This is a genomic window from Microbacterium sp. LMI12-1-1.1 (genome assembly GCF_040676455.1).
Lineage (GTDB): Bacteria > Actinomycetota > Actinomycetes > Actinomycetales > Microbacteriaceae > Microbacterium.
Genome location: NZ_JBEGIA010000015.1, coordinates 451,188 through 507,818, shown reverse-complemented (window position 1 = coordinate 507,818; position 56,631 = coordinate 451,188). Strand labels below are relative to the sequence as shown.

Below are 56,631 nucleotides of genomic sequence, written 5' to 3'. Positions count from 1 at the left end.
CAACGGCAAGCTGCAGGATGCCGCGGCCGTCGGCGATCTCGCGAGCCTGGTCGCCCGCGTCGCCGCACTCACGAAGACCCTCGCCGCCGAGTCCGAGACCGAGGCCGTCGCCGCCCGCGAGGCCGTCGACGACGCGGTGAAGGCGCGCACCGAACTCGTCGAGAAGGCCGAGGCCCTGGCCGCCCGCGACCCGCGCACCGTGCAGTGGAAGCAGGCGACCACCGACCTCAACGCGCTCTTCGACCAGTGGCAGGCGCAGCAGCAGAACGGTCCCCGACTGCCCAAGTCGACCGCCCAGCAGCTGTGGAAGCGATTCCGCGACGCCCGGGCCACGGTGGACAAGCACCGCCGCGCGTTCTACGCCGAGCTGGACGAGGCGCACAAGGGCGTTCGCGACCGCAAGACCCGCCTGGTCGAGAGGGCCGAGGCCCTCGCCCCGAAGGGCGAGGACGGCATCCCCGCCTACCGTGAGCTGCTCGACGAGTGGAAGACGGCCGGTCGTGCCGGCAAGAAGGTGGACGACGCCCTGTGGGCGCGGTTCAAGGCTGCCGGCGATGCGCTGTACGGCGCACGGATCGAGCGGGAGACCGCTGATCTCGAGGCCTCCCGCGAGAAGATCGAGCAGAAGCGGGCGCTTCTCGAGGAGGCGAAGCCCGTCGCCGACGAACGCGACATCGCGAAGGCGCGTGCGACCCTGACGGCCGTGCAGCGCCGCTGGGACGAGGTCGGCCGGATCTTCCCGCGCGACACCGAGCGCTCGCTCGACGACGAGCTGCGTCGCATCGAGAACGCCCTGCGCTCGCGCGAGGAGGCCGACTGGAAGCGCAACGACCCGGAGCAGAAGGCCCGCGCGAACGACATGACCCGCCAGCTGACGGATGCGATCCGCAAGCTGGAGGACGAGCTCGAGGCGGCCAAGAAGTCGGGCGACAAGCGGGCGATCGCGAACGCGTCCGACGCGCTGGAGGCGCGGCGTACGTGGCTCAAGGCGCTCGGCGGCTGAGCCGTCGTTCGAGGCGTGACGTCCTCGGCGTCCGGGTTGTCCACAGGCGGCCAGCGGCGGCATCCGTCGTCCTGCGACGGTGCGGCAGACTTCGGACGTGGGATCGCCCTTCCTGTACTTCGCGGATGACCGGCTCTCGAACGCCGAGCTGACCGCCGCCTGTCTCGACGGGCACCTGGTGTCGCTGGGCGACGCCTACATGCCCGCCGATGCGGTCGAGACGCCGGCGCTGCGCGCCGGCTCGCTGGTGCGCACACTCGGTGACACCCTTGCGGCCACGCATCTGACCGCGGCATGGATCCACGGCGGACTGCCCGCGCCGCCTGCGCGTCATACCGTGCAGCGTGCCGTGTCGCGCCGCCTCCACGTCGTGCCCGATCGGCAGCTCGTCTACCGCGACCTCGCCGTCACCGCGGAGGACCTGCACCTGATCGGGGGCGTGCACGTGACCACCCCCGAACGCACGCTCGCGGACCTCGCCCGCGTGGGCGACGCCGAGCACACGCGAGCGGCGCGCCTGCTGGCGGGCTCGGATCCGGATGCCTCGACCCGCGCGATCGCGCGGCTCGAGGAGGGCACGCTCCCCCACAAGCACGCGGCCCTCGCCTGCCTGCGGGAGATGTTGACCGCCGCGCTTCAAGAGGACGTGACGCGGTACACGTCGTAGACGGCGTCGATGCGCCGCACGGCGTTGAGCACCCGGTCGAGGTGGACGATGTCGCCCATCTCGAACACGAAGCGGCTGAGAGCCAGGCGGTCGTTCGACGTCGAGACCGTCGCCGAGAGGATGTTCACGTGGTGCTCGCTGAGCACGCGGGTGACGTCGCTCAACAGGCCCGAGCGGTCGAGCGCCTCGACCTGGATCTGCACGAGGAACACGCTCTTCGTCGTGGGAGCCCACTCGACGTCGATCATGCGCTCCGGGTCGTCCATCAGGGACTTGACGTTGGTGCAGTCCGTCCGGTGCACCGAGACGCCGCTGCCGCGGGTCACGAAGCCGACGACCTCATCGCCCGGCACCGGGGTGCAGCACTTCGCGAGCTTGACCAGGATGTCGGGGGCGCCGCGGACGAGGACTCCCGAGTCGCCGCCGCGCGGTGCGCGGGTCCGTCCGACGACCGGCAGGTCGATCGGACCGGTCGTCGTGTCGTTGGCGGCGACCAGCGCGGTGACCTTCTCGATCACCGACTGGGTCGAGACGTGACCTTCGCCGACGGCGGCGTACAGCGCCGAGACGTCCTCATAGCGCAGCAGGTGGGCGACCTCGGTGAACGAGTCCTGGCTCATGAGCCGCTGCAAGGGGAGGTTCTGCCGGCGCATCGCGCGTGCGATCGACTCCTTGCCCTGCTCGATCGCCTCCTCGCGGCGCTCCTTCGTGAACCAGCCGCGGATCTTGTTGCGCGCGCGGGTGCTCCGGACGAACCCGAGCCAGTCCTGACTCGGTCCGGCATCGGGGTTCTTCGAGGTGAACACCTCGACGACGTCGCCGCTCTTCAGCTCGGATTCCAGCGGCACCAGGCGGCCGTTCACCTTCGCGCCCATCGTGCGGTGACCCACCTCGGTGTGCACCGCGTAGGCGAAGTCCACGGGGGTCGCACCCGCAGGAAGCCCGATCACGCGGCCCTTGGGCGTGAAGACGTAGACCTCCTTGGCGCCGATCTCGAAGCGCAGCGAGTCGAGGAACTCCCCCGGGTCGGCCGTCTCGGCCTGCCAGTCGGAGATGTGGGCGAGCCAGGCCATGTCGGTGTCGAGGGACTTGGAGTCCGGCTTGGCGCCGTTCATCTGCTCTTTGTACTTCCAGTGGGCGGCGACGCCGTACTCCGCCTGCTGGTGCATCTCGTGCGTGCGGATCTGGATCTCGACGGTGCGGCCGCCGGGGCCGATGACCGTGGTGTGCAGCGACTGGTAGAGGTTGAACTTCGGTGTCGCGATGTAGTCCTTGAAGCGCCCTGGAAGCGGCGTCCAGCGTGCGTGGATCGCGCCAAGCACGGCGTAGCAGTCGCGAACGCTGCCGACGAGCACGCGGATGCCGATGAGGTCGTAGATGTCGTCGAACTCGCGGCCGCGCACCACCATCTTCTGATACACGGAGTACAGCTGCTTCGGCCGGCCCATCACTCGACCGCGGATCCGCAGTTCCCGAAGGTCGCTGTCGACGGAGGCGATGACGTTCTGCACGTACTGCTCGCGCTGCGGGGTGCGCTGCTTGACCAGGCTCTCGATCTCGGCGTAGAGCTTCGGGTGCAGCACCGCGAACGAGAGATCCTCGAGCTCGGACTTGATCGCCTGGATGCCGAGCCGGTGCGCGAGGGGCGCGTAGATCTCGAGGGTCTCGGTGGCCTTCTTGCGCGCCTTCTCGGGCGGGACGAATCCCCATGTGCGCGCGTTGTGCAGGCGGTCGGCCAGTTTGATGAGGAGCACGCGGATGTCGCGCGACATCGCGACGATCATCTTGCGGACCGTCTCGGCCTGCGCGCTCTCGCCGTACTTGACCTTGTCGAGCTTGGTCACGCCGTCGACGAGCATGGCGACCTCGTCGCCGAACTCGCTCGTGAGCGTCTCGAGCGAGTAGTCGGTGTCTTCGACGGTGTCGTGGAGGAGCGCGGCGGCGATGGCCCGGGGGCCGAGCCCGAGATCCGCGAGGATCTGCGCCACGGCGAGAGGGTGGGTGATGTACGGCTCGCCGCTCTGGCGAGCCTGCCCGGAGTGCGCCTTCTCGGCGACAGAGTAGGCGCGCTCGACGATCGACAGATCGCCCTTCGGGTGGTGCGTGCGCACCGTTCGCAGGAGCTGCTCGACGTCATCCCGGCGCGCGGAGCGCGAGAAGATCCGCGGCACCAGGCGCCGCAGCGACGAGGACTGGGCGGGGGGAACGGTCTCGGTCATGCGATTCCCTCCCCTCCGCCGGACCTCCCAATCCTACGCCCGAGCGGCGAGGCCTCAGGCCGGGGTGCCCGCCAGCTCGCGCGCCGCCACGACGCGCGTGTCGCGCGTCCTGATCGGCTGCTCGTTCTCGCGCAGCAGCGAGTACAGCGGCGCCGCGACGAAGATCGTCGAGTACGCGGCCACGATCGTTCCCACGAAGATCGAGAGCGACAGGTCGGTGAGCGTCTGCGCGCCGGCCCAGATGAGACCGATGAACAGGATCGCGCCGGTCGGCAGGATCGCGACGATGGTCGTGTTGATCGAGCGCACGAGGGTCTGGTTCACCGCGAGGTTGACGGACTCGCCGAACGTGCGCCCGGAGACCTCGCCGTCTTCGTCGGTGTTCTCCCTGATCTTGTCGAACACGACGGTCGTGTCGTACAGGGCGTACGACAGGATCGTCAGGAAGCCGATGACGGCCGCCGGCGAGATCTCGAAGCCGAACAGGGCGTAGACGCCGATGGTGATGACGAGCACGTCCACCAGGCCGATGATGGCCGAGACCGACATCTTCCAGGTGCGGAAGTACAGCGCCAGGATGATGAACGTCAGGGCGAGGAAGATCGCGAGACCCCAGAGCGACGTTCGCGTCACATCGGCGCCCCAGCTGGGACCGATGAACGCGTAGCTGACTTCGGCCTCGGGCACGTCGTACGCCTCGGCGAGGGCCGTCGAGATCTCGCGGCTCTCGGCATCCGTCACCTGGTCGGTCTGGACGCGCACGGCGTCCTCGCCGATCGTGACGACCTTCGTCGTCGCTTCGGGCACGACCGACAGGACGGCGTCGGTGGCGAGCGACTGATCGACCGGCGATGCCACGCCGCTGACGGTGAACTGGGATCCGCCGGTGAACTCGATCGAGAACTGGATGGGACGGAACAGCGGCACCAGGGCCGAGCCGATCACGAGGATCGCGGCGATGAGGAACCACAGGCGTCGCCGGCCGACGAAGGGGAACGACGTCTTGCCCGTGTAGAGGTCGTTGCCGAGCTGGCTCATGGAGCGCATCAGTCGTCTCCCTCCTTGACGGTCTTGCCGGGTTTCGCGCTGTCGGCGGCGGCCAGTTCCGCCTGCTTCCGCTCGGCGATGGTCTGACGGCGGGCGGCTTCGCCACGGGCCTTGACGTTTCGACGCCCTGCCGCTCCGGTGGCGACCACCGGCTCGCGGAATTGCGCGCGGCCGCGGTAGACCGCGCCCAGAGCCGTCGGATCGAGCCCGGACAGCGGATGCCCCGACCCGAAGAACCGTGTGCGTGCCAGCAGCTGCAGCACCGGGTGGGTGAACAGGATGAAGATGAGGACGTCGATCGCGGTGGTGAGGCCGAGGGTGAAGGCGAAGCCCTTGACCGTCGAATCCGCGAGGATGTACAGCACGACGGCGGCGAGGATGTTGATCGACTTCGAGATGTAGATCGTCCGCTTCGCGCGGCCCCAGCCGTCCTCCACCGCTGCGGTGATGGACTTGCCGTCGCGCAGCTCGTCGCGGATGCGTTCGAAGTACACGATGAACGAGTCCGCCGTGAACCCGATCGTCACGATCAGGCCCGCGACGCCGGCGAGCGACAGGCGGAAGCCCATGCGCCAGGCGAGGATGCACAGCGTGACGTAGGTCAGCACCGCCATCACCGCCAGTGACGCGATGATGATGAAGCCGAGAGCGCGGTACACGATGAGCGAGTAGATCGCGACGAGCACGAGGCCGATCAGACCCGCGATGAGACCGATCTGCAGCTGCTGGGATCCGAGCGTCGCCGAGATCGAGTTCGAGCTCTCGACGGTGAAGCTCAGCGGCAGTGCGCCGTACTTCAGCTGGTCGGCGAGCACCTTCGCCGACTCCTGGGTGAAGCTGCCCGTGATGCTCGGTTTGCCGTCGAGGATCACGCCGTTCATCGACGGCGCCGAGAGGACGTAGCCGTCGAGCACGAACGCGAACTGGTTGAGCGGCGCCTGCGCGCCGTACAGCCGCTGGCTGATCTCGCCGAACGTCGTCGTGCCCTCACCGTCGAACGAGAGGTTGACGGCCCACTGGTTGTTGGTCTGCTGCAGGCCGAACGTCGCATCGTCGATCGACGAGCCGTCGAGCTCGACCGGGCCGAGGATGTACTTCACCGAGCCGTCGGCGTCGCAGGTGATGAGCGGCTCGTCGGCGGGCGCGTTCGCAGGATCGTTGTCCGGGTCCGCGCAGTCGTACGCGAGGAACTCGGCCTGCAGTGCGGGGGTGATCCACGCCGTGTCGCTGCCGTCGGTGGGCGCTGTCGTCGGCGTCGCCTGCAGCGTCGGGTCGGGGGTCGGGTACGGCGTGGCGTTGCCGTCTTCGCCCACGAACTCCGTCGCCGGGTCGCCGGCATACAGCACCGCGCGCAGCTGAAGCTGCGCGGAGGCCTCGATGCGGTTACGGGTCTCCTCATCGGCCTGACCCGGGATCTGCACGACGATCTGGTTTCCGGCCTGGGTGGTCACCTCGGCCTCGCCGACGCCGGACGCGTCGACGCGCTGGCGGATGATCGTGACCGCCTGCTCCATCTGCTCAGCGGAGGGGTCGGCGCCGTCCTCGGTCTGCGCTTCGAGGACGATCTGGGTGCCGCCCTGCAGGTCGAGGGCGAGGGCCGGCGTCCAGGAGCTCTGACCGAACACGTACACGCCGAGCGCGTTGATGCCGAACAGGATCGCGGTGATCGCGAGGAGTCCGGTCAGCGCGCGCCATGCATGCCGGACGGGGGTGGATGTCGCCACGTCTTTGCTTTCTTGAGAGCCCGAACGGGCGAACGGACGTGCTTCAGCCCTGCGGCTTGGTGCCGGGCTCGGCGTCGGGATCGATCTTGTCCTTGCCGCCGGCGGCGCTCTGGTCGTCGCTGATCGAGGTGATGTCGCCGTTCGCGACGCCCTCGGCGTACTCAGCGTGGCTCTCTTCGGCGGCGAGGTACTCATCCTCGGTCACGACGCCGACCTCGGGGGTCACGACGCGCAGGATGGCCTGGCTGTGGACCTTGATCTGCACGCCGGGCGCGAGCTCGACGATCGCGGGCTGGTCGAGGTTGTCGGCGTCGTACGAGACGATCGTGCCGTAGAGGCCGCCCTGCAGCAGCACCTCGGAGCCGGGCACCGTCTGGCGGGCCTTCTCCTCCTGCTCCGCCTTCTGCTTCTGCATGCGGCGGCGTGAGCTCCAGAACATGAAGACGAGGAGCACGACCAGCAGGATGATGAGGCCGTAATTGCTCAGGAACGTAGCGAAGTCCATGGGAGCTGGAAGCACCTTTCGGATGAGGCAGTCGCCGCGGGCGGCGTTGCCTTGCAGGCGGGGGTGGGCGGAAGCCTCCAGCGATTATAGGTCATCGAGTCCCAGCACCGAGTCGGCCGCCGGCACCCCCATGTGGGCGTAGGCCTCGGGCATGGCGATGCGTCCGCGCGGCGTGCGGCCCATGAAGCCGATGCGCACGAGGTACGGCTCGACGACGGACTCGATCGTGTCTGGTTCCTCCCCCACCGCGACGGACAGCGTGCCGAGACCCACCGGGCCGCCGCGGAAGCGGCGCACGAGAGCGTCGAGCACGGCGCGGTCCAGCCGGTCGAGGCCGATCCTGTCGACGTCGTAGAGGTCGAGTGCGGCGTCGACGGCGGCGATGTCGGCACCGGTCCGGCCGTGGACGACCAGGTAGTCGCGGACACGACGCAGCAGGCGGTTCGCGATGCGGGGCGTGCCGCGCGAGCGTCGTGCGATCTCGGCGCGAGCAGCCGGCGGCAGCGTGACGCCGAGCATCGCCGCCGAGCGCTCGATGACCCGCTCGAGCTCTTCGGGTTCGTAGTACTCGAGATGGGCGGTGAAGCCGAAGCGGTCGCGCAGCGGGTTCGGCAGCAGTCCCGACCTCGTCGTCGCGCCGACGAGGGTGAACGGCGCGAGGTCGAGCGGGATGCTCGTCGCCCCGGCCCCCTTGCCGACCATGATGTCGATGCGGAAGTCCTCCATCGCGAGGTACAGCATCTCCTCGGCCGCGCGCGCCATGCGGTGCACCTCGTCGATGAACAGCACTTCGCCCGGTGTGAGGCTCGACAGCAGCGCCGCGAGGTCGCCCGCGTGCTGGATCGCGGGCCCGCTCGAGAGGCGCAGCGGGCGCCCGCTCTCGTAGGCGACGATCATCGCGAGGGTCGTCTTGCCGAGTCCGGGGGGGCCCGACAGGAGGATGTGGTCGGCTGGCCGCTGCTGGATGCGCGCCGCATCGAGCAGCAGCTGCATCTGGCCGCGGACCTTCTGCTGTCCGACGAACTCTGCGAGCGACGAGGGGCGCAGCGCGCCCTCGATGGCGAGCTCCGTCTCGTCGACCGGCTCGTCGGCTTCGCGCACGTCAACCACTCACGGGCTCCTTCCGCGCAGGCCCGAGCGTCGCGAGGGTCCGCCGCAGCAGGGTGGGAACCGATGACCGATCGGCGTCGGATGCCTCGGCGGCGACCGTGTCGACGGCCTCGATCGCGACACGCTCCGACCAGCCGAGCCCGATCAGCGCCTCCACGACTTGTGACGGGATCGCGGCGGAGGGGGCGGCATCTGTGCCGCCCGGGGCGGCGGGCCGCGTCACGGCGATCTTGCCGGCCAGCTGCACCACGATGAGCTTGGCGGTCTTCGGGCCGATCCCCGAGACGCGGCGGAACGGTGCGTCGTCGTCGGCCGAGACGGCGTCGGCGATCTGCGGCACCGTCAGGGTCGCGAGCACACCGAGCGCGGACTTCGGGCCGACGCCGGTGACGCCCAGGAGCAGACCGAACACGGTCAGCTCTTCGCGAGACTCGAAGCCGAACAGCGACAGGGCGTCCTCGCGGACGATGAGCGAGGTATGGAGGGTGATGTCATCGCCGAGGTGGGTGCCGCGCGCGACCTGCGGCGTCACTGCGACGTGGAGGCCGACTCCCCCGACTTCGACGACGACCGCATCCGCATCGACGTGCACTGCGGTGCCGCGGACTGAGGAGATCATGGATCGAGCCTACGGTGCGGTTCGGACGTTTGTTCGAGCGACACGCAGCCGTCGTTCCCGATCGGCGCTCGAGCCAGGTCAGCGGCGGGCGACGCGTTCCGCGTCGGCCCAGGCGCGCTGCGCCGGCGTCAGGGGTCCGGACGCCGCCGTCGTGCTGGGTGCCCCGCGCCACGCGTGGCAGAGCGCGAGAGCGAGAGCGTCCGCGGCATCGGCGGGCTTGGGAAGCTCGTCCAGCCGCAGCACACGGGCGACCATGGTCTGCACCTGCCGCTTGTCGGCGTTGCCGTAGCCGGTGATGGCGGCCTTCACCTCCGACGGCGTGTGCGTCGCGGCGGCGATGCCGCGCTCCCCCGCGACGAGGAGGGCGATGCCGCTCGCCTGCGCGGTGCCCATCACCGTGGCGCGGTTGTGCTGCGCGAACACGCGCTCCACCGCGACCACGTCGGGCGCGTGCGCGTCGAGCACGGCACGCAGCCCGGCGGCGATCAGCGCCAGACGCTCCTCGATCGGGGCGCCCGGATCGGACCGGACGACCCCTACGTGCACGAGGGTCGCGGAGCGATCGGGTGCGACATCCACGACGCCCACACCGCAGCGCGTCAGGCCCGGGTCGATCCCGAGCACGCGCAGACGACCGCGAGAGGTTCCGGATGCCACTCCCCCACGCTAGGCGAGGATGCCGGATGCCGCGGCCAGGCGCGCCTGGCCGCGACCGGTCCGGGCGCCCTCAGGCTCCGGTCCGGTCGCGGCGGCGGCGCCGGGGCAGGCGTGCGGACCGTCGTGCTCAGTCCTCGTCGTTCTCGAGCTCGGCCTGCACCTCTGCGGTGAGGTCGAAGTTGCTGTAGACGTTCTGCACGTCGTCGCTGTCTTCGAGGGCGTCGATGAGGCGGAAGACCTTGCGCGCGGTGTCGGCGTCGACCTCGACCTTGAGATTCGGGACGAACTCGACGTCCGCCGACTCGTAGTCGATCCCGGCGTCCTGCAGCGCCGAGCGGACGGTCACGAGGTCGGACGCCTCGGTGATGACCTCGTAGCCCTGCGCGTGCGGCTCGACCTCTTCGGCGCCGGCCTCGAGGACGGCCAGCATGACGTCGTCCTCGGTGGTCGTCTCACCGCCGACGACGATGACGCCCTTGCGGGTGAAGTTGTACGCCACGCTGCCGGGATCGGCCAGTGTGCCGCCGTTGCGGGTGAGTGCGGTGCGCACCTCCGCCGCGGCGCGGTTCTTGTTGTCGGTCAGACACTCGATCATCAGGGCGACGCCGTTGGGGCCGTACCCCTCGTACATGATCGACGAGTACTCGACCGACTCGCCGCCGATGCCCGCGCCGCGCTTGATCGCGCGGTCGATGTTGTCCTTCGGGACCGAGGTCTTCTTGGCCTTGAGCACCGCGTCGAACAGTGTCGGATTGCCCTGAAGGTCGGGGCCGCCGAGCTTGGCCGCCACCTCGATGTTCTTGATGAGCTTGGCCCACGACTTCGCACGGCGAGAGTCGATGACCGCCTTCTTGTGCTTGGTCGTTGCCCACTTGGAATGCCCGGACATGGTCCTCCTGAATTCACGCTCGTCGGCGGGTCGCGTCGGCCGGCGCCATCCGGCGCGGCCACCGCCGACGGACAATTCTATTCCCCGCGGCGCAGCGGGTTCGCGATCAATGCTGCGCGGCACCTGCTCGTCGCGGCGTTCGCCTCCCGCCGGCAGCGCTACAGTGCGAACTCGAAGCCGAATCGCGACGAGAGCAGCGCGACGAGGTCGCGCGGCACCTTGGTGAGGTACGCCGGTGCGGGCGCCAGCGTCTCGGCCGAGCCGATGAACGGGAAGTAGACCGGTCCCTCCGTGAGCTGCTCCACCCGATCGCGCACGGCGACGATCTCACCGCCGACGCGTCGGAGGCTCGGGAGGGTGATCGGAGCGGCAAGCCGCAGGGTGTCGCTGATCGGCATCCGCCAATGAGGCAGGTCGTCGCCGCGACGCGCTCGCGTCTCCTCGCCGAGAGGACCGAGCACTCTCCCCCACGCGGCGATCCCGGGCACCGGAAGGGTCCGGTCCCAGACGAACAGCGTGTCGCCCGGCTCGGTGTACCCGACGAGCTCGTGCGACCACTCGAATCGCCGTTCGTCCGCCGCCTTCGGTGCGGACAGCGCATCGCCGACGACGCCGCGCGACGGGGCGATCATCCAGTAGCGCTCCTCGGGATGCTCGCGCCACCAGTCGTTGATCGTCATGAGTCAGAATCTACCCCGACGTGTCGTCCGCACGTCGTCAGCGCTGCCGCTCGCGCACCATGTCGAGGAAGAGCGCGTGGAAGCGGTGCTCGCCCGTCACCTCGGGATGGAAAGCGGTCCCGAGCAGCGAGCCCTGGCGCACCGCGACGACCCGCCCGTCGTCCAGCGCCGCGAGCCGCTCGACGCCGTCGCCGGCTTCCTCGACCAGCGGCGCTCGGATGAACACCGCATGGACCGGTGGCTCGCCGAGGGCCGGCACGTCGAGGTCGACCTCGAACGAGTCGACCTGGCTGCCGAAGGCGTTCCGGCGCACCGTGACGTCGAGCCCGCCGAAGGTCTGCTGGCCAACGATGCCGTCGGTGATCCGGTCGGCGAGCAGGATGAGGCCGGCGCAGGTCCCGTAGACCGGCATGCCGGCCGCGATCGCCGCGCGCACGGGCTCGCGCATGCCGAACGCGCGGGAGAGCTTGTCGATGACGCTCGATTCGCCGCCGGGGAGCACGAGCCCGTCGATGGCGGCGAGCTCCGCCGGGCGGCGCACCGTCGTCACCTCGGCGCCGAGTTCCGTGAGCACGCGCACGTGCTCACGGACATCCCCCTGCAGTGCGAGGACGCCGACCCGCGGAGCCGGCGTCGTCACCAGCCGCGCTCGGCGAGCCGGTGCGGGGCGGGGAGGTCGGAGACGTTGATGCCCACCATCGCCTCGCCGAGGCCGCGCGACACGTCGGCGATGACCTTCGGGTCGTCGTAGAAGGTGGTGGCCTTCACGATGGCGGCCGCGCGCTGGGCGGGGTTGCCCGACTTGAAGATGCCCGAGCCGACGAACACGCCGTCCGCACCCATCTGCATCATCATCGCGGCGTCGGCGGGCGTGGCGACACCGCCGGCGACGAACAGCACGACCGGCAGCTTGCCGGTCTCGGCGATCTCCGCCACCAGGTCGTAGGGCGCCTGCAGCTCCTTGGCGGCGACGTACAGCTCGTCCTTCGACATCGACGTGAGTCGGTTGATCTCGCTGGAGATGGTGCGGATGTGCTTGGTGGCCTCCGACACGTCGCCGGTGCCCGCCTCGCCCTTCGAGCGGATCATCGCGGCGCCCTCGTTGATGCGCCGCAGCGCCTCGCCCAGGTTGGTGGCACCGCACACGAAGGGGACCGTGAAGCTCCACTTGTCGATGTGGTTCACGTAGTCGGCCGGCGAGAGCACCTCGGACTCGTCGATGTAGTCGACGCCGAGCTCCTGCAGCACCTGCGCCTCGACGAAGTGGCCGATGCGCGCCTTCGCCATGACCGGGATCGAGACGGCGTCGATGATGCCGTCGATCATGTCGGGGTCGCTCATGCGCGAGACGCCGCCCTGGGCGCGGATGTCGGCCGGCACGCGCTCGAGCGCCATGACGGCGACGGCACCGGCGTCCTCGGCGATCTTCGCCTGGTCGACGGTGACGACGTCCATGATGACGCCGCCCTTGAGCATCTCGGCGAGGCCGCGCTTGACGCGGTCGGTTCCCGTGTCGGTGGTCACGAGCTTTCCCTTCGAGTGGAGCGCTGGAGCGCAACGAGTGAGGACAATGCGGGTATTGGCCTAGGCCAAAAGATAGCATGAGGATCACCCGCCGATCGGTGGGCTGACGGCGCGACCAGCAGGGGCGGCACATGACCCTCGACATCAGCGGGCGATCCGCCTCGGAGATCGCCGAGAGCGTGCGCGCCCGCATCGAACGGGGCGACGTGCTCCCCGGCGACCCGCTGCCCCCGGTGCGGTCCCTCGCCGACGAGCTGGGCGTGAACCGCAACACCGTGGTGGCCGCGTACCGGCAGCTCACGCAGGCCGGCGTGATCGTCACGCGCGGCCGCAGCGGCACACGCGTCGCCGACCTGTCCCCCGTGGCGCAGGAGGGCTTCGCGGCCGGCAGCGTGCTCCGCGACGTGGGCACGGGCAACCCGGATCCCGAGCTGATCCCCGACCTCTCCCGTGCCCTCGCGGGGATGGTGGGCCGGCCCGTCCTGTACGGCGAACCCGTCATCGACCCCGAACTCGAGGACTGGGCCCAGGAGTGGATGCGCGACGGCCTTCCGCCGGCGGCCGAGCTGCGACTGACCATCACCAGCGGCGCGGCCGATGCGGTCGAGCGGCTGCTGGCCCAGGCGCTCACCCGCGACGACGCGGTCGCCCTCGAGGACCCGTGCTTCCTCACCAGCATCCACACCGTGCGCATCGGAGGCTATCGAGCGGTCCCCGTGCCCGTCGACGACGAAGGAATGACGCCCGACGGGCTGCGCGCGGCGCTCGAACAGGGGGTGCGCGCGGTCGTCCTCACCCCGCGCGCCCAGAACCCCACCGGTGCGAGCCTCTCGGCGCGGCGCGCTGAAGAGCTGCGCGGCGTGCTCGAGGACCACCCCTACGTCCTCGTGATCGAGGACGACCACTTCTCGCTGCTGTCGCAGCAGCAGTTCCACTCCGTCATCGCGCCGGGCCACCGGCGCTGGGCACTCGTGCGATCGGTGTCGAAGTTCCTCGGGCCCGACATGTGCCTGGCGGTGACGGCATCCGATCCCGAGACCGCGGAGCGGCTCGCGATGCGCCTCACCCCCGGCACGACGTGGGTGAGCCATCTGCTGCAGCGCCTCGCTCACGCACTGCTGACGGATGCCGGCACCATGGCCGCGATCGAGCGTGCGGGTGCGCACTACGCGGCGCGCAACGCGGCGTTCGTCGAGCGGCTCACCGCACGGGGCGTGCCCGCGGATGCCGGTGATGGGCTGAACCTCTGGATCCCGCTTCCGGTGCCCGCGCGTGCCGTCGCGGAGCAGCTGATGCGGCGGGGGTGGCTGGCCCGGCCCGGCGACGAGTTCGTCCTCGGCGGAGACGCGCCGTCGCACCGGCTGCGTCTCACGGTGCACGACCTCGACGTCGCCGACGCCGAGCGCCTGGCCGCCGACGTGGCGGCTGCCGTGCGGGCCGCCGGTGGGCGGCTGGTCACACGAGAAGTGGCATGATCGAGCGGTGAAGATCCTCTCGATCCAGTCCGCGGTCGCCTACGGTCACGTGGGCAACTCCGCTGCCGTCTTCCCGCTGCAGCGCATCGGCGTCGAGGTCATGCCGGTGTACACGGTGAACTTCTCGAATCACACCGGCTACGGCGCATGGCGCGGCCCGATGATCAGTCCCGACGATGTGCGCGACGTCGTCCTCGGCATCGAGGAGCGCGGCGTCTTCCCGCAGATCGACGTCGTGCTCTCCGGCTATCAGGGCGGGGAGGGCATCGCCGACGTCATCCTCGACACCGTCGCGCGCGTCCGGGAGGCCAACCCCGCCGCCGTGTACGCGTGCGACCCGGTGATGGGCAACGCGAAGTCGGGGTGCTTCGTCGCCCCGGCGATCCCCGTGCTGCTGCGGGAACGCGTCGTGCCCGCAGCCGACATCATCACGCCGAATCAGTTCGAGCTGGGATTCCTGACCGGAACCGAGCCCGCCGACCTCGAGTCCACTCTGGCGTCGGCCGACCTCGCCCGCGCGATGGGGCCGAGCACCGTCCTCGTCACGAGCGTCGAGCGCCCCGATCGTCCAGAAGGGACGATCGAGATGCTCGCCGTCACCGACGACGGCGCGTGGATCGTGCGGACCCCGCACATCCCGATGAAGGCCAACGGCTCGGGTGACGTCACGGCGGCGCTCTTCACCGCGCACCTGCGTCGCAGCGGCGACGCGGCCGACGCCCTCGCCCGCACGACCTCGAGCGTCTACGACCTCCTCGAGCGCACGCACGCGTCGGGCGAGCGCGAGCTGCAGCTCGTCGAGTCGCAGGAGGCCTACGCCCACCCGCGCCTGCAGTTCGAGGTCACGAAGGTCCGCTGACGAGCAGCGGAGCGGATGCCGCGCCTGCGGCATCCGCTCCTGCGGTCAGCCGTGCCAGGCGTCGGCCACCGCGCGGCGTACGTCGCCGAGAAGCTGCGGCAGCGCCTTCGTCTTGGCGATGATCGGGAAGAAGTTGGCGTCGGCCGCCCATCGCGGCACGATGTGCTGGTGCAGGTGCTCGTCGACGCCGGCGCCGGCGACATGGCCCTGGTTCATGCCGATGTTGAAGCCGTCGCACCGCGAGACCTGACGCAGCACGCGCATCCCCTGCTGGGTGAGCGCGCCGATCTCGGCGACCTCTTCGTCGGTCGCCTGGTCGTACGTCGCGATGTGGCGGTACGGGCACACCAGCAGATGCCCCGAGTTGTACGGGAACAGGTTGAGCAGCGCGTACGCCGTGCGCCCGCGGAAGACGATGAGCCCGTCCTCGTCGGACTTGCGCGGCGCCTCGCAGAACGGGCACTCCTTGCGCAGCACCTCGGGTCCCGCCTGGATGTAGGCCATCCGGTGAGGAGTCCAGAGACGCTGGAACTCGTCCGGCACCCCAGGAAGCGTCGCGGCGTCGACGAGCGCCGCGTCGGCGGCGTCCGTCTGCCGGACGCCTTCCGACCCGGCCTCGTCGCTCACGCGCCCTTCGACAGGCTCAGGAACCGAGACTTCGCGATCGCGACTCCCCGCAAGCGGGTCGTCGCTCACGCGAAGTCCTCCGCGGTGTTCACCAGGGCGTGGGAGTCGATGGCCTCGCGCACGCGACGCACGGCGTCGGCGATCGGGACGCCGTTCTCCTGCGTCCCGTCGCGGAAGCGGAACGACACGGTGCCTGCAGACTGGTCCTGTGCACCGGCGATCAGCTGCAGCGGCACCTTCTGCGTGGTGTGGGTGCGGATCTTCTTCTGCATCCGGTCGTCGCTGTGGTCCAGATCGGCGCGGACCCCCTCGGCCCTGAGCTGGTCGATCACGTCGCCCAGGTAGTCCGCGAAGTCCTCCGCAACCGGGATGCCGACCACCTGCACCGGCGAGAGCCACACCGGGAACGCACCGGCGTAATGCTCGAGCAGGATCGCGAAGAACCGCTCGATCGAGCCGAACAGCGCGCGGTGGATCATGATCGGCCGCTTCTTCTGGCCGTCGCGATCGGTGTACTCGAGCTCGAAGCGCTCGGGCAGGTTGGGGTCCACCTGCACCGTGGAGAGCTGCCACACGCGGCCGATCGCGTCGCGGGTCTTGAGGTCGATCTTCGGACCGTAGAACGCCGCCTCACCCGGCACCTCGGTGAGCTTCAGGCCGCTCGCGACCGCGACGTTGCGCAGCGCGTTGGTCGAGTAGTCCCAGAACTCGTCGGAGCCGATCCACTTCTCCTTCTCGTCGTCGCGCATCGACAGCTCGAGCTCGAAGTCGTCCAGGCCGAAGTCGCGCAGCATCGAGATGACGAACTCCAGGACTTTGGTGGCCTCCTCCTCGAGCTGCTCGGGGGTGACGAACAGGTGGGAGTCGTCCTGTGTGAAGCCGCGGACGCGGGTGAGCCCGTGCAGCGCGCCCGACAGCTCGTTGCGGTAGACGGTGCCGTTCTCCGCGAGTCTCATCGGCAGGTCGCGGTAGCTGCGCGCACGCTCCTTGTAGATGAGGATGTGCATCGGGCAGTTCATCGGCTTCAGGTAGTAGTCCTGGCCGTGCTTGGTGATCTCGCCGTTCTCGTCGCGCTCCTCGTCCATCACGATGGGCGGGAACATGCCCTCCTTGTAGGTGACGAGGTGGTTCGAGGTGAGGAACAGGTCCTCCTTCGAGATGTGCGGCGTGTACACGTAGGTGTAGCCGCCGGCGATGTGGCGACGGCGCGCGTGCTGCTCCATCTCGCCGCGGACGACACCGCCGCGCGGGTGCCAGACGGACAGGCCCGAGCCGATCTCGTCGGGGAACGAGAAGAGGTCGAGGTCCTTGCCGAGCTTGCGGTGGTCGCGCTTGGCGGCCTCCTCCAGACGCGTCTGGTACGCGCGCAGCTCATCCTTCGACGGCCAGGCGGTGCCGTAGATGCGCTGCAGCTGCGGGTTCTTCTCGCTGCCGCGCCAGTACGCACCGGCGATGCGCTGCAGTGCCCAGCCGTTGCCGATCATCCGCGTGTTGGGCAGGTGCGGACCCCGGCAGAGGTCCTTCCACACGGTCTGGCCGTCGCGGTCGACGTTGTCGTAGATGGTCAGCTCGCCGGCGCCGACCTCGACCGAGGCGCCCTCGGTCTTCTCTGCCCCGCCGCCCTTGAGGCCGATGAGCTCGAGCTTGAACGGCTCGTCGACGAGCTCCGCCCGCGCCTCGTCGTCACTGACGACGCGGCGCACGAAGCGCTGGCCCTCGCGGACGATGCGCTGCATCTCCTTGTCGATCGCCTTGAGGTCCTCCGGCGTGAAGGGATGCTCGACGCCGAAGTCGTAATAGAACCCGTCCGTGATCGGCGGACCGATGCCGAGGTTGGCCTGCGGGTTGATGCGCTGCACGGCCTGGGCGAGCACGTGCGCGGTCGAGTGGCGCAGGATGGCGAGACCGTCGGGGTTGTCGATGGTGACCGGCTCGACGGCATCCGTGTCGCTCACCACCGTCGCGAGGTCTTTCAGTTCGCCGTTCACCCGCAATGCGACCACGGAGCGGTCGGGGAACAGGGCGAAGCCGTCGATGGGCAGGGACACAGCGTCAGTCACGGAAACTCTCCTGGGAATGGCTCGGATCAAGGCTACTCAGCTTCAGGCGCACGACACGCCCCGCCCGCTCAGGCGCCGAGCGTTCGCGTGTCGGTCTTGAGTGCCGCGGCAGCGGTCGACCAGACGAGTTCCACCCCTCGAGTGTAACCAGTGCCCGCGCGGGCACGGGTGCCGGCACACAGGGCGCGTGGGCACGTCGCGCCGGATCGTCGGCAGCGTCGCGGCGTAGCCTGAGCGGATGCGCCGACACTCCCTCGACTCCGCGGCGATCGCTTCTGCCGGCTACGACGCCGACACTGCCGTGCTCGAGCTCGAGTTCACCTCGGGCGAGCTCTACCGCTACTTCGCGGTGCCGCCGTCGGTGTATCGCGGACTGCGCGCCGCCGAGAGCGCCGGTCGCTTCTTCCGCGAGAGGATCAGGGAGGTCTATCCGTCCGAGCACGTCCGCTGACGCAGGAGGGAAGCGAAACCCCCGCCGGGGCGGGGGTTTCAGGTGGTGGGCGATACTGGGATCGAACCAGTGACCTCTTCCGTGTCAGGGAAGCGCGCTACCGCTGCGCCAATCGCCCGAGTCGAACTCCGGTCGGGACCGGGAGTGGAGGTGGCGACGGGATTCGAACCCGTGTAAACGGCTTTGCAGGCCGGTGCCTAGCCGCTCGGCCACGCCACCGCGTGTGGTTTGACCCCACGTGCCGTGATCTCTGGAGGAGATCCCTGCACTCGAGCGGATGACGAGACTCGAACTCGCGACCCCAACCTTGGCAAGGTTGTGCGCTACCAACTGCGCTACATCCGCATTTCGCCCCCGGGTTGTTCACCCGGGCACTTGAAAGACTCTAACCGATCCTCGCCCTCCTGCAAAACCGGACGCACCCCGCGCGTGTCATGCAGAACTGGTCCGAGGCATGCTCCGGCATCCGGTAGGATCGGTAGTCGTCCCCCTCGGGGAACGGGCGATTGGCGCAGTTGGTAGCGCGCTTCCTTCACACGGAAGAGGTCATCAGTTCGAGTCTGGTATCGCCCACCGCGAAGCCCCCGCTGAACCCGGGGGCTTCTGTCTTTCCCGCCGGTCCCGACGGCGGCTCCGCGCCCTCAGGCGAGCTCGTCCTCGGGTGAGCGCGAGGGGATGTGCGTCGGCTTGGCCGATCGCACCCGGTCGCCGTCGACGATGCGAGCGCGGGTGCCCGCTGCAGCGTGTTGCGGCAGCTCTTCGTTCCCGTCGAGCGGCTGCGGCACGGGTGCGGTCTGCTCCCGCTGCGGGCTCGGATCGAACGGGGACGGCCGTTGTCTGTGCATTCCCAGACCGTACGCGCCGCACATGTGTGCTCTCTCAGGTGGCCGCGTCGACCCGCCTGACTCCTCAGTCGCCGGAGTCCCATCCGTAGCGGCGGTGGAGTGCTTCGGCGACGCGTCCGAATCGCTCCGGATCGAGAGCGGATGCCTCGCGCCGCATGCCGTCGCGATGCACACTGTAGAGCTGATCGATGTCGACCCAGGACGGGCGGCCCTGCGCGTCCCACTCCCCCGTGCCGATCGCGAGGAAGTCCCGGTCTCCGTCGTGGGCCTTGCTCGTCAGGCGGACGGCGTAGACGCGATCGCCGCTCTGCCGTGCGATGACCAGCACCGGACGATCCTTGCCGCGGCCGTCGTTCTCGGCGTACGGCACCCACGTCCAGACGATCTCACCCGCATCGGGGTCGCCGTCGTGGTCGGGGGCATACGTGATCCGCAGCGCGTCCGCGCGGGGTGGGGGCATCTCCACGGTCGCGGCGGCGCCGCTGCGGCTCTGGGACGGCGCCCGAGGGGCGGGCGGATGCGTCGGAGCCGCCCCCCTGCGGGGCCGGAGGATGCTGCTCAGGATGCCGAGCAGCCCGTTTCGCTGTGTCACAGTCGCCATCCTAGGAGTGCGAGGCATCCTCCCCCGAGCACGGCGAAGGGGCGCCGCGGTGGGGGGAACCGCGACGCCCCTTCGGGCAGTGCCGTACGTGTCAGGCGCGCGCGCCCTCGAGCACGTAGCCCTCCTCGCCGTGGACGACGGTGTCGATGCCGGCGACCTCGTCCTCGTTCTTGACGCGGAAGCCGATCGTCTTCTCGATCGCGAAGCCGATGACGTAGGCGAGCACGAACGAGTACACGAGCACCGACACGGCGGCGATCGCCTGGACCATCAGCTGCGTGCCGTCGCCGCCGGTGAACAGGCCGGTGCCGGTGGCGAAGAAGCCGAGGTAGAGCGTTCCGATGAGGCCGCCCACGAGGTGGATGCCCACCACGTCGAGCGAGTCGTCGAAGCCCCACTTGAACTTGAGCTCGATCGCGAGGGCGCAGACCGCACCCGCGATGAAGCCGAGGAGGATTGCCCAGCCCGGGGTCAGCGACGCGCAGGCCGGAGTGATCGCGACGAGACCGGCCACGGCGCCCGAGGCGGCACCCACCGAGGTGGGCTTGCCGTCCTTGAACTTCTCGACGATCAGCCAGGCCAGCAGAGCCGCTGCGGGGGCGGCGATCGTGTTGACGAACGCGAGCGCGGCGGTGCCGTCGGCGGCGAGCTCGGAGCCCGCGTTGAAGCCGAACCAGCCGAACCACAGCAGGCCGGCGCCGAGGAGCACGAACGGCGGGTTGTGCGGGACGTGGACGCCCTTCTGGAAGCCGACGCGCTTGCCCAGGACGAGCGCCAGCGCGAGGGCTGCCGCACCCGCGTTGATGTGGACAGCGGTTCCGCCGGCGAAGTCGATCGCACCGACGCCGAACCACTCCTGCATGCCGTACGTGATCCAGCCGCCGTAGGCGAAGCTGCCGTCCTCGGCGAGTCCGAAGTTGAAGACCCAGCTCGCGACAGGGAAGTAGACGATCGTCGCCCAGATCGCGGCGAAGATCATCCACGAGCCGAACTTGGCGCGGTCGGCGATGGCGCCGGAGACGAGCGCGACCGTGAGGATCGCGAAAGTCGCCTGGAACGCCACGAACGCGAGCGGCGGGTAGGCGGCGCCCTCGGGCACCTCGAGCAGGCTGGTGAGCCCGATCGCCGACCAGTCGATCGCCCACGGCGCGACGAGGCCGTCAGCGGAAGGGAACGCGATGGCGTAGCCGTAGACGACCCACAGGACGCCGATGAGGCCGAGTGCGCCGAAGCTGAGCATCATCATGCTGATGACGCTCTTCGCCTTCACGAGACCGCCGTAGAAGAATGCGAGTCCTGGCGTCATCAACAGGACGAGCGCCGCGCATATCAGGATGAATGCGGTGTTGCCTTGATCCATCTCGAAGAGAACCTCTCTGCAGGGACGCAGGTATAGCGTCGGGTCCCCCCAGTGTGACCACGGTCCGTTTCAGCCTCGGACCGACCCGTGTTTCCCCCTCGTTACACGAGGGCGGCGCACGTAAACATCGTGTTTCGGCGGACCGAACGCGGGCCGCGAATCCGACCGGAGTCGGCCGGTCCCGCGAGTGTCGTGTCGCTCTCAGTCCAGTGTCGATGCGACGAGCCGGGAGATCGCGCGCAGGTACTTCTTGCGGTACCCGCCGGCCAGCATCTCCTCGGGGAAGACGAGGTCGAGCGACGTGCCGGTGGCGCGGATCGGCAGTTGTGCGTCATACACGCGATCGATGAATGCGACGAACCGAAGGGCCGCGGACTGGTCGGTGAACGGAGCGACGTCGCGCAAGCCCACGAGCGACAGCCCGTCGATGAGCCGGATGTACCGCGACGGGTGCACGCGCGCCAAGTGGGCGACGAGAGCGTCGAACGTGTCGTCCGACGCGAGGCCCGCCGCTGCGGCGTCCGCGATGGCCGCCTCGTACTGGGGCGGATCGAGCACGGCGGCGTGGCCGTCGAGCGCGCGGTGGCGGAAGTCGGTGCCGTCGATGCGGATCGTCTGGAAGCTCGCGGACATCGCGTGGATCTCGCGGAGGAAGTCCTGCGCGGCGAAGCGCCCTTCGCCGAGCGCGTTGGGCGGCGTGTTCGATGTCGCCGCAAGTCGTGTGCCCGACCCGACGAGCTCGCCGAGCAGGCGGGTCATGACCATCGTGTCGCCGGGGTCGTCCAGCTCGAACTCGTCGATGCACAGCAGGTCTGCGCCGCGGAACAGCTCGACGGTCTTCTGGTAGCCGAGCGCGCCCACGAGCGCCGTGTACTCGATGAACGAGCCGAAGTACTTCCGGCGTGCGGGCATCGCGTGATAGACGGAGGCGAGCAGGTGCGTCTTGCCGACGCCGAAGCCGCCGTCGAGGTAGACGCCCGGCTTGAGCTCGGGGCGCTTGGCGCGCCGGAAGAGTCCCCCCTTCGCGGGGGCCGACGCACCGGAGAAGGCCTGGAGCAGGTCCTTCGCCTCCTGCTGCGACGGGTAGGCCGGGTCGGTGCGATACGTGTCGAACGTCGCATCGGCGAACTGCGGGGGCGGGACCAGCGCGGCGACCATCTCGGCGCCGGCGAGCTGCGGGGCGCGCTCCACGAGGTGGACGACGCCGGTGCGTGTGGCGGAGACGGTCATGCGGATCCTGTGTCGGAGTCTTACAGAGGGGCTGTGCACGCCGGTCCGGGAATCTATGGTCGGAGGCGACGGTTCAACCCTAACCGTCGCCCGCGTGCGCCCGCCTCGCCTGACGCCGGATGGCGGACGCGCGATCGCATCACCCGACTCCAGGAGATCCCATGCCCGTCGAGACCGATACCTCGTCCGAGAAGTTCGCCGCCTACGCCCAGCCGGGGCGCCTCGTCACGGGCGCGTGGCTGCAGACCCACCTGGGTGAGCCGGGCCTGGTCGTCGTGGAGTCCGACGAGGACGTCCTGCTGTACGAGACGGGCCACATCCCCGGCGCGGTCAAGGTCGACTGGCACACCGAGCTCAACGACCCCGTGGTCCGCGACTACGTGGACGGCGAGGGCTTCGCCGCGCTTCTCAGCCGCAAGGGCATCTCGCGCGACGACACCGTCGTGATCTACGGCGACAAGAACAACTGGTGGGCCGCGTACGCGCTGTGGGTGTTCTCCCTGTTCGGGCATGAGGACGTCCGCCTGCTCGACGGCGGGCGCGACAAGTGGATCGCCGAAGGGCGGCCGATCACCACCGCGCCGTCGGAGCCGGCCCCCACCCGCTACCCGGTCGTCGAGCGCGACGACGCGGCCCTGCGCGCCTACAAGGAGGATGTGCTCGCACACCTGGGCAACGGGCCGCTCATCGACGTCCGCTCCCCCGAGGAGTACGACGGCTCCCGCACCACCGCCCCGGCCTACCCCGAGGAGAGCGCACTGCGCGGTGGCCACATCCCGTCGGCGCAGAGCGTTCCGTGGGCACGCGCGGTCGCCGCGGACGGCGGCTTCAAGACGCGCGCCGAGCTCGAGGCGATCTACCGCGACGAAGTCGGCCTCCAAGACGGCGATGCGATCGTCGCGTACTGCCGCATCGGCGAGCGGTCGAGTCACACGTGGTTCGTCCTCCGGCACCTGCTCGGCTTCGACGACGTCCGCAACTACGACGGATCGTGGACCGAGTGGGGCAGCGCGGTGCGCGTGCCGATCGTGACGGGCGCGGAGCCGGGAGCGGCCCCCGCCCGCTGAGCCGCGGCATCCTCCCCCGCCGTCTGCACCTGGGGCGCCGCCTCGCATCCGCGCAGCTCAGGGGCGCACGGCCCCACCGCATGGGAAGATGGCAGAGATGACCGAAGCCGTCCTGCCCGACCGTCTCGCCGAGATCCGCGACGAGTTCCTGGAGCTGCCCGAACCCGACCGGCTGCAGCTGCTGCTGGAGTACTCGTACGAGCTGCCGGCGGTGCCGGCGCAGTACGAGGATCATCCAGAGCGGTACGAGCGTGTGGTCGAGTGCCAGTCGCCGGTCTTCATCATCGTCGACGTGGATGCCGACGGCGTCGTCGCGATGCACGCCACCGCGCCGCCCGAGGCGCCGACGACCCGCGGCTTCGCGAGCATCCTGGCACAGGGACTCACCGGGCTCACGGCCGCAGAGGTGCTGGCTGTGCCCGGCGACTACCCGCAGACGCTGGGGCTCACCCGCGTCGTGTCGCCCCTGCGCATCTCCGGGATGACGGGCATGCTGCTGCGGGCGCAGCGACAGGTCCGCGCCGCCTCGGCCGCCTGAGCTGCCGCGGTCCGCTCAGTCCGCGATGATCCCCTGCGCGGTCAGCCACGTGCCGATGCTGCTGCTCCACCGCTCCTGGTCGTAGTTCCAGAGCTTGGTGTGCCGCGCCACCTCGAAGATCTGCATCTCGACCAGGTCGGGTCGGGCCGCGACGAGAGCGTGGGACGCGTCCGACGGCACGAAGCCGTCGTCGTCGCTGTGCAGGATAAGGATCGGATGCCGCAGCTCGCCTGCCCGGGCGACGACGTCGAGCTGGTCGAGGCGGATCGCCGCACCTGCCCGAGTCAGCGGGGACGCCCACTCGGTCTGCAGAGCCTCCATCGCGAGCCGGCTGACGGCCCCGGGCACGCGCTCCGCGCGCGCCTGGTAGTTCAGCACCGTGCGCCAGTCGACGACCGGCGACTCGAGGATCAGGCCCGCGATCGCGTCGCCGTGCGGGGAGTTGAGCGCGAGCTGCAGTGCGATGGCTCCGCCCATCGACCAGCCCATGACGATGATGCGGCGTGCGCCACGACGGCGGGCGAAGCCGATCGCCGCGTCGACGTCGCGCCATTCGGTCGCACCGAGCGTGTAGGTGCCGTTGCGGCTGCGAGGCGCCTCGCCGTCGTTGCGGTAGGAGACGACGAGAGAGGTGATGCCGAGAGCGTGGAACACCGGCACCGCGCGCAGGCACTCCGCGCGGGTCGTGCCCCGGCCATGCACCTGGATCACCCAGGTGTCGCCGTCCCCCGCGGGGAACAGCCACGCCGGGCACGGCCCCACCGTGGAGCCGATCAGCTCGGTGGTGAAGGGCAGCTGCAGCTGCTCGGGACGGTCGTAGTACCACCCGCTGAAAGCAGCTTCGGGCTCGAGACGCGCGTCCGCAGGGATGTGCGTCAGGAGCTTGCGCTTGACGCTCGTGCCATCCTCCGAGAGCACCGAGCCGAGCTTGATGTAGTCGGACGACCCCGTCGTGAACAGGCCGTAGCGTCCCGGCAGCTCGGTGTCGGCCGTCCGAGACAGCGTGATGGTCTGCGCGGCCGTGTCGAGCGCGAGGATGCGCGTGTCGGCCAGCCGCCGTGCAGGGGTCACCACCTTGCGTGCCATCAGCACCGAGCCGGCAGCAAGGGCGCCGAGCGCACCGGCCAGTGCCACGCTCAGCACGGTGAGCGCGGCTTTCACGCCGGCGACGAGGGCAGGAGATGCGGCGCGCACTGCGGCGCGCCTGGAGGCGACCATCGAGGAACGATTCTAGTCTGTCCGCGTGGCTGAGCAGCGTCCCCCCGCGGCATCGAGCGCCTTCGAGCAGGCCGCGCAGGCGGTGCGTGACATCCGTTTCCGCGACGACCTCACGGTGCGGGAGATCGCTGCGCCGCAGGGACTCGCGCCTGACGCGATCGCTATCGCCGGCGACGTGCGCTCTTCACCCGATGACACGGACTCCCCGTACGGCACCGGTCGTCTGGTGCTGCTGCACGATCCCGAAGAACCCGCACCCTGGAATGGTCCGTGGCGGATCGTCTGCTTCGCGCAGGCACCGCTGGAGCCCGAGATCGGCATCGATCCGCTCCTCGCCGATGTCGCGTGGACCTGGCTCACCGACGCGCTTCGGTCGCGTGGCGCGGGCTTCCACTCGGCATCCGGCACCGCCACCAAGACTCTCTCGAAGGGCTTCGGCGCCCTTGCGGCGGAAGGCGACGGGGCGCAGATCGAATTGCGTGCGTCGTGGTCGCCGGAAGGCGCGATCGCCGCGCACGTGGAAGCATGGGCGGAGTTGGTTTGCATGCTGGCCGGTCTTCCCCCCGGCTCGGAAGGGATCGCGATGCTCGGTTCGCACAGGTCGCCGCGTGGCTGAATACGACGTGATCGACGAGCTCGCGCGCGTCGAGGAGGCGGTGCGGCGTCTCGCCGCAGGCGAAGGGCCGGTCGCCGTCGACGTCGAGCGCGCATCGGGCTTCCGCTACTCGCAGCGGGCGTACCTGGTGCAGGTGTTCCGCCGAGGCGCGGGCGTCTTCCTCTTCGACCCGCCGCCGATCGGCGACTTCCGGGCGCTGCAGGCCGCGATCGGCGACCTGGAATGGGTGCTGCACGCCGCGAGCCAGGACCTGCCGTCGCTGCGCGAGATCGGTCTGGAACCGGCGAGCATCTTCGACACCGAGCTGGCCGCACGCCTGCTCGGCCATGAGCGCGTGGGCCTCGGCGCCGTCGTCGAGGACACGCTCGGCATCTCCCTCGCGAAGGCGCACTCGGCCTCAGACTGGTCGACGCGGCCACTGCCGCAGTCCTGGCTGGAGTACGCGGCATTGGACGTCGAGCACCTCGTCGACGTGCGCGACAAGCTCGCCGACGAGCTCGTGGAGCAGGGCAAGACGGAGTTCGCGGCCGAGGAGTTCCGAGCGGTGCTGGAGCGCGAACCCAAACCTCAGCGCGAAGAGCCCTGGCGTCGGCTGTCGGGCCTTCACACGGTGCGTGGCCGGAAGGCGCTGGCGGTGGCACGCGAGCTGTGGATCGCCCGCGAGGAGTACGCACGCGACGAGGACGTCGCCCCAGGACGACTCGTCCCCGACCGGGCCATCGTCGCCGCAGTGATCGCCGATCCCCCATCCAAGAGCGCCCTCGCGGCGCTCAAGGAGTTCACCGGACGGGCGAGTCGCTCCCAGCTCGACCGGTGGTGGGCGGCGATCGAGGCGGGGCGCGCCGTCACCCAGCTGCCGCTCGAGCGTGCCACCGGCGGAGACACCCTTCCGCCGCCCCGCGCGTGGGTCGACCGGAACCCCGAGGCCGACGCCCGCCTCAAGGCGGCGCGTCCGGTCGTCGAGAAGCGCGCCGAAGAGCTTCACATGCCGACCGAGAACCTGCTGACGCCCGAGCTGCTGCGGCGGGTCGCATGGACTCCCCCGCAGCCGCTGACGGCGGAGACCGTCGGAGACGCGCTCGCTGTGCTGGGTGCGCGTCCCTGGCAGATTGCGCAGACTGCACAGGTGATCGCCGATGCCTTTGTGGATTCCGTGCAAGCCGCGTCGGAGGCGTCGGAACCGGCTTCGTAGGTTTCCGCCACCCGATTCCGGGCGCTCCGTGGGCCCTCCTAGGCTGGCGGCATCCCTATTTTTGGAGGCAGAGTGGCCGAGATTTCGGACGTCTTCTTCGTCGATGGAATGCGCACCCCCTTCGGGCGCGCCGGCGAGAAAGGCATGTACTGGAACACCCGAGCGGACGACCTCGCCGTCAAGGCGACGATCGGACTCATGGAACGCAACCCGGGCGTTCCGAAGGACCGCATCGATGACGTCGCCATCGCCGCGACGTCCCAGACGGGCGACCAGGGACTGACCCTCGGCCGCAGCGTCGCGATCCTCGCCGGGCTCCCGCAGACCGTCCCGGGCTTCGCGATCGACCGCATGTGCGCGGGCGCCATGACGAGCGTCACCACGATGGCCGGCTCCATCGGCGTGGGCATGTACGACGTGGCCCTCGCAGGCGGCGTGGAGCACATGGGCCACCACCCGATCGGCGGCAACGCCGACCCCAACCCGCGGTTCGTCGCGGAGAAGATGGTCGACCCGGGTGCGCTGAACATGGGCGTGACCGCGGAGCGGATCTTCGACCGCTTCCCGCACCTCACCAAGGAGCGCTCCGACCGCTACGGGATGCTGAGCCAGCACAAGGCTCAGGCTGCATACGATGCCGGCAAGTTCCAGCAGGACCTCGTGTCGGTCGCGATCAAGGACGCCGAGGGCTCGTGGGGCCTGGCGACCGAGGACGAGGGCCGCCGCCCGCAGACGACGATGGAGGACCTCGCAGGCCTCAAGACCCCGTTCCGGCCGCACGGCCGTGTGACCGCGGGCACGTCGTCGCCGCTCACCGACGGCGCGACGATGTCGCTCCTCGCCGGTGGCGCCGCGGTCAAGGATCTCGGCCTGCGTCCGAAGATGAGGCTCGTCTCGTTCGCCTTCGCCGGCGTGCAGCCCGAGATCATGGGCATCGGGCCGATCCCCTCGACCGAGAAGGCGCTGAAGAAGGCCGGCCTGAAGATCGACGACATCGGCCTGTTCGAGCTGAACGAGGCGTTCGCGATCCAGGTGATCTCGCTGCTCGACCACTTCGGCATCGCCGACGACGATCCCCGCGTCAACCAGTGGGGCGGCGCGATCGCGCTCGGCCACCCGCTGGCGGCGTCGGGGGTCCGCCTGATGATCCAGCTCGCGGCGCAGTTCGCCGAGCGACCGGACGTGCGCTACGGCCTGACGGCGATGTGCGTCGGTCTCGGCCAGGGCGGCTCGGTCATCTGGGAGAACCCGTTCTACGACGGAAAGAAGCGGAAGTAAGCGCGGCATGACGAACTACGACGACATCGACTTCTCCCCGATCCTGGCCGTCACCGAGGGCGAGGTGATCACGCACTCGCGGGTGCGCGACATCCGTCTCGCCTCCGGCAAGGTCCTGGCGCTCATCACGCTCGACAACGGGCGGGACCACACCCGGCCCAACACGCTGGGCCCCGCCACGATGTTCCAGCTCGGCGAGACGCTCGACGCCCTCAAGGCGCGCGCGTCCGCCGGCGAGATCCAGGCGGTCGGCATCACCGGCAAGCAGTACATACTCGCCGCCGGGGCCGACCTGTCCGACATCTCGAAGGTGGGCTCGAAGGACGACGCGCGCCTGGTCGCGCAGCTCGGCCACAAGGTGTTCGGCAAGCTGTCCGAGCTGGGCGTCCCGACGTTCGCCTTCGTGAACGGCCTCGCGCTCGGCGGCGGGCTCGAGATCGCGCTCAACTCGACGTACCGGACGGTGGATGCCTCTGCCGCCGCGATCGCACTGCCCGAGGTCTTCCTCGGCATCATCCCGGGCTGGGGCGGTGCGTATCTGCTGCCGAACCTCATCGGCATCGAGAACGCTCTCGAGGTCGTGATCTCCAACCCGCTCAAGCAGAACCGGATGCTGAAGCCTCAGCAGGCGTTCGAGTACGGCATCGTCGACGCGATCTTCCCGGCGGCGAACTACCTCGAGGACTCGCTGGCCTGGGCGGACGGTGTGCTGACCGGCAAGACGAAGGTGGAGCGCAAGAACGAGCCGGGCAAGATCGAGCGCCTGACCAAGTGGCCGATCGCCGTCAAGATGGCCCGGGGCATGCTCGAGTCGAAGATCGGCACGGTGCCGCTCTCGCCGTACGCGGCGCTGGAGCTCCTCGACAAGGCGAAGAGCGGCACGAAGGCCGAGGGCTTCGCGCGTGAGGACGAGGCGCTGGCCGAGCTCGTCACGGGCGACCAGTTCGCGGCATCGATGTACGCCTTCGATCTGGTGCAGAAGCGCGCCAAGCGCCCGGTCGGCGCTCCCGACAAGGCGCTGGCGAAGAAGGTCGGCAAGGTCGGCATCATCGGCGCCGGCCTGATGGCGAGCCAGTTCGCCCTGCTGTTCGTGCGCAAGCTCCAGGTGCCGGTGCTCATCACGGATCTGGACCAGGCGCGCGTCGACAAGGGCGTGGCGTACATCCACGACGAAATCGGCAAGCTCGAGGCGAAGGGCCGCCTCGACGGCGACTCCGCCAACCGGCTGCGCGCGCTCGTGACGGGAACGACCGACAAGAGCCTGTACGCGGACTGCGACTTCGTCATCGAGGCCGTCTTCGAAGAGGTCGGCGTCAAGCAGCAGGTGTTCGGCGAGATCGAGCAGATCGTCGCCGAGGACGCGATCCTCGCGACCAACACCTCGTCGCTGTCGGTCGAGGAGATCGGTGCCACGCTCGCCCACCCGGAGCGCCTGGTCGGCTTCCACTTCTTCAACCCGGTCGCGGTCATGCCGCTGATCGAGATCGTGAAGACGCCGCAGACGTCGGATGCCGCCCTGTCGACCGCGTTCGTGGTCGCACGCAACCTCGGCAAGAACGCGGTGCTCACCGCGGACGCGCCGGGCTTCGTGGTGAACCGGCTGCTGGCGAAGGTCATGGGCGAGGCGGCGCGCGCCGTCTACGAGGGCACACCGGTGGCGGACGTCGAGAAGGCGTTCGCGCCCCTCGGTCTGCCGATGGGCCCGTTCCAGCTCATCGACCTCGTCGGCTGGAAGGTGGCCGCGCACGTCCAGGACACGATGGTGCACGCGTTCCCCGACCGCTTCTACGCGAACGAGAACTTCCACGCGCTGGCGGAACTGCCGGAGGTCGTGGAGAAGGACCGCGGCGGCCGCGTCACCGGCTGGACCAAGGCGGCCGAGAAGCTGCTCAAGCCCGCCGTGGGATCTTCTCCCGCGTCGGCCGAGACGATCCTCGCCCGGGTGCAGGACGGCCTCGCGCAGGAGATCAAGATCATGCTCGACGAGGGCGTTGTCCCCGAGGTGGAGGACATCGATCTCTGCCTCATCCTCGGTGCGGGCTGGCCGTTCATCGACGGCGGCGCGTCGCCCTACCTCGATCGTGAGGGAGCATCCGAGCGCGCCTTCGGCGACACCTTCCACCACCCGGTGATCAAGGGCATCGCCGGCTGACACCGCCGACGCGCTCACGGAAGGGCGCATCCTCTCTGCCGAGGATGCGCCCTTCCGCACGTGCGGGAGGAGTCGGCCGCATGCTGCTCCTCGCCCCCGCGCCGCGAACGGCGATGCTCCCCTCACCGAACGCGATGCGTCCGAAGCGTGAACACTCGGCGCGCGAGGGCCTCCACGGCGCACCGGCGCTTCTGCGCAAGGCATCCTGTCCCTGTCGGATGGTGCGAACGGGAGGTGTCCGGATGCTGGATGTGATCTCGGGGCTGTTCAGCGGCAGTGCGCTGGGGGTGCTGGTCAAGACCAGTGGCGCGGCGTTGACGCTGCTCGTGGTCGTCCCCGCCCTCATGAAGCTGTTCCTGGTGACGGTCGACGAGGGTTCGACCGCGATCCGGACCCGCAACGGGAAGCCGATCATCCGTCGTGTCCGGGGTGCGGACGACGGTCGCGGCGAGGTGGTGGTGCTGCGGCCCGGCACCCACGGCGCGTTCCCGATCTTCTACTGGTATCGGCTGGTCGATGTGCGCGCGCGATCGACGGATCTGCCCGCCCGCAGCCTCACCGCCGCCAGCGGACATCAGCATCTGGTGCATGCCTCGTTCGACTGGCGCCCGATCGTGTCGGGGCACGATCTGCGCGTGCTCGAGCTCGACGTCGTCAATGTGCGGGAGCGTGCAGGCAACATCGTGGGTGCGGCGCTGCGCGACCTCGTGCACCAGCTGGACGGCGCGGTGCTCCCGCCCAACGACCTCCTGTCTCCGCGCGTCGTCAGCGAGTGCTCCGACCTCGTGCGCACGGACTGCGGCATCGAGCTGCTGCGCGTGATCGTCACGGGCGACGCCCTCACCGACGGCTACCTGCTGTCGCAGGCGATCACTCCGCGTCCTGCGGACCCGCAGAGCGCGGAGTGGGATGCCGCGGCCTCCGTCCTCGCGACGCGGCTCTCGTCCGTCTAGCGTCGGTCGTCGCGGCTGCGCGCAAGATCCGACAGCGTCGGGATCTCACCCGTCGGCGTCGGGTCGCCGCTCTGGGCACCGCGCGCGACCGGGATGCGCGTGCCGAGCACCTGCGCCACGACATCCTGCGCGATCTTGGCCGCTGTGAGCCCGGCATCCTCGAGGATCTGCTCTCGGCTCGCGTGGTCGATGAACTGGTCGGGCACACCCAGCTCGTCCACCGCGGTGTCGACGCCCGCCTCGCGCAGCACCTGGCGCACGCGTGTGCCGATGCCGCCGACCCGGATGCCGTCCTCGATCGTGATGACCAGGCGATGGGATGCCGCGAGCTCGACGACAGACGCCTGCACCGGCACGACCCAGCGGGGGTCGACGACGGTGGCGCCGATGCCCTGTGCGCGCAGGCGCCCGGCCACGTCGACGGCGATGTGCGCCATGGGGCCGATGCCGACCAGCAGCACATCGTGCGCGTCGGAGCGCACCAGCACGTCGACGCCGTCATCCAGGCGCTCGAGCGCGGGGAGCTCCGGGCTGACGCCGCCCTTCGGGAAGCGGATCACCGTGGGGCCGTCGTCGATGGCGACCGCCTCCTGCAGCTCCTCACGCAGGCGCGTGCCGTCTCGGGGCACGGCGATGCGGATGTTCGGCACGATCTGCAGCATGGCCAGATCCCAGATGCCGTGGTGGCTCGGTCCGTCGGGGCCGGTCACCCCGGCGCGGTCGAGCACGAAGGTGACGCCGGCGCGGTGGAGGGCGACATCCATCAGCACCTGGTCGAACGCGCGGTTCATGAACGTCGCGTAGATCGCGACGACCGGATGCAGGCCGCCGAAGGCGAGACCGGCGGCGGAGGCGACCGCGTGCTGCTCGGCGATCCCGACGTCGTACACGCGGTCGGGGAATCGCTGGGCGAACGGCAGGAGCCCGGTCGGTCGCAGCATCGCCGCCGTCATCGCGATCACGTCGTCGCGCGCATCGCCCACCGCGACGAGCTCGTCGGCGAAGACGTCGGTCCAGGCCAGACCGCTGGTCGCGCCGAGCGATTCGCCGGTGATCGGGTCGATCTTCCCGACCGCATGGAACTGGTCGGCCTCGTCCTCCAGAGCCGGAGCGTAGCCGCGGCCCTTCTCCGTGATGGCGTGGACGATGACGGGAGCGCCGTACGACTTCGCGAGCTCGAGGGTCTCGATCAGCGTCGGCAGGTCGTGACCGTCGACGGGGCCGAGGTACTTGATGTCGAGGTTCGAGTAGAGGGCCGCGTTGTTCGTGAACCGGGAGAGGAAGCCGTGGGTGCCCCCGCGAACGCCGCGGTAGACGGCGCGCGCGGCGGGACCCAGCTTGCGGAACAGGTCGTCGGAGCCGCGGTGCAGCGTGCGGTAGGACTCTGCCGTGCGGACGCGGTTGAGGTAGCGGGCCATCCCGCCGATCGTCGGGGCGTAGGAGCGGCCGTTGTCGTTGACGACGATCACGAGATTGCGGTCGTTGTCGTCGGAGATGTTGTTGAGCGCCTCCCACGTCATGCCGCCCGTCAGGGCCCCGTCGCCCACGACGGCCACGACGTGCCGGTCCTTGCGCCCGGTGCGGGTCAGGGCGCGCGAGACGCCGTCCGCCCAGCTCAGCGAGCTCGACGCGTGCGACGACTCGACGACGTCGTGCGCGCTCTCCGAGCGCTGCGGGTACCCGGCGAGGCCGTCGCGCGCGCGCAGGTTCGTGAAGTCCTGCCTGCCCGTGAGCAGCTTGTGCACGTAGGACTGGTGGCCGGTGTCGAAGATCATCGGGTCGTTCGGTGAATCGAAGACACGATGCAGCGCGATCGTCAGCTCGACGACGCCGAGGTTGGGGCCGAGGTGGCCTCCCGTGCGTGCGACGTTCTCGACGAGGAAGCCGCGGATCTCGCTCGCGAGCTGCTCGAGCTGATCGGTGGTCAGTCCGTCGAGGTCGCGGGGTCCGGTGATGGACGACAGCAGCGACATCCCCGCTCCTTTCGGGCCCGGGAAGGGCTCTGCAAGTCTACCCGGGGCATGAAGGGGGGACCGGATGCTGCGGCATCCGGTCCCCCGTGAATCACCTGTCAGACCAGCGAACGCAGCACGTACTGCAGGATGCCGCCGTTGCGGTAGTAGTCGGCCTCACCGGGCGTGTCGATGCGGACGACCGCGTCGAACTCGACAGTGGCCTTGCCGGGTGCGGAGAACTCGCTCGGTTCGGCGGTGACGCGCACGGTCTTCGGCGTGACGCCCTCGTTGAGCTGCTCGAGACCCGAGATCGAGACGATCTCGGTGCCGTCGAGTCCGAGCGACGCCCAGCTCTCGCCGGCGGGGAACTGCAGCGGAACCACGCCCATGCCGATGAGGTTCGAGCGATGGATGCGCTCGAAGCTCTCGGTGATGACCGCCTTGACGCCCAGCAGGCTCGTGCCCTTGGCCGCCCAGTCGCGGGACGAGCCGGAGCCGTACTCCTTGCCGCCGAAGATGACGAGCGGCGTGCCCGCGGCCTGGTAGTTCTGGCTGGCGTCGTAGATGAACGACTGCGGGCCGCCCTGCTGCGTGAAGTCGCGGGTGAAGCCGCCTTCGACCTCGGCGCCGTCGTTGACCGCGCGCACCAGCTGGTTCTTCAGGCGGATGTTCGCGAACGTCCCGCGGATCATCACCTCGTGGTTGCCACGGCGCGAGCCGTAGGAGTTGAAGTCCTTGCGGTCGACGCCGTGCTCGGCGAGATACTTGCCCGCCGGGCTGTCGGCCTTGATGTTTCCGGCCGGGCTGATGTGGTCGGTGGTGACCGAGTCCAGCAGGGTGGCCATCACGCGCGCACCCGAGATATCGGTGACCGGCGTCAGCTCCATCGTCATGCCGTCGAAGTACGGGGGCTTGCGCACGTAGGTGGATGCGTCATCCCACTCGAAGACGTCACCCGTCGGGGTCGGGAGGGTCCGCCACCGCTCGTCGCCCTCGAAGACGCTCGCGTACTGATGGGTGAACATGTCCTTGTTGATCGACGAGTCGATCGTCGCCTGCACCTCGGCCGAGTCGGGCCAGATGTCCCGCAGGAACACGTCGTTGCCGTCCTGGTCGGTGCCGAGCGCGTCGACCTCGAAGTCGAAGTTCATCGAACCAGCGAGGGAGTACGCGATCACGAGCGGCGGGCTCGCAAGGTAGTTCATCTTCACGTCGGGGTTGATGCGGCCCTCGAAGTTGCGGTTGCCCGAGAGGACGGCCGTCACGGCGAGGTCGTTCTCGTTGATCGCCGCCGAGACCTCCTCGATGAGCGGGCCCGAGTTGCCGATGCACGTGGTGCAGCCGTAGCCCACCGTGAAGAAGCCGAGCTCTTCGAGGTCCTTGGTGAGGCCGGCCTTCTCGTAGTAGTCGGTGACGACCTTCGAGCCGGGCGCGAGGGTGGTCTTGACCCACGGCTTGGCCTTGAGGCCCTTCTTCACGGCGTTGCGCGCGAGCAGACCCGCCGCCAGCATGACCGACGGGTTCGACGTGTTCGTGCAGGACGTGATCGCGGCGATCGTCACGGCGCCGTGGTCGAGGACGAACTTCTCGCCGCCTTCGAGCGTCACCGGGGTCGGCTTCGACGCCGTCGCCGGCGCGTGGCTGTGGTGGTGGTGCTCGTGGTGGCTGTACTCGTCCTCGGGCGAGTTTCCGGGCGGGTCGGACGCCGGGAACGACTCCGAGCCCTCGAGATCGACCAGATCGTGGTCGACCTCGGCGTAGTTGGTGAGGTCGCTCTCGAACTGCTGCTTCGCCTGCGAGAGGACGATGCGGTCCTGCGGGCGCTTGGGACCGGCGATGGACGGGACGACCGTGGACAGGTCGAGCTCCATGTACTCGCTGAAGACCGGCTCGCGCGAGGGGTCGTGCCAGAGCGACTGCTCCTTCGCATACGCCTCGACCAGTGCGAGCTGCTGCTCGTCACGGCCCGTGAGGCGCAGGTAGTCGACGGTCACGCTGTCGATCGGGAACATCGCGGCGGTCGAGCCGAACTCCGGGCTCATGTTGCCGATGGTGGCGCGGTTCGCGAGCGGAACGGACGCCACGCCCTCGCCGTAGAACTCGACGAACTTGCCGACCACGCCGTGCTTGCGCAGCATGTCGGTGATGGTCAGCACGACGTCGGTGGCGGTGACGCCGGTCGGGATCGCGCCCGAGAGCTTGAATCCGACGACCTTGGGGATGAGCATCGACACCGGCTGGCCGAGCATCGCGGCCTCGGCCTCGATGCCGCCGACGCCCCAGCCCAGGACGCCGAGTCCGTTGACCATCGTCGTGTGCGAGTCGGTGCCGACGCAGGTGTCGGGATAGGCGCGCAGGACGCCACCGACGGTGCGGTCGTAGATGACCTTCGCGAGGTGCTCGATGTTGACCTGGTGGACGATGCCGGTGCCCGGCGGGACGACCTTGAAGTCGTCGAACGCGGTCTGGCCCCAGCGCAGGAACTGGTAACGCTCGCCGTTGCGCTCGTATTCGATCTCGACGTTGCGCTCGAGGGCGTTCTCGGTGCCGAAGAGATCGGCGATCACCGAGTGGTCGATGACCATCTCGGCCGGCGACAGCGGGTTGATCCTGGTCGGGTCGCCGCCGAGCGCCGTGACCGCCTCGCGCATGGTGGCGAGGTCGACGATGCAGGGAACACCGGTGAAGTCCTGCATCACGACGCGAGCCGGCGTGAACTGGATCTCGGTGTTCGGCTCGGCCGCGGCATCCCACGACCCGAGAGCCTCGATCTGCTCCTTGGTGACGTTCGCGCCGTCCTCGGTCCGCAACAGGTTCTCGAGCAGCACCTTGAGGCTGAACGGGAGCTTCTCGTAGCCCGCGACCGTGTCGATGCGGAAGATCTCGTAGTCGGTGCTGCCGACCGTCAGGGTGCTCTTCGCACCGAAGCTGTCAACCGTGGACACGTCTGTCTCCTTCGTCGGCGGCGGGATCGTGCCGGAGTCCGGCATCCCCATCTTCCCCCGCCCCGAAGCCCGCGGCTAGTGAGGTCGACCTAACGGATCGAGGGAAAACTATCTTGATGTCAAGATAAATGTATCACTTCGGCGCGCGGGGGTAGAGCGCGCGCACGGCGAGCCACGTGACCGCGACCAGCGGTGCGAACAGGGGCAGGCCCATCACCAGCTTGAGCGTGCCGAGCGCCGTCACGTCGCCGGCGAAGTACAGCGGGACCTGCACGATGAGGCGCAGCGCGAACAGGGCGGCCCACGCGAGCGACAGCCAGAAGAAGACCCGCCGCTTGCGCCGGTCGGCGCGCCACGCGGTGCCCTCGCCCATGAGGAATCCGACCGCGAGTCCGATGAGCGGCCACCCGATGAGCGCCGACACGAGGAATGCCGTCCCGTAGATCGTGTTCGTGAGGAAGCCGGGGATGAAGCTGTCCTCTCCCCTGCCCGTCCACAGCGACAGGCCGGCTGCCGCGGCGGCCGCGATCAGACCGCCGATGGCGGCGCTCGCGGACTGCCGCTGGAGGAGCCTCACGATCGTGAACACGGCGGCCAGGCCGACAGACAGGCCGAGGCTCAGCGGCAGGTTGCCCGTCCGCGTCCCGGGGTCGTACGTGAGGGTCCACGCCACCAGGAACACGACGCCGGGAAGAACGGATTCCAGGATGCCGCGCCAGCCGCCCATCGCCTTCCACACGACGTGACCGGTGCTGCGGCTCTCCGCGGGGTCGAGCCCGGCGCGCCGTGCGGCGCCGCCGAGAGCTGCGCCGAGCACCTCGGATGCGGACGCCGGCGCCTCGGTCTCGTCGATGGGAGAGCTCGCCGCGTCGGCGGGGCCGTTCGCCGTTCGGTCCGAATCCGCGTCGTCGGGCCGCGCCCCGTCGCTCACGCCGAGCCCGGCGTGGCCGGCATGCGCAGCGGGATGAGGTCGCGCGGCGGCATGGGCGATCCGCCGCGGACGACGACGATCGACCGGAACAGGTCCTCGACGGCTGCGGCGGCCTCGACATCGGCGGTCGCTGCGCCGCCGATGACGCCGCGGAGGAACCAGCGGGGTCCGTCGACGCCGACGAAGCGCGCGAGACGCTTGCCGGCGGTGCCGTCGGGACCGGCGACGACAGGCACCTCGGCGAGCAGCTCGGGGCCGAGCGGGCCTTCGCGCTCCTCGACGCGGCCGCCCTGCTGACGGATCTGCTGGCGGATCTGCTCCCGCGTCTCAGCCCAGAGCCCCGCCGAGCGGGGGGCGGCGAACGGCTGAACCTGCAGCGTCGAGCCGGAGTAGTCCAGCCCGACGGCGACGATGCGCTTCGTCTGCTCCTCGACCTCGAGGCGCAGGTTGAGTCCTTCTCGCGGCAGGATCTTGATGCCGCCGAGGTCGATGTACGGCCGCACCGGGTTGGCTTCGGACTCGTCGAACGGGCCGGTGGTGGCGCGGTCCTCGGGCGCGACCTTGCGCGGTCCGTCGGCGGATGAGGGGTCGGTCATGCGAGGACTCCGTCCTTCTGGTAGCCCGTGGAGCCGAAGCCGCCCTCGCCGCGCACGCTGTCGGGCAGGGTCTCCACGGGGATGAATACGGCGCGAGGCACCGGCATGACGATGAGCTGCGCGATGCGGTCGCCGACCGCGATGTCGTGCGCGTGCTCGCGGTCGGTGTTGAGGAGGATGACCTTGATCTCGCCGCGGTAGCCGGCGTCGATCGTGCCGGGGGCGTTGACGATCGTGATGCCGTGCTTGGCAGCGAGGCCGCTGCGGGGCACCACGAAGGCGACGTATCCCTCGGGCAGCGCGATGCGCACACCGGTGCCGACGAGCGCGCGATCGCCGGGTTCGAGCCGCACCGCCTCGGCGGCGACGAGGTCGGCGCCGGCGTCTCCGGGGTGTGCGTACACCGGGACGTCGGGGGCGATAATGGGGACGTCCACCGTTTCAGTCACCCAACGAGGGTAATGCAGAACTCCATGCGTCACGCCGATGCCCGAAGCGGCAGCCCCGACGGCTATCGGGAGCGGCTCGGACCCTCCCTGTGGATCCTCGTCGCGGCCGCGGTCGCGGCGCCCATGGCCGCCCTCGTCCTCACACCGATCGACACCACGATCGCGCTCGTGGTGGGCATCTGCGTCGGGGTGCTGCTGATCGCGCTGCTCATCGCGGCTGCTCCGGTGGTCGAGGTCCGCGACGGTGAGGTGCGGGCAGGGCGTGCTCACATCGGCGTCGAATTCCTCGGTGCCCCCGAGGTGCACGTCGGCGACGATGCGCGTCACGCGCGCGGCGCGGGCCTCGACCCGCGGTCGTGGCATCTGATCCGAGGCGGGATCGACGGAGTCGTCGTCATCCCGGTGACCGATATCGACGACCCGACGACCGCGTGGGTGATCTCCTCGCGGACGCCGGATCGACTGTCCGCCGCTGTGCGGCGGGCTCAGATCACGCGGAGCACTCCGCGCAGATAGGGCCGTCGGCCGTCTCGTGATCGAGCTGCGAGCGGTGCTTCACAAGGAAGCAGTTCGAGCAGGTGAACTCATCCTCCTGGGGCGGGAGAACGACGACGTCGAGCTCGAGGTCCGAGAGGTCGGCACCGGGCAGCTCGAAGCCCGACGGGTTGTCGGCATCCTCCGCATCGACCGAGCCCGAGAGCTTGTCGGGAACGCGCTCCTTGAGCGCTTCGATCGACTCGCTGTCGTCCTCGGTCTTGCGGGGGGCGTCGTAATCGGTGGCCATGCGTGAACGTCTCAACTTCCGGGTATCGCGGGTTGCGCTCGCCCTTGCGGGCGGCGATAGTTTGCACGACGGTTCCTCTTTTCGCAAATGCGTCCGGCGGTGTCCACCACGTGCGTTCGCGTGAAACTCGCGGCACGCGCCGTATATTCCCGGCCTGGGCACTTCGCTGTGACACGATGGGGCGGATCAGGCAGCATCGGCTGCCATCAGCCCGACGGGGAAGTACAGCCGTGAGCCCAAGGGAAAAGTAAGGGGCGTCCGCATGGAACAGCTCAAGGTCATCGGAACCGAGGACGACAAGCTCATCCTGGCGACCGAGTCCGGCGAGAGATTCTCGCTCGATGTCGACGATGTGCTGCGGGTCGAACTGCGCAAGGCGCGGCGCGACCGCGACGGCGACGTCCAAGCGCCGCGCGCGAGTCCGCGGGAGATCCAGGCGCACATCCGCTCCGGGCTGTCCGCCCGCGAGGTCGCCGAGCTCCTCGGCGCGCGCGTCGAGGACGTGGTGCGCTTCGAAGGCCCCGTGCTGGCCGAGCGCGAACACGTCGTCGGACAGGCGCTGGCGGTGCCCGTTCTTCTCGGCGGCGACTTCGAGGGCGACGGACAGACCACGTTCGGCTCCGCTGTGCGCGCCAAGCTCGCCGAGGCCGGTGCCATCGGCGAACGGTGGACGAGCTGGAAGGCGCCGACCGGCTGGACGGTCAAGCTGGAGTTCACGGCCAACGACATCGGGCACGATGCCCGCTGGGGCTTCGACCCCCGCCGCAGCACGCTGTCGCCGCTGAACTCCGACGCGATCCAGCTCTCCCGCCAGGGGTCGCTGCCAGAAGGGCTGATCCCGCGCCTGCGGGCACTGGACAGTGCGCCGGCGAAGGACGACTCGCGCTTCGACAGCGGCGCGTTCGGTCCGCGGCGCCTCCCCGACGCCGACATCGAGTCGCCCGAGATCCCCTCGCCGGCCGCTCCCGCCGTCCAGGAGGCGGCGATCAAGCGTGCCAGCGAGCCCACCGTCGTCACGTCGGCCGAGACCGCGGATCTTCTCGAGGCCCTGCGCCGTCGCCGCGGTCAGCGTGAGCCGCTGCCGGGCGCCGACGAAGTGGCTGCACCGCAGCGCTCCTCGGCGCCAGTCGCGCTGTTCGACGCCCTCGAACCGGGCTACGACGAGGCACCCGCCGACGAAGAGCCGCCGGCATCCGACTATCAGGCGCCCACTCCCGCCGCGGTGGCGGAGGCGGGCCGTCGCAAGGGGCGCACCTCGATGCCCTCGTGGGATGAGATCGTCTTCGGCGCCCGTTCCGACGACTGACGGCTCAGGCGAACGCGCCGAGCCGGATGAGCGGCACGACCCGCTCCTCATCGCTCAGCGAGCCGTGCTGGCCCACCATCTTCTGCGGTGCCTTGTCGGCGAGGCGATCGTCGTAATACGCGATCCCGGTGCGCGGGGCGACGACCACGTCGCCGATGCGAGCGCCGACCTCGGTGTCGACGACCCCCATGAGTCCCGACGCCTCGAGCTCGGCGCGGGAGAAGACCCAGGACCGCGACCCCTCGGCCTCGCGCCACCGCGCGAGTACGGCATCAGCCTGCCCGGCCTCGGCATACAGCTGCAGCATGCGCGGCTCGCCGCCGATGAGGCGGACGCCGTCGAGCAGGTCGCCGCCCTCGTCGAGCAGGATGTGGCGGTGACGGGGGACGTCGATCATGCCGTGATCCGAGGTGACGACGACGCCGGTGCTGCGGTCGACCGATGCCGCGAGCGTGCGGGCAGCGGCGTCGATCCGTTCCAGAGCGGCCACCCACTCGTCGGACTCCCAGCCGCGCTTGTGGCCGACCGCGTCGAGATCGGCCGCATACAGATAGACGAGCGAGCCCGGATGCCGCGCCGCCAGGTCGGCGGCGACACGTACGCGTTCGTCGAGGTCGTCCACTCCGTGGAACTCGGCGTCGCCCAGGGTCACGGCCGTGAATCCGGTGCGCGCGTACTCGTTGCGCGACACGGCGAAGAACGGCCGGCCGAGCGTGGCCGACAGCGGCGCGGCACGCTGGAACGACAGCGGCAGGCCGTCGGTGTCCCACCCGCGCAGCATGTTGACGACGTCGTCGGTGCCGGGAACCCGGGCGCGATAGCCGACGATGCCGTGCTCCCCCGGCAGGGCGCCCGTGAGCAGACTCGTCAGTGCGGCTGCCGTGGTGGAGGGGAAGACGGTGCGCGCGGCATCCCGTCTCGTCCGCGCTTCGCTGAGGAAGCGCGCGTGTCCCGCGCGGGCGGCGAGGTTCGACACGCCCAGCCCGTCGATCACCCACACGATCGCGCTGCGCGCCGGTGCGAACCACTCCGATGTGCCGTTCAGTGCCGCCGACATCTCGGGCACGACACGGGTGAGGCTCCGGGCGCGCGGCGGGTCCGCGGGTAGGCTGAGGGACATCGGGGCCAGTCTCGCACACCGCGGCCGCGCCCTACCGCTCCCGCCGTCACCCGAGGCTTCATCGACACATGCCCGCTTCCCGCACCGATTCCTCACCCGCCGACCACGGACGCATCGAGGACGTCGACGTCTCGTCCGAGATGCAGACGTCGTTCCTCGAGTACGCGTACTCGGTGATCTATTCGCGCGCGCTCCCCGATGCGCGCGACGGGCTGAAGCCGGTTCAGCGGCGCATCCTCTTCCAGATGGCCGACATGGGGCTGCGCCCCGACCGCGGGCACGTCAAGAGCGCCCGCGTCGTCGGCGAGGTGATGGGAAAGCTGCACCCGCACGGCGACGCCCCCATCTACGACGCGCTCGTGCGGCTCGCGCAGCCGTTCTCGCTGCGCGTGCCGCTCGTCGACGGCCACGGCAATTTCGGCTCGCTCGACGACGGGCCCGCCGCCCCTCGCTACACCGAGGCCCGTCTCGCCCCTCCGGCGCTCGCGCTCACCGAGAATCTCGATGAGGACGTCGTCGACTTCATCCCCAACTACGACGGCCAGTTCCAGCAGCCCGAAGTGCTGCCGGCCGCGTTCCCCAACCTCCTCGTCAACGGCACGACCGGCATCGCGGTCGGCATGGCGACGAACATGGCGCCGCACAACCTCATCGAGGTGGTCGGCGCGGCCACGCATCTGCTGGACAACCCCGAGGCCACGGTCGACGAGCTCATGGAGTTCGTGCCCGGTCCGGATCTTCCCGGTGGCGGCATCATCGTCGGTCTCGACGGCATCAAGGACGCCTACACGAACGGGCGCGGCAGCTTCCGCACCCGGGCCAAGGTGTCGATCGAGTCGCTGGGCCCGCGCCGGACCGGGCTCATCGTCACCGAGCTGCCCTACCTCGTCGGCCCGGAGCGCGTGATCGAGAAGATCAAGGACGCGGTCAACGCCAAGAAGCTGCAGGGGATCTCGGACGTCACCGACCTCACCGACCGTCACCACGGTCTGCGTCTGGTCATCGGCATCAAGACGGGCTTCGACCCCCAGGCGGTGCTGGACCACCTCTACCGGCTGACGCCGCTCGAGGACTCGTTCAGCATCAACAACGTCGCGCTCGTCGAAGGGCAGCCGCAGACGCTCGGGCTCCGTGAGCTGCTGCGGGTCTACCTCGACCACCGCATCAGCGTCGTCACGCGCCGCAGCCGCTACCGGCTCTCTCGGCGCAAGGAACGACTGCACCTGGTCGAGGGCCTGCTCATCGCGATCCTCGACATCGACGAGGTCATCCAGGTCATCCGCACCTCCGATGACGGCGAACAGGCGCGCCAGCGCCTGATGAGCGTCTTCGACCTGTCGGAGGCGCAGTCCGAGTACATCCTCGAGCTGCGACTGCGCCGGCTGACGAAGTTCTCCCGCATCGAGCTCGAGGCCGAGCGCGACAACCTCAAGAAGGAGATCGCCCAGCTCGAGGAGCTGCTCGGCAGCGACGTGCTGCTGCGCGCGCAGGTGGCGCATGAACTGGATGCCGCGGCCGAGGCGTTCGGCACTCCACGGCGCACCCTGCTGCTCAACGGCGGTCCGGTGCAGCCGCGCTCACGCGCCGCCGCGGCGGCCGCCGACCTGCAGATCGCCGATGCCCCGTGTCGCGTCTTCCTCTCGGCCACCGGACGCATGGTCCGCGCCGAGCTGGTCGCCGATGCGCCCGGTGGCGGCGTCGTGGCCCCGGCACGCCGCTCGAAGCACGACGCGATCCGCTCCTCGGTGGATGCGACGACCCGCGGCGACATCGGTGCGGTGACGAGCCTCGGCCGCCTGGTGCGCCTCTCCCCCGTCGACCTGCCTTCGGTCCCCGGCAACTCGGTGCAGCTGGGCGCCGGCACACGCGCCGATCAGTACCTCGGCCTGAGCGGCGGCGAGCACGTCGTCGCGCTGGTCCCGCTCGCCGACACCCCGCCGATCGCCGTCGGCACCGCGCAGGGCGTGGTGAAGCGGGTCGCCGCGAGTGAGCTCGGCAACAAGCACGACATCGAGATCATCTCTCTCAAGGACGGCGATCGCGTCGTCGGCGCCGCGCCCGCATCCGACGGCGCCGAGCTGGTGTTCGTCGCGAGCGATTCCCAGCTCCTGCGCTTCGACGCGTCGTCGGTGCGCCCGCAGGGCCGCTCCGCCGGCGGCATGGCCGGGATGCGGCTCACCGACGGCGCGCAGGTCATCGCGTTCGACGTCGTGGGGCCGTCCGAGTTCGACGCCGTCGTGGTGACGATCGCCGGCTCGAGCACCGCGCTCGCGGGCACCGACGCCGGCAGCGCCAAGGTGTCGCTCTTCAGCGAGTTCCCCGCCAAGGGGCGCGCGACCGGGGGTGTTCGAGCCCATCGATTCCTCCGCGGGGAGGACGCGCTCACCATCGCCTGGGTGGGCACCGATCCGCGTGCCATCGGCTCCGACGGGGCGGTCCGCGCCCTGCCGGCGGCCGGCGCGAAGCGCGATGCGTCGGGGACGGCCCTGGACGGGGTCATCGGCGCGGTCGGCACCGGCATCCGCTGACGTTCACCGGTCGTTGAGCCAGCGAGGAACGAGCGAGACGAAACGCGTCGAGCAGCAGACGGCGTTTCGTCTCGCTCCGCTCGCTCAACGAGCGGTGGTCGTCAGGCGTCGATGCGCTCCCGCACGAGCCGGTCGCTGGAATCGATGATGAACTCCTTGCGCGGGGCGACGTCGTTGCCCATGAGCAGTTCGAAGACGGATGTCGCAGCCTCGGCATCCTGCATCCGCACGCGGCGCAGGGTGCGGCCGGCGCGATCCATGGTCGTCGTCGCCAGCTGGTCGGCATCCATCTCGCCGAGGCCCTTGTAGCGCTGCACCGGCTCCTGCCAGCGCTTGCCGGCCTTGCCGAGCTTCGTGAGCAGCCCGTGCAGCTCCGCCTCGGAGTAGGTGTAGATCGTGTCGTTCGGCTTGGTGCCGGGGTTCATCACGACGACGCGGTGCAGCGGCGGCACGGCGGCGTACACGCGCCCCTCGTCGATGAGCGGCCGCATGTAGCGGAAGAACAGCGTCAGCAGCAGGGTGCGGATGTGTGCCCCGTCGACGTCGGCGTCGCTCATCAGGATGATCTTGCCGTAGCGCGCCGCCTCGAGGTCGAACGAGCGACCCGAGCCGGCGCCGATCACCTGGATGATCGCCGCGCACTCGGCGTTCGACAGCATGTCGCTGATCGACGCCTTCTGCACGTTGAGGATCTTGCCGCGGATCGGCAGCAGCGCCTGGAACTCGCTGTTGCGCGCGAGCTTGGCGGTGCCGAGGGCCGAATCGCCCTCAACGATGAACAGCTCGGACTCGCCGACGTCGTTCGACCGGCAGTCGGCGAGCTTCGCCGGAAGCGACGAGGACTCCAGGGCGTTCTTGCGACGCTGCGTCTCTTTGTGCGTGCGCGCGGAGATGCGCGCCTTCATCTCGGAGACGACCTTGTCGAGCAGGAGGCTGGTCTGCGCCTTGTCGTCGCGCTTGGACGACGTGAAGCGTGCCGAGAGCTCGCGGATGACGACGTTCGACACGATCTGACGCACGGCAGGAGTGCCGAGCACCTCCTTCGTCTGACCCTCGAACTGCGGCTCGGGCACCCGCACCGTCAGCACCGCGGTGAGACCGGCGAGGATGTCGTCCTTCTCGATCTTGTCGTTGCCGACCTTGAGACGCCGAGCGTTCTGCGTGACCTGATCGCGGAGGACCTTCATCAGGGCCTGCTCGAATCCCTGCTGGTGCGTGCCGCCCTTGGGCGTGGCGATGATGTTGACGAACGAGCGCGACACCGTCTCGTAGCCCGTTCCCCACCTGACGGCGACGTCGACGTGGCATTCGCGCTCGACCTCGGTGGGCACCATCGCACCGGACGGCTGCAGCACCGGGACGGTCTCGGTGAAGCTGCCGCTCCCGGTCAGACGCCAGGTGTCGGTGATTCCCGCGTCCGGGGCGAGGAAGTCGGCGAACTCGGAGATGCCGCCGTCGAAGCGGTAGCTCGTCTCGACCGGCTCGCCGGACTCGGTGCCGGGGCGCTCGTCGCGGATGACGATCTCGAGGCCCGGGACGAGGAACGCGGTCTGCCGCGCGCGCTGCTCGAGCTCCTGCAGGTTGAACGCGGCGTCCTTGGTGAAGATCTGCGGGTCGGCCCAGTAGCGGATCCGGGTTCCCGTCACGCCCTTCGCCGCGCGGCCGGCGACCCGCAGCTCGCTGCGCTGCTCGAACGGCGTGAACGTGGAGTCGGGGCTGCCGTTGGAGAAGATGCCCGGCTCGCCGCGGTGGAACGACATCGCCCATGTCTTGCCGCCGCGGTCGACCTCGACGTCGAGGCGCTCCGACAGCGCGTTCACGACGGATGCGCCGACGCCGTGCAGGCCGCCTGATGCCGCGTACGACCCGCCGCCGAACTTGCCGCCGGCATGCAGCTTCGTGAAGACGACCTCGACGCCCGACAGTCCGGTGCGCGGCTCGATGTCGACCGGGATGCCGCGGGCGCGGTCGCGCACCTCGACGCTGCCGTCCGCGTGCAGCACGATGTCGATGCGCGTGCCGTGCCCGGCGAGGGCCTCGTCGACCGAGTTGTCGATGATCTCCCACAGGCAGTGCATGAGGCCGCGGGAGTCGGTGGACCCGATGTACATGCCCGGGCGCTTGCGGACCGCCTCGAGCCCCTCGAGCACCTGGAGATGATGGGCTGAATACTCGGCGGTCACAGTCTCCCATCGTAATCCGCGCGCCCGACAGGGCCGTGCAGACACGCTTCGGGCCGAGCAGCGCTACGCGCTCAGCGAAATGTCGCCCATTCGCGGCATTCTCGAAACATCCCCGTGGTTGTATCTGATCACCGGCCAAGAGTTCTACATATACGAGGAGGCACCGAAATGACCACGCTATCGACACCCACAGAGCCCGGCGCCGTCCTCGAGTACCGCCTGACCGCGGTGGACCGCTGCGATTCATGCGGCGCGCAGGCCTACATCGCCGCCGAGGTCAACGGCAGCGAACTGCTCTTCTGCGCCCACCACGGCCGCAAGTACGAAGAGAAGCTCCGCAGCATCGCGACCTCGTGGCACGACGAGACGGCGCGGCTGGCGGAATAAGGCCCCCCGAGGTCCGCTGCTCCGCAGCCCCCTGACGACCGCCCCGTGAGACGCCTCGCGTCTCACGGGGCTTTCACGTATAGACGCGCGGGATCAGCGGCGAGACCCTCACCGCGATCTCTTCGCCGATCGTGCCGATGACCTCGGCGAGGTCGGTCGCCGTCCCCTCGCCGGATCCGCCCGGGCCGTAGATCGTCACGACGTCTCCGACCGCGGCACCGGTCCATGCGTCGACGAGGGACTGCGCACCGCCCACCGGGCCGAGCCTGCGCGCACCAGCCGGTGTGCCGACCATGGCGCGACCGCGCAGCGAGGACGGCAGCCCGTCGGCTGCACCGATGTCGATCCGCACGGTCTCCTCGTGCACGGCGACCACCTCGGCCTCGAGCCGGGCGATCGTGCGCAGTCCGAGCGTGTCGGCCGACGGTCCGCCCGCAGATCGGATGCCGTAGCAGAACGCCCCCACCCGCACCATGTCGTAGCGGAACTCAGGGCGCGCGAACGACGCGGCGCTGGCAGCCAGATGCCGGACGTGAGGGCGGATGCCGACGGCCTCTGCCTCGTGCAGCGCCCGCTCGAACACGGCGCGCGCGTCGTCGTCCTCGGCATCCGAGGCCTCGGCGATGTGGCTCCAGACACCGACGACGTCGATCCGCCCCGCGGCCTGCAGCGCAGCGGCCCGCGCGACGAACGTGCTCCACTCCTCCGGGCGGACGCCGTTGCGGTGCAGCCCGGTGTCGATCTTGAGATGCACCCGCGGCGCGCCGGCGGCGTCGGATGCGGCATCCGCGAGCTCCTCCAGGAGCTCGGCGTCGCCGATCCCGAGGTCCAGGTGCGCTGCGATGGCGGTGCGCAGATCGTCGCGCGACGCGGCGATCCAGGTGAAGATGCGGGCCGCGTCGCCGGCAGCGGCGCGCACGGCGGTTCCGGTCCGCACGTCGAATGCGCCGAACCACGTGACGCCGGCGGTCGTGGCCGTCTGCACGACGACTTCCAGACCGTGGCCGTACGCGTCGTCCTTGACGACGAGCATGAGCTCGGCGGGCGCGACGGTCTCGCGCACCCGCGCGATGTTGGCCGTGAGCGCCGACAGATCGACGTGCAGTCGCGCCGTCACGGAGTCTCCTCGCGGATGGCGCGAAGCCCCACCGTCGTGATGAGCTCCCCCTCGCTGAGGCCGGTCGCCTGAACCCAGCTCGAGAGCGACGGCTCGCCCAGCGAGGGGTTGCCGAGGAACAGCACCTCGTCGCCGCGCCGCACGGCGGCATCCGAGATCTCCACGACGCAGACGTCCATCGCGACGCGCCCGACGATGGGGTGGCGACGGCCGGCGATGGCGACGTCGACGGCGCCGCCCAGCGCGCGGACGATGCCCTGCGCGTAGCCGCCCGTCACGAGGGAGATGCGGGTGTCGGCGGCTGCTCGGTAGGCGTACCCGTACGACACGCCCTCGCCCGCGCGGAGGTCCTTGACCGACAGCACGGTGCCGGTGAGGCGCAGCACAGCTGTCGTGGACGGGCCGGCGCCGGGGAGTCCGAACAGCGTCGACGGCGTGAGCGTGGTCGAAGGTCGCGCGATGGCCGATCCGTCGGCCGTGAAGACGGGCGGTTCCGCCGCGACGAGCCCCTGAGCCTCGAGAACCTCGTGCACGACTGAACGGCCGTGGCCCCAGGCATCCGCGTCGAGGACCGACGGATCGAACGAGCGGATGCCGCGCTCCCACGCAGCACGGGCGTTCGCGGTGAGCGCGCCCCGCGAGATCCGGGCGACCGGGCTGCTGCGGGGAGCCGATCCCGGCGCGGGCACGCCGTGCCCAGGGATCGAGGAACTCACGCCTCTAGACTATCGGGGTCCCCCGCACCCGATCCCGGAGCACGCATGCCTTCTCAGGGCCTCGCCCTCTCGAACCGCCTTCGCTATCTCGCCTGGCGTGTCCGTCGCATCGATGTCGGATCCGTGCTCGAGCGGGCGAGGGAGACCGCCCATGCGCACGGCAGATGGACCCCGGCCGTGATGGTCGACATGCTGTGGTCGGCCGGTTTCAGGCAGGTCGGCTTTCAGGACTACGTCGACTACGACTTCGCGATCCTGAACCGCGCCGAGCGGGCGACCTACATGACGCACCCGGTGTCGAACGAGCTGTCTCAGAAGTACGACCATCCCGATTACCGCGGTCTGTTCCAGGACAAGGTCGAGTTCGACCGCACGTTCAGCGACTTCCTCCGTCGCGACTGGATGGTCGTCGAGGAGGGCAACGCCGACGCCGTGCGCGCCTTCGCCGAGAAGCAGGGCACCGTCGTCACCAAGGAGCCCGTCGGCCAGGCCGGGACCGGCGTGCACCGCTACCACGCCGCCGACATCACCGACTGGGACGAGTTCCACCGCGGCCTGCTCTCGCGCGGCGAGCTGCTGATCGAGGAGGTCATCCGCCAGCACGCGGACCTCGCCGCGGTCTGCCCCGGCACGGTCAACACCACCCGCGTCACGGCCTTCTTCGACGGGGAGACCACGCACATCCTGGCCATGGCGCAGAAGTTCGGCCGCGGCGCGGTGAGCGACCAGATGACATTCGGCGGCTTCTACACGATGCTCGACCAGAACGGCCATGCGGTCGGCCCCGGGTACGACTCGCACGGGCATGTTCACGTCACGCACCCCGACAGCGGCTTCACGATCGCCGACTTCCAGCTGCCGATGGTCGACCAGGTCAAGGAGTTCGTCGACCAGATCGCGCGCGTCGTCCCGCAGGTCCAGTACGTCGGCTGGGACATCGTGGTCACCCCCGAAGGCCCGGTGCTCGTCGAGGGCAACTGGGGCGCCGGCGTCTACGAGAACAAGCCCAGCGTCACCGGCATCCGCACGGGGCACAAGCCGCGCTACCGCGAGGCCATCGGTTTCTGACCCGGCGCGGATAAGGAAAAGGCGCGGCATCCGGAGGGGTGCCGCGCCTTTCACATGACTGCGATCAGACCGCGCGCACGATGCCGAGCGGTGTGGACTGGTGCCCCTGACCGAGCGGGTTGTCCTTGAGGATCGCGACGAGGCGCTTCTCCCCGGCCTTGTCGAGGGTCGAGCCGAGGATGTTGCCGCCGAGGTCGTTGATGTCGACCACGGCCACTTCGGGCGCACCGCCGAGCAGAGCCTTGACCTGCTGGGCGACCTCGCGCGGACGCTCGGGGCCCAGCACGACCGCCTTGTTGTACGGCGGGATCGTGCCTGACGTGGGACCGTCGATCGCCCGCGCCTTGTCGCCGGCGATGCGGTAGAAGTCGCCCTTGCGCCCGAACAGCTTCGTGACGGCAGACACCGCTGCCGCGAACAGGATGCGGATCGGACCACACTCGCGCAGCGCCATCTCCATGGTCTCGGGCATGCCGAGACCGATGCCGTACGGGGTGCGCGTGACGTACTTCGAGAGGAAGAACGCGAGCCGGCGGGGCTTGATGTCCTCGACGAGGTACGAGCGGCCCTGCGTGATCGCGACGATCTTCTCCGTCACGAACAGCAGGTCGCCCTCGCGCACGACGTCCGCCGCGTACTCGCGGATGAACTCGTCGAGGTCGTCGCCCGGCATCACGACCCGCGTGCGGATCGGGATGCGGGCGAACGACGAGCCTTCGACCTGGACGGTGAGCGCCTTGCCGGCGTTCGCCTCGCTCACTCGAGGTAGTCCCGCAGGGACTGGGAGCGGGACGGATGCCGCAGCTTCGCCATGGTCTTCGACTCGATCTGGCGGATGCGCTCGCGGGTGACCCCGAACGTGTCGCCGATCTGGTCGAGCGTCTTGGGCTGGCCGTCGCCGAGGCCGAACCGCATGCGGATCACGCCGGCCTCGCGCTCCGAGAGCGAATCGAGGAGCGACTCGAGCTGACGCTGCAGCATCGTGAAGCCCACCGCGTCGGCGGGAACAACGGCCTCGGTGTCCTCGATGAGGTCACCGAACTCGCTGTCGCCGTCCTCGCCGAGAGGAGTGTGCAGCGAGATCGGCTCACGGCCGTACTTCTGCACCTCGATGACCTTCTCGGGGGTCATGTCGAGCTCGCGGCTGAGCTCCTCGGGCGTGGGTTCGCGACCGAGGTCCTGCAGCATCTGACGCTGGACCCGCGCGAGCTTGTTGATGACCTCGACCATGTGCACCGGGATGCGGATGGTGCGCGCCTGGTCGGCCATGGCGCGCGTGATGGCCTGACGGATCCACCAGGTCGCGTACGTCGAGAACTTGAAGCCCTTGGTGTAGTCGAACTTCTCGACCGCGCGGATGAGGCCGAGGTTGCCCTCCTGGATGAGGTCCAGGAACTGCATGCCACGACCCGTGTAGCGCTTCGCGAGCGACACCACGAGACGCAGGTTGGCGCCCAGAAGGTGGCTCTTCGCGCGCTGGCCGTCGCGGGCGACCCACTGCAGGTCGAGTCCGAGCTGCGAGGTCTTCTCAGCGGCCGACATGTGCGACAGCTTCTCTTCGGCGAACAGTCCCGCCTCGATGCGCATCGCGAGCTCGACCTCTTCGGCCGCGTTCAGCAGCGGCACCTTGCCGATCTGCTTCAGGTAGTCCTTGACGGGGTCGGCTGTGGCGCCGGTGATCTGCGTCGAGTACACGGGGACGTCGTCCTCGTCGCTCGACGAGATGACGATCGCACCCGTGGGCAGAGGCTCGGTGAACACGGGCTTCGTGCTCTCCTCGTCCTCCTCGTCGTCGTCGGACGCGGCGGCGTCGTCGGTGGAGGCCTTCGCGTCCTTGGCGGCCGGGGCCGCCTCCGCGGTGTCGTCCGCGGCATCCGTTTCGATGTCGTCGGCCTCGATCTCGACGTCGTCGTCGAGCTCCTCGACGTCGTCCTCGAAGTCGTCGTCCGACTTCTTCGCGCGCTTGGACGCGGTCTTCGGTGCCGCCTTGGACTTGGCGGCGCCCTTCGCTGCGGGAGCCTTCTTCGCGGCGGGAGTCGTCGCCTGGTCCGTCTCGGTGTCCTTCGCGGCCGAGCGAGCCTTGGTGTTCGTGCCTGGAGTCACGTTTCGCCTTTCACCGGTCGACACGCCCTGCGTGTCTCCGGTCGGTTTCGGACACTAGTAAGACCCTTGTCAAGTCCACATCTTCAGCCGGAAGCCGGACGAAGACGGTTGACAACGGGTCAGAGCGTCTAGTATCTCATACTTGCCGTGCGCCGCCAGCATCGCCCCGCGTGGACCGGCGCACCTCCATCACCCAATTCAACGCGCTGGTCCGGCGTGGAATTCCACCCACGCCGCAGCCGAAGGATCAGGAGCCGCGCTTGTCGTCCTCCGCCGGCCGTGTCGCGAGGAATCGCTCGAGTTCGGCGGCGAGCTCGTCGGCGCTCGGCAGATCGCCGGTATGGATCATCGGGGTGGCCAGCGTCGACCCCGCCATGTAGGCGTCGTAGCGCTCTTCGAGTCCCTGCACCATCCTGGCCAGCTCGTCGCTGCCCTCGATCTGCTCGGTGACCTTCTCGAGGTACTCGCGGTTCTCGTCGCGCAGGTCGTCGCCCGCGAAGACGAGGCCCGTCGCGACGGTGAGACTGTCCAGCGCCGCGAGAGCCGCGGCGGGGTACTCGGTGTCACCCAGGTAGTGCGGGATGAGCAGGACGAAGCCGGCGATGCGCACCCCGGCTGCGGCGAGCCGGTACTCGAGCAGATGACCGGCGGTCGCGGGCACCTGGGTGTGGGGCTGCCACACCGAGTGCGCCTCGGTGAGCTCTGACCGCGTGCCGCTGACGGTGGTGCCGATCGGTCGCGTGTGAGGGACGGGCATCGGGATCGCGTGGACCCACGTGACCGTCGACACGCCGTAGCTCTCGGCGAGATCGAGCACGGCGCCGGCGAAGGCGTCCCAGGCGAAGTCGGGCTCGTAGCCCGCCAGCAGCAGGAACGGCTGCCCGAGCGCATCGTGGGCGAACGAGAGCTCCAGACGCGGCGGCCGGTAGTCGGTGAGGTGGTCCTTCTCGAACGACACGATGGGCCGGCGCGCACGGTAATCCAGCAGCGTGTCGTTGGAGAAGACGGCCAGCGGCGACGGCGACAGATCGTCGCGGAAGTAGTCGATGACTCGGCTCACGGCGCTGCCGGCGTCGGTGAACCCGGTCAGGGCGATCACGAGCGGCAGCCCGCGCGGCACGGGCGGCGCGGAAGCCGCACGCTCGAACAGCGGGCCGGGAAAAGGCATGGTCCCATGCTACGAGTCACCCCGACATGGTCGGGTCGCGCCGGTCGCGCTCAGAGCGAACAGTCGTCGTCCCTAGGATGGAGACCATGTCGTTTCCCGACCTCGAGTACCGCACCGCACCCGTCCGAGAGTCCGACGCCGACCTCCTGCTCGTCGCACTCCCCCCGCTCGAGGCCGAGGACTCCCCCGACCTGTCCGACTGGCCGGGACTTCGCGATGCGCTCCTCGGTGTGGGCTTCACGGGCGCTGCAGGCTCATGGGTCCGCGCATACGCGCCGGAGGCCACTACGCAGCCACTGGCCGTCGTCGGCACGGGATCGGATCCGGATGCCGCGGCTCTGCGTGACGCGATCGGCGCTGCGATCCGCGCGCTGACCGGGTTCGCGACAGTCGCCGTCGCCGCGCCGTACGCCGACCCCGCCCTGTGGACCGCGATCGCGGAGGGCGCGGCCCTCGGGGGCTACCGGTTCGACGGGTACAAGAGCGAGGCGCCCAAGCCGCGCGCTGCGCGCGTCGTCGTCCACGGCACGGCCGAACCCGACGACACCGCCCTGAAGCTCATCGTCGAGACCGCGGCATCCGTCGCCCTGGTGAAGGACCTCGTCAACATCCCGGCGGAGTGGCTCGGCCCCGCCGACGTCGCCCGGCGGGCCGCCGAGTCCGTGTCGGATCTGCCCGTCACCGTCGAGATCCTCGACGAGGATGCGCTGCGCGAGCAGGGCTTCGGCGGCATCCTCGGCGTCGGCCAGGGATCGGATCGCCCGCCGCGCCTGGTGCGTCTCGAGTACGCACCCGAGAGCGCAGCCAGGCACGTCGCGCTCGTGGGCAAGGGCATCACGTTCGACACCGGCGGGCTGTCGCTCAAGCCGGCGGCCTCGATGGTCGGGATGAAGTACGACATGGCCGGAGCCGCGACAGTGCTCGCAGTGCTCAAGGCCGCGGCATCCGTCGGAGCGCCCGTCAAGGTGACGGCATGGCTGTGCCTCGCCGACAACATGCCCTCGGGGCGCGCGACGCGCCCGGGCGACGTGCTGCGCCTGCTCGACGGCACCACGGTCGAGGTGCTCAACACCGACGCCGAGGGGCGCCTCGTCCTCGCCGACGGACTCGTCGCCGCCAGTCGCGAGCACCCCGATGTCATCGTCGACGTCGCCACCCTCACCGGTGCGATCCTGATCGCCCTCGGCACGCGCCACACCGGCGTGATGGGCGACGACGAAGCCGTGGCGGCGTATCTGGCCGCCGCCGCCGTGGCCGGCGAGCCCGCATGGCAGCTGCCCCTGCCCGGCCACATGGTCGAGGAGCTCGATTCGCCGATCGCCGACCTGCAGAACGCCAAGATCGGCGATCCCGCCGGCGGTTCGCTCTTCGCAGGCCTGTTCCTGCGTCACTTCGTCGGCCGCACGGCCGACGAGGAAGATGCGCCCCGCATCCCGTGGGTTCATCTCGACATCGCCGGCAGCGGCACCCACAAGGGCGCGCCGTACGGCTTCACCGACAAGGGACCGACTGCCGCGACAGTGCGCAGCTTGATCCGCTTCGTCCTGGCTGACCTCGATGAGGAGGCACGATGACCGACCATTCCTTCGATCTCGTCATTCTGGGCGGTGGGAGCGGCGGCTATGCGGCCGCACTCCGCGCCGCGGAACTCGGCAAGACCGTCGCCCTCGTCGAGAAGGACAAGGTGGGAGGCACCTGCCTGCACCGCGGCTGCATCCCCACGAAGGCGCTGCTGCACGCCGCCGAAGTCGCCGACACCGCACGGGATGCCTCGGCCATCGGCATCCGCGCCACCTTCGAGGGCGTCGACCCGGCCGGTGTGCGTGCCTACCGCGAAGGCATCGTCGCGAAGAAGTACAAGGGCCTCGAAGGCCTCGTGAAGGCTCGCGGCATCACGGTCGTGAACGGCGAGGGCCGGCTCGAGGCAGGACCGGCCGTCCGCGTCGGCGACGACCTCTACCTCGGCACCGACGTCGTGCTCGCGACCGGGTCGTACAGCCGCACGCTTCCGGGGCTCGAGATCGGCGGCCGCATCCTCACCAGCGAGCACGCCCTCGAGCTCGACGAGATCCCCACGAGCGTCGTCATCCTCGGCGGCGGCGTCATCGGCGTCGAGTTCGCGAGCGTGTGGCGCTCGTTCGGCGCCGACGTCACGATCGTCGAGGCGCTCGACCACCTCGTGCCGAACGAGGACGTGGCGATCAGCAAGGGCCTCGAGCGTGCATTCCGCCGCCGCGGCATCCAGTACTCCCTCGGTGTGCGCTTCCAGACCGCGACGCAGACGGCGGATGCCGTCACCGTGACCCTGGAGAACGGCAAGACGTTCACCGCCGACTACCTCCTGGTGGCCGTGGGCCGCGGACCGGCGTCTGCCGGCCTCGGCTACGAGGAGGCCGGCGTCACCATCGACCGCGGATTCGTGCTCACCGACGAGCGTCTGCGCACCGGCGTCGACCACGTGTGGGCCGTCGGCGACATCGTCCCGGGGCTGCAGCTCGCCCACCGCGGATTCCAGCAGGGCATCTTCGTCGCCGAGGAGATCGCGGGCCACTCCCCCGTCGTGATCCCCGACGCGCAGATCCCCAAGGTCACCTACAGCCACCCCGAGGTGGCGTCCGTCGGTCTCACGGAGGCGCAGGCCGCAGATGTGCACGGCGCCGACGGGATCGTCGCGTACGAGTACAACCTCGCGGGCAACGGCAAGAGCGAGATCCTGGGCACGAGCGGCATCGTCAAGGTCGTGCGCGCCAAGGACGGACCGGTCCTCGGGGTGCACCTCATCGGCGATCGCGTCGGGGAGCTCATCACCGAAGGGCAGCTCGTCGTGGGGTGGGAAGCCCACCCCGAAGACATCGCCCCATACATCCACGCGCACCCGACGCAGTCCGAAGCGCTCGGCGAGGCGTTCCTCGCCCTCGCGGGCAAGCCGCTGCACGCGCTCTGACCCTCGCGGTCGCCCCTCATCACTAAGCTAGATCCGATATTTCTTCAGAAGGAGACATCCTCATGAGCACATCCGTGGTCCTCCCCGCTCTCGGTGAGAGCGTGACCGAGGGAACGGTCACCCGCTGGCTCAAGAACGTCGGCGACACGGTCCAGGCGGACGAGGGCCTGCTCGAGATCTCCACGGACAAGGTGGACACCGAGATCCCGTCGCCGGTCAGCGGCGTCATCGAGGAGATCCTCGTCCAGGAGGACGAGACTGTCGAGGTCGGCGCCGTGCTGGCGAAGATCGGCGACGGCTCCGGTGCCGCCGAGGCGCCCGCTCCGGAGGCTGCCGCCGCCGAGGCTCCGGCCCCCGAGGCCGAGGCTCCGGCCGCGCCGGCCGAGGCTCCCGCCGCCGAGGCGGCTCCCGCTGAGGCGGCGCCGGCGCAGGCCGCTGCACCCGCCGGCGGAGGCAAGGAGATCGTCCTGCCCGAACTCGGCGAGAGCGTCACCGAAGGAACCGTCACCCGCTGGCTCAAGCAGGTCGGCGACGAGGTCGCCGTGGACGAGCCGCTCCTCGAGATCTCCACCGACAAGGTCGACACCGAGATCCCCTCCCCGTTCGCCGGTGTGCTCCAGGAGATCCTGGCCGCCGAAGACGAGACCGTCGCCGTGGGCGCGCCGCTGGCGCGCATCGGCGAAGCGGGTGCGTCCGCCCCGGCGGCTCCGGCTGAGGCGCCCGCCGCGGCCGCCCCGGCGCCCGCTGAGGCTCCGGCTCCCGCTGCCGCCGCTCCGGCGGCTGCGCCCGCCGCCCCGGCCCCGGCCGCCGCTCCGGCTGCCCCTGCACCGGCGCCCGCCGCCCCGGCTCCTGCCGCGTCTGCCCCGGCCGCCGCACCGGCGCCGGCATCGGCGCCCTCCCTCGTCTCCGAGGACGACGGCATCACGTACGTCACGCCGCTGGTGCGCCGCCTCGCTCAGCAGCAGGGGGTCGACCTCGCCTCGGTGAAGGGCACCGGCGTCGGCGGCCGCATCCGCAAGGAGGACGTGCTCAAGGCGGCTGAGGCCGCGTCGGCCCCGGCCGCTCCCGCGGCGGCGCCCGCCCCGGCACCGCTCGAGGTGTCGCCGCTGCGCGGCACGACGCAGCCGATGTCGCGCCTGCGCAAGGTGCTCGCCCAGCGTGCTGT

The 56,631-nt window shown here is 69.9% G+C and carries 51 protein-coding genes and 4 tRNA genes (2 of these 55 running past the window's edge); 21 read left to right on the top strand and 34 right to left on the bottom strand.

The window, feature by feature from the left end; all coding sequences use genetic code 11:
• Both MRBLMI12_RS16370 and MRBLMI12_RS16365 read left to right on the top strand, forming a co-directional pair.
• Window positions 1–1,003, top strand: the 3' portion of a protein-coding gene (locus MRBLMI12_RS16370) for a DUF349 domain-containing protein (protein ID WP_414686223.1). The gene continues 713 nt to the left of window position 1, outside the view; only the last 1,003 of its 1,716 coding nucleotides appear in the window; its start codon lies beyond the left edge, outside the window; its stop codon occupies window positions 1,001–1,003.
• A 97-nt stretch (window positions 1,004–1,100) separates the two neighbouring features.
• Window positions 1,101–1,670 carry a hypothetical protein gene (locus tag MRBLMI12_RS16365; RefSeq protein ID WP_363357379.1) on the top strand — a complete coding sequence of 190 codons (570 nt, stop codon included), beginning with the start codon at window positions 1,101–1,103 and terminating at the stop codon, window positions 1,668–1,670.
• Here MRBLMI12_RS16365 and MRBLMI12_RS16360 read toward each other — a convergent pair.
• The 11 genes from MRBLMI12_RS16360 to pdxS form a co-directional block, all read right to left on the bottom strand.
• Window positions 1,640–3,889 (bottom strand): RelA/SpoT family protein, encoded by a 2,250-nt coding sequence (locus MRBLMI12_RS16360; protein ID WP_363357378.1) that lies wholly within the window; start codon window positions 3,887–3,889, stop codon window positions 1,640–1,642. The two genes, MRBLMI12_RS16365 and MRBLMI12_RS16360, sit on opposite strands and share 31 nt — an antisense overlap.
• A gap of 54 nt (window positions 3,890–3,943) precedes the next feature.
• On the bottom strand, window positions 3,944–4,936 hold the full coding sequence (gene secF / locus MRBLMI12_RS16355) for a protein translocase subunit SecF (protein ID WP_349427533.1): 993 nt from the start codon (window positions 4,934–4,936) through the stop codon (window positions 3,944–3,946).
• The gene (gene secD / locus MRBLMI12_RS16350) at window positions 4,936–6,660 is read right to left on the bottom strand and encodes a protein translocase subunit SecD (protein WP_363357377.1); all 1,725 of its coding nucleotides are present in this window, start codon (window positions 6,658–6,660) and stop codon (window positions 4,936–4,938) included. Before secD ends, secF begins: the two co-directional genes overlap by 1 nt.
• Window positions 6,661–6,703: 43 nt before the next feature.
• Complete coding sequence (locus tag MRBLMI12_RS16345; RefSeq protein WP_349427531.1) at window positions 6,704–7,165, bottom strand: preprotein translocase subunit YajC; 462 nt, start codon at window positions 7,163–7,165, stop codon at window positions 6,704–6,706.
• Window positions 7,166–7,249: 84 nt separating this feature from the next.
• A complete protein-coding gene (ruvB, locus tag MRBLMI12_RS16340) occupies window positions 7,250–8,275 on the bottom strand; it encodes a Holliday junction branch migration DNA helicase RuvB (protein ID WP_363357376.1) in 1,026 nt (341 codons plus the stop codon).
• Complete coding sequence (ruvA, locus tag MRBLMI12_RS16335; protein ID WP_363357375.1) at window positions 8,268–8,894, bottom strand: Holliday junction branch migration protein RuvA; 627 nt, start codon at window positions 8,892–8,894, stop codon at window positions 8,268–8,270. Before ruvA ends, ruvB begins: the two co-directional genes overlap by 8 nt.
• Before the next feature lie 78 nt (window positions 8,895–8,972).
• Window positions 8,973–9,551 carry a crossover junction endodeoxyribonuclease RuvC gene (gene ruvC, locus MRBLMI12_RS16330; RefSeq protein ID WP_349427528.1) on the bottom strand — a complete coding sequence of 193 codons (579 nt, stop codon included), beginning with the start codon at window positions 9,549–9,551 and terminating at the stop codon, window positions 8,973–8,975.
• A 127-nt stretch (window positions 9,552–9,678) separates the two neighbouring features.
• Entirely contained in the window at window positions 9,679–10,440 is a 762-nt protein-coding gene (locus tag MRBLMI12_RS16325; RefSeq protein ID WP_308867250.1) for a YebC/PmpR family DNA-binding transcriptional regulator, read from the bottom strand.
• Between the two features lie 158 nt (window positions 10,441–10,598).
• The gene (locus tag MRBLMI12_RS16320; protein WP_349427527.1) at window positions 10,599–11,120 is read right to left on the bottom strand and encodes a hypothetical protein; all 522 of its coding nucleotides are present in this window, start codon (window positions 11,118–11,120) and stop codon (window positions 10,599–10,601) included.
• A 37-nt stretch (window positions 11,121–11,157) separates the two neighbouring features.
• Window positions 11,158–11,763 carry a pyridoxal 5'-phosphate synthase glutaminase subunit PdxT gene (gene pdxT, locus MRBLMI12_RS16315; protein WP_363357641.1) on the bottom strand — a complete coding sequence of 202 codons (606 nt, stop codon included), beginning with the start codon at window positions 11,761–11,763 and terminating at the stop codon, window positions 11,158–11,160.
• The gene (gene pdxS / locus MRBLMI12_RS16310) at window positions 11,757–12,644 is read right to left on the bottom strand and encodes a pyridoxal 5'-phosphate synthase lyase subunit PdxS (protein WP_308867247.1); all 888 of its coding nucleotides are present in this window, start codon (window positions 12,642–12,644) and stop codon (window positions 11,757–11,759) included. Before pdxS ends, pdxT begins: the two co-directional genes overlap by 7 nt.
• 131 nt (window positions 12,645–12,775) lie before the next feature.
• On the opposite strand from pdxS, the gene MRBLMI12_RS16305 reads away from it, so the two are divergent.
• Together MRBLMI12_RS16305 and pdxY are read left to right on the top strand one after the other, a co-directional pair.
• Complete coding sequence (locus tag MRBLMI12_RS16305) at window positions 12,776–14,119, top strand: aminotransferase class I/II-fold pyridoxal phosphate-dependent enzyme (RefSeq protein ID WP_363357374.1); 1,344 nt, start codon at window positions 12,776–12,778, stop codon at window positions 14,117–14,119.
• Window positions 14,120–14,126: 7 nt separating this feature from the next.
• On the top strand, window positions 14,127–14,978 hold the full coding sequence (pdxY, locus tag MRBLMI12_RS16300) for a pyridoxal kinase PdxY (RefSeq protein ID WP_363357373.1): 852 nt from the start codon (window positions 14,127–14,129) through the stop codon (window positions 14,976–14,978).
• 45 nt (window positions 14,979–15,023) lie between these two features.
• Here pdxY and MRBLMI12_RS16295 read toward each other — a convergent pair whose 3' ends face one another.
• Entirely contained in the window at window positions 15,024–15,605 is a 582-nt protein-coding gene (locus tag MRBLMI12_RS16295) for an HIT family protein (protein WP_363357372.1), read from the bottom strand.
• Between the two features lie 65 nt (window positions 15,606–15,670).
• Window positions 15,671–17,665, bottom strand: a complete 1,995-nt coding sequence (thrS, locus tag MRBLMI12_RS16290; protein WP_363357371.1) for a threonine--tRNA ligase — start codon at window positions 17,663–17,665, stop codon at window positions 15,671–15,673.
• Window positions 17,666–17,903: 238 nt separating this feature from the next.
• Here thrS and MRBLMI12_RS16285 point away from each other — a divergent pair, with 238 nt between their 5' ends.
• Window positions 17,904–18,116: a KTSC domain-containing protein gene (locus MRBLMI12_RS16285; protein ID WP_349427523.1), complete on the top strand. Its 213-nt coding sequence runs from the start codon at window positions 17,904–17,906 to the stop codon at window positions 18,114–18,116.
• 43 nt (window positions 18,117–18,159) lie between these two features.
• Here the strand turns inward: MRBLMI12_RS16285 and MRBLMI12_RS16280 are convergent.
• From MRBLMI12_RS16280 to MRBLMI12_RS16270, 3 genes are all read right to left on the bottom strand, one after another.
• Window positions 18,160–18,234: transfer RNA gene (locus MRBLMI12_RS16280), tRNA-Val, on the bottom strand.
• Between the two features lie 27 nt (window positions 18,235–18,261).
• Window positions 18,262–18,335: transfer RNA gene (locus tag MRBLMI12_RS16275), tRNA-Cys, on the bottom strand.
• A 53-nt stretch (window positions 18,336–18,388) separates the two neighbouring features.
• Window positions 18,389–18,461 (bottom strand) — tRNA-Gly (locus MRBLMI12_RS16270).
• Window positions 18,462–18,616: 155 nt separating this feature from the next.
• Here MRBLMI12_RS16270 and MRBLMI12_RS16265 point away from each other — a divergent pair.
• A tRNA-Val gene (locus tag MRBLMI12_RS16265) sits at window positions 18,617–18,689 on the top strand.
• A 68-nt stretch (window positions 18,690–18,757) separates the two neighbouring features.
• On the opposite strand, the gene MRBLMI12_RS16260 is transcribed toward MRBLMI12_RS16265, so the two are convergent.
• From MRBLMI12_RS16260 to zapE, 4 genes are all read right to left on the bottom strand, one after another.
• The gene (locus MRBLMI12_RS16260; protein ID WP_363357370.1) at window positions 18,758–18,961 is read right to left on the bottom strand and encodes a hypothetical protein; all 204 of its coding nucleotides are present in this window, start codon (window positions 18,959–18,961) and stop codon (window positions 18,758–18,760) included.
• A 64-nt stretch (window positions 18,962–19,025) separates the two neighbouring features.
• Window positions 19,026–19,553 (bottom strand): type II toxin-antitoxin system PemK/MazF family toxin, encoded by a 528-nt coding sequence (locus tag MRBLMI12_RS16255; RefSeq protein WP_363357369.1) that lies wholly within the window; start codon window positions 19,551–19,553, stop codon window positions 19,026–19,028.
• Window positions 19,554–19,653: 100 nt separating this feature from the next.
• On the bottom strand, window positions 19,654–20,922 hold the full coding sequence (locus MRBLMI12_RS16250) for an ammonium transporter (RefSeq protein WP_349427520.1): 1,269 nt from the start codon (window positions 20,920–20,922) through the stop codon (window positions 19,654–19,656).
• A 201-nt stretch (window positions 20,923–21,123) separates the two neighbouring features.
• Window positions 21,124–22,152: a cell division protein ZapE gene (zapE, locus tag MRBLMI12_RS16245; protein ID WP_363357368.1), complete on the bottom strand. Its 1,029-nt coding sequence runs from the start codon at window positions 22,150–22,152 to the stop codon at window positions 21,124–21,126.
• 161 nt (window positions 22,153–22,313) lie between these two features.
• On the opposite strand from zapE, the gene MRBLMI12_RS16240 reads away from it, so the two are divergent.
• A complete protein-coding gene (locus MRBLMI12_RS16240) occupies window positions 22,314–23,219 on the top strand; it encodes a sulfurtransferase (RefSeq protein ID WP_349427518.1) in 906 nt (301 codons plus the stop codon).
• Between the two features lie 97 nt (window positions 23,220–23,316).
• The gene (locus MRBLMI12_RS16235; protein ID WP_349427517.1) at window positions 23,317–23,757 is read left to right on the top strand and encodes a SufE family protein; all 441 of its coding nucleotides are present in this window, start codon (window positions 23,317–23,319) and stop codon (window positions 23,755–23,757) included.
• 15 nt (window positions 23,758–23,772) lie between these two features.
• Here MRBLMI12_RS16235 and MRBLMI12_RS16230 read toward each other — a convergent pair whose 3' ends face one another.
• A complete protein-coding gene (locus MRBLMI12_RS16230) occupies window positions 23,773–24,975 on the bottom strand; it encodes an alpha/beta hydrolase family protein (protein WP_349427516.1) in 1,203 nt (400 codons plus the stop codon).
• Between the two features lie 25 nt (window positions 24,976–25,000).
• Here MRBLMI12_RS16230 and MRBLMI12_RS16225 point away from each other — a divergent pair, with 25 nt between their 5' ends.
• The 5 genes from MRBLMI12_RS16225 (at window position 25,001) to MRBLMI12_RS16205 (ending at window position 31,166) form a co-directional block, all read left to right on the top strand.
• Window positions 25,001–25,591, top strand: a complete 591-nt coding sequence (locus tag MRBLMI12_RS16225) for a DUF3000 domain-containing protein (protein WP_363357367.1) — start codon at window positions 25,001–25,003, stop codon at window positions 25,589–25,591.
• Window positions 25,584–26,783 carry a ribonuclease D gene (locus MRBLMI12_RS16220; RefSeq protein WP_363357366.1) on the top strand — a complete coding sequence of 400 codons (1,200 nt, stop codon included), beginning with the start codon at window positions 25,584–25,586 and terminating at the stop codon, window positions 26,781–26,783. The genes MRBLMI12_RS16225 and MRBLMI12_RS16220 overlap by 8 nt, the downstream gene beginning before the upstream one ends.
• Window positions 26,784–26,855: 72 nt before the next feature.
• Window positions 26,856–28,061, top strand: a complete 1,206-nt coding sequence (locus MRBLMI12_RS16215) for a thiolase family protein (protein WP_363357365.1) — start codon at window positions 26,856–26,858, stop codon at window positions 28,059–28,061.
• A 7-nt stretch (window positions 28,062–28,068) separates the two neighbouring features.
• On the top strand, window positions 28,069–30,213 hold the full coding sequence (locus tag MRBLMI12_RS16210; RefSeq protein WP_363357364.1) for a 3-hydroxyacyl-CoA dehydrogenase NAD-binding domain-containing protein: 2,145 nt from the start codon (window positions 28,069–28,071) through the stop codon (window positions 30,211–30,213).
• A 242-nt stretch (window positions 30,214–30,455) separates the two neighbouring features.
• Window positions 30,456–31,166, top strand: coding sequence for a hypothetical protein (locus MRBLMI12_RS16205; protein WP_349427511.1), 711 nt, complete (start codon window positions 30,456–30,458; stop codon window positions 31,164–31,166).
• Here the strand turns inward: MRBLMI12_RS16205 and dxs are convergent.
• The 5 genes from dxs to dut form a co-directional block, all read right to left on the bottom strand.
• Entirely contained in the window at window positions 31,163–33,139 is a 1,977-nt protein-coding gene (dxs, locus tag MRBLMI12_RS16200) for a 1-deoxy-D-xylulose-5-phosphate synthase (protein ID WP_363357363.1), read from the bottom strand. The genes MRBLMI12_RS16205 and dxs overlap by 4 nt on opposite strands.
• 98 nt (window positions 33,140–33,237) lie before the next feature.
• Window positions 33,238–36,066: an aconitate hydratase AcnA gene (gene acnA / locus MRBLMI12_RS16195; protein WP_363357362.1), complete on the bottom strand. Its 2,829-nt coding sequence runs from the start codon at window positions 36,064–36,066 to the stop codon at window positions 33,238–33,240.
• Window positions 36,067–36,199: 133 nt separating this feature from the next.
• Window positions 36,200–36,997: a DUF3159 domain-containing protein gene (locus tag MRBLMI12_RS16190; protein ID WP_404909896.1), complete on the bottom strand. Its 798-nt coding sequence runs from the start codon at window positions 36,995–36,997 to the stop codon at window positions 36,200–36,202.
• Window positions 36,994–37,593, bottom strand: a complete 600-nt coding sequence (locus MRBLMI12_RS16185) for a DUF3710 domain-containing protein (protein ID WP_308867229.1) — start codon at window positions 37,591–37,593, stop codon at window positions 36,994–36,996. Before MRBLMI12_RS16185 ends, MRBLMI12_RS16190 begins: the two co-directional genes overlap by 4 nt.
• Window positions 37,590–38,042, bottom strand: coding sequence for a dUTP diphosphatase (gene dut, locus MRBLMI12_RS16180; protein WP_349427507.1), 453 nt, complete (start codon window positions 38,040–38,042; stop codon window positions 37,590–37,592). The genes MRBLMI12_RS16185 and dut overlap by 4 nt, the downstream gene beginning before the upstream one ends.
• Window positions 38,043–38,054: 12 nt before the next feature.
• Here dut and MRBLMI12_RS16175 point away from each other — a divergent pair, with 12 nt between their 5' ends.
• A complete protein-coding gene (locus tag MRBLMI12_RS16175) occupies window positions 38,055–38,558 on the top strand; it encodes a DUF3093 domain-containing protein (protein ID WP_363357361.1) in 504 nt (167 codons plus the stop codon).
• Here the strand turns inward: MRBLMI12_RS16175 and MRBLMI12_RS16170 are convergent.
• Window positions 38,533–38,826: a DUF4193 domain-containing protein gene (locus MRBLMI12_RS16170; RefSeq protein WP_308867225.1), complete on the bottom strand. Its 294-nt coding sequence runs from the start codon at window positions 38,824–38,826 to the stop codon at window positions 38,533–38,535. The genes MRBLMI12_RS16175 and MRBLMI12_RS16170 overlap by 26 nt on opposite strands.
• Window positions 38,827–39,088: 262 nt before the next feature.
• On the opposite strand from MRBLMI12_RS16170, the gene sepH reads away from it, so the two are divergent.
• Window positions 39,089–40,132 (top strand): septation protein SepH, encoded by a 1,044-nt coding sequence (gene sepH, locus MRBLMI12_RS16165; protein WP_363357360.1) that lies wholly within the window; start codon window positions 39,089–39,091, stop codon window positions 40,130–40,132.
• A gap of 4 nt (window positions 40,133–40,136) precedes the next feature.
• Here sepH and MRBLMI12_RS16160 read toward each other — a convergent pair whose 3' ends face one another.
• Entirely contained in the window at window positions 40,137–41,252 is a 1,116-nt protein-coding gene (locus MRBLMI12_RS16160; RefSeq protein WP_363357359.1) for an alkaline phosphatase family protein, read from the bottom strand.
• 68 nt (window positions 41,253–41,320) lie between these two features.
• Between MRBLMI12_RS16160 and MRBLMI12_RS16155 the strand changes: the two genes are divergently transcribed.
• On the top strand, window positions 41,321–43,780 hold the full coding sequence (locus MRBLMI12_RS16155) for a DNA gyrase/topoisomerase IV subunit A (protein ID WP_363357358.1): 2,460 nt from the start codon (window positions 41,321–41,323) through the stop codon (window positions 43,778–43,780).
• Window positions 43,781–43,881: 101 nt separating this feature from the next.
• On the opposite strand, the gene MRBLMI12_RS16150 is transcribed toward MRBLMI12_RS16155, so the two are convergent.
• Window positions 43,882–45,963 (bottom strand): DNA gyrase/topoisomerase IV subunit B, encoded by a 2,082-nt coding sequence (locus tag MRBLMI12_RS16150; protein WP_363357357.1) that lies wholly within the window; start codon window positions 45,961–45,963, stop codon window positions 43,882–43,884.
• 168 nt (window positions 45,964–46,131) lie between these two features.
• Here MRBLMI12_RS16150 and MRBLMI12_RS16145 point away from each other — a divergent pair, with 168 nt between their 5' ends.
• Window positions 46,132–46,350, top strand: coding sequence for a DUF7455 domain-containing protein (locus MRBLMI12_RS16145; protein ID WP_194415370.1), 219 nt, complete (start codon window positions 46,132–46,134; stop codon window positions 46,348–46,350).
• A 73-nt stretch (window positions 46,351–46,423) separates the two neighbouring features.
• Here the strand turns inward: MRBLMI12_RS16145 and MRBLMI12_RS16140 are convergent, their stop codons facing one another.
• Together MRBLMI12_RS16140 and MRBLMI12_RS16135 are read right to left on the bottom strand one after the other, a co-directional pair.
• Complete coding sequence (locus MRBLMI12_RS16140) at window positions 46,424–47,467, bottom strand: alanine racemase (protein ID WP_363357356.1); 1,044 nt, start codon at window positions 47,465–47,467, stop codon at window positions 46,424–46,426.
• Complete coding sequence (locus tag MRBLMI12_RS16135; protein WP_363357355.1) at window positions 47,464–48,183, bottom strand: alanine racemase C-terminal domain-containing protein; 720 nt, start codon at window positions 48,181–48,183, stop codon at window positions 47,464–47,466. The genes MRBLMI12_RS16140 and MRBLMI12_RS16135 overlap by 4 nt, the downstream gene beginning before the upstream one ends.
• A gap of 45 nt (window positions 48,184–48,228) precedes the next feature.
• Here MRBLMI12_RS16135 and MRBLMI12_RS16130 point away from each other — a divergent pair, with 45 nt between their 5' ends.
• A complete protein-coding gene (locus MRBLMI12_RS16130; protein ID WP_363357354.1) occupies window positions 48,229–49,251 on the top strand; it encodes a sugar-transfer associated ATP-grasp domain-containing protein in 1,023 nt (340 codons plus the stop codon).
• Between the two features lie 64 nt (window positions 49,252–49,315).
• On the opposite strand, the gene MRBLMI12_RS16125 is transcribed toward MRBLMI12_RS16130, so the two are convergent.
• The 3 genes from MRBLMI12_RS16125 to MRBLMI12_RS16115 form a co-directional block, all read right to left on the bottom strand.
• Window positions 49,316–50,011, bottom strand: a complete 696-nt coding sequence (locus MRBLMI12_RS16125; protein ID WP_363357353.1) for a coenzyme F420-0:L-glutamate ligase — start codon at window positions 50,009–50,011, stop codon at window positions 49,316–49,318.
• Complete coding sequence (locus tag MRBLMI12_RS16120) at window positions 50,008–51,354, bottom strand: RNA polymerase sigma factor (protein WP_363357352.1); 1,347 nt, start codon at window positions 51,352–51,354, stop codon at window positions 50,008–50,010. The genes MRBLMI12_RS16125 and MRBLMI12_RS16120 overlap by 4 nt, the downstream gene beginning before the upstream one ends.
• Before the next feature lie 247 nt (window positions 51,355–51,601).
• Window positions 51,602–52,522 carry a proteasome assembly chaperone family protein gene (locus MRBLMI12_RS16115; protein ID WP_349427496.1) on the bottom strand — a complete coding sequence of 307 codons (921 nt, stop codon included), beginning with the start codon at window positions 52,520–52,522 and terminating at the stop codon, window positions 51,602–51,604.
• 86 nt (window positions 52,523–52,608) lie between these two features.
• On the opposite strand from MRBLMI12_RS16115, the gene MRBLMI12_RS16110 reads away from it, so the two are divergent.
• The 3 genes from MRBLMI12_RS16110 to sucB all read left to right on the top strand — a co-directional run.
• Window positions 52,609–54,096: a leucyl aminopeptidase gene (locus MRBLMI12_RS16110; protein WP_363357351.1), complete on the top strand. Its 1,488-nt coding sequence runs from the start codon at window positions 52,609–52,611 to the stop codon at window positions 54,094–54,096.
• Window positions 54,093–55,466, top strand: coding sequence for a dihydrolipoyl dehydrogenase (gene lpdA / locus MRBLMI12_RS16105; protein WP_363357350.1), 1,374 nt, complete (start codon window positions 54,093–54,095; stop codon window positions 55,464–55,466). Before MRBLMI12_RS16110 ends, lpdA begins: the two co-directional genes overlap by 4 nt.
• Before the next feature lie 62 nt (window positions 55,467–55,528).
• Window positions 55,529–56,631: the 5' portion of a 2-oxoglutarate dehydrogenase, E2 component, dihydrolipoamide succinyltransferase gene (gene sucB, locus MRBLMI12_RS16100; protein ID WP_363357349.1), read on the top strand. It continues 655 nt past the right edge of the window; only the first 1,103 of its 1,758 coding nucleotides appear in the window; it begins with the start codon at window positions 55,529–55,531; the stop codon falls past the right edge of the window.

What these genes read in the sequence shown, in the direction of transcription:
- MRBLMI12_RS16250 (WP_349427520.1), bottom strand. Translation starts at nt 20,922, where the DNA reads ATGGATCAAGGCAACACCGCATTCATCCTGATATGCGCGGCGCTCGTC.
- MRBLMI12_RS16110 (WP_363357351.1), top strand. Translation starts at nt 52,609, where the DNA reads ATGTCGTTTCCCGACCTCGAGTACCGCACCGCACCCGTCCGAGAGTCC.
- MRBLMI12_RS16115 (WP_349427496.1), bottom strand. Translation starts at nt 52,522, where the DNA reads ATGCCTTTTCCCGGCCCGCTGTTCGAGCGTGCGGCTTCCGCGCCGCCC.
- MRBLMI12_RS16130 (WP_363357354.1), top strand. Translation starts at nt 48,229, where the DNA reads ATGCCTTCTCAGGGCCTCGCCCTCTCGAACCGCCTTCGCTATCTCGCC.
- MRBLMI12_RS16170 (WP_308867225.1), bottom strand. Translation starts at nt 38,826, where the DNA reads ATGGCCACCGATTACGACGCCCCCCGCAAGACCGAGGACGACAGCGAG.
- dxs (WP_363357363.1), bottom strand. Translation starts at nt 33,139, where the DNA reads ATGTCGCTGCTGTCGTCCATCACCGGACCCCGCGACCTCGACGGACTG.
- MRBLMI12_RS16185 (WP_308867229.1), bottom strand. Translation starts at nt 37,593, where the DNA reads ATGACCGACCCCTCATCCGCCGACGGACCGCGCAAGGTCGCGCCCGAG.
- MRBLMI12_RS16145 (WP_194415370.1), top strand. Translation starts at nt 46,132, where the DNA reads ATGACCACGCTATCGACACCCACAGAGCCCGGCGCCGTCCTCGAGTAC.
- MRBLMI12_RS16235 (WP_349427517.1), top strand. Translation starts at nt 23,317, where the DNA reads ATGACCGAAGCCGTCCTGCCCGACCGTCTCGCCGAGATCCGCGACGAG.
- MRBLMI12_RS16285 (WP_349427523.1), top strand. Translation starts at nt 17,904, where the DNA reads ATGCGCCGACACTCCCTCGACTCCGCGGCGATCGCTTCTGCCGGCTAC.
- MRBLMI12_RS16210 (WP_363357364.1), top strand. Translation starts at nt 28,069, where the DNA reads ATGACGAACTACGACGACATCGACTTCTCCCCGATCCTGGCCGTCACC.
- ruvA (WP_363357375.1), bottom strand. Translation starts at nt 8,894, where the DNA reads ATGATCTCCTCAGTCCGCGGCACCGCAGTGCACGTCGATGCGGATGCG.
- MRBLMI12_RS16175 (WP_363357361.1), top strand. Translation starts at nt 38,055, where the DNA reads ATGCAGAACTCCATGCGTCACGCCGATGCCCGAAGCGGCAGCCCCGAC.
- zapE (WP_363357368.1), bottom strand. Translation starts at nt 22,152, where the DNA reads ATGACCGTCTCCGCCACACGCACCGGCGTCGTCCACCTCGTGGAGCGC.
- MRBLMI12_RS16260 (WP_363357370.1), bottom strand. Translation starts at nt 18,961, where the DNA reads ATGCACAGACAACGGCCGTCCCCGTTCGATCCGAGCCCGCAGCGGGAG.
- MRBLMI12_RS16240 (WP_349427518.1), top strand. Translation starts at nt 22,314, where the DNA reads ATGCCCGTCGAGACCGATACCTCGTCCGAGAAGTTCGCCGCCTACGCC.
- sepH (WP_363357360.1), top strand. Translation starts at nt 39,089, where the DNA reads ATGGAACAGCTCAAGGTCATCGGAACCGAGGACGACAAGCTCATCCTG.
- MRBLMI12_RS16305 (WP_363357374.1), top strand. Translation starts at nt 12,776, where the DNA reads ATGACCCTCGACATCAGCGGGCGATCCGCCTCGGAGATCGCCGAGAGC.
- MRBLMI12_RS16155 (WP_363357358.1), top strand. Translation starts at nt 41,321, where the DNA reads ATGCCCGCTTCCCGCACCGATTCCTCACCCGCCGACCACGGACGCATC.
- MRBLMI12_RS16325 (WP_308867250.1), bottom strand. Translation starts at nt 10,440, where the DNA reads ATGTCCGGGCATTCCAAGTGGGCAACGACCAAGCACAAGAAGGCGGTC.
- secF (WP_349427533.1), bottom strand. Translation starts at nt 4,936, where the DNA reads ATGCGCTCCATGAGCCAGCTCGGCAACGACCTCTACACGGGCAAGACG.
- MRBLMI12_RS16230 (WP_349427516.1), bottom strand. Translation starts at nt 24,975, where the DNA reads ATGGTCGCCTCCAGGCGCGCCGCAGTGCGCGCCGCATCTCCTGCCCTC.
- MRBLMI12_RS16360 (WP_363357378.1), bottom strand. Translation starts at nt 3,889, where the DNA reads ATGACCGAGACCGTTCCCCCCGCCCAGTCCTCGTCGCTGCGGCGCCTG.
- MRBLMI12_RS16320 (WP_349427527.1), bottom strand. Translation starts at nt 11,120, where the DNA reads ATGACGATCAACGACTGGTGGCGCGAGCATCCCGAGGAGCGCTACTGG.
- MRBLMI12_RS16205 (WP_349427511.1), top strand. Translation starts at nt 30,456, where the DNA reads ATGCTGGATGTGATCTCGGGGCTGTTCAGCGGCAGTGCGCTGGGGGTG.
- MRBLMI12_RS16160 (WP_363357359.1), bottom strand. Translation starts at nt 41,252, where the DNA reads ATGTCCCTCAGCCTACCCGCGGACCCGCCGCGCGCCCGGAGCCTCACC.
- lpdA (WP_363357350.1), top strand. Translation starts at nt 54,093, where the DNA reads ATGACCGACCATTCCTTCGATCTCGTCATTCTGGGCGGTGGGAGCGGC.
- MRBLMI12_RS16345 (WP_349427531.1), bottom strand. Translation starts at nt 7,165, where the DNA reads ATGGACTTCGCTACGTTCCTGAGCAATTACGGCCTCATCATCCTGCTG.